Raw genomic sequence first — 54826 nt, forward strand, 5'->3', positions numbered from 1 at the left:
CGACCGCCGTGCAGCATGCAGGCAAGCCGGTGCTGGACTTCGGCCAGACCGGCTATGTGCTGCGGCAGCCTGGCGCGCCGGTGGCGGTGCTGTTCGGACCGCGTACCGGCAGTTCGGGCGAGGCCTCGGCACTGGCGTGGCGTGGCCGCGCGCAGACGCGCAGCTTCGGCCAGCCGACGGCAGGGGTCTCGACTGGCAACAACGTGCGCACACTGGCCGATGGCAGCCGCCTGTTGTTGACCACCACCGTGATGCGCGACCGCAATGATCGTGGTGATGGGTTGAAGATCGAGCCCGACCAGCGCATCGAGGGCGATGCCGCCACTTTGGCCGCCGCCCAGGCCTGGCTGCTGGCCCAACCCGCCTGCACGGGCAACTGATCCATGATCCTGATCGGCCAGCAGGAGCGGGTGGTGGTGGTCGGCCCAACCGAAGCCCACCACTGCCTGCACTGCCAGACGGAAACCGACTTCGCCCCTCAGCTGCGCTACAAGATGGCGCGCATCGACCTGCTGTTCGGCTTCACCCACCAGCGCCGCTACGAGCTGGCCTGCACCCAATGCGAACACGGCTGGGTGCTGGACACCGAGTCCATGGACCAGCAGCTGGGTGGGGTGCCGATTCCATGGCGGCACCGCTTCGGCCTGCCGCTGATGCTGATGGGGGTGGCGGGGCTGGCGTCCGCCGGGTGGATGTGGCGGCACGGATACATCGGTTGAGGACTGGGCCTGTTAAAGTCTGCCCTGCAATCACGTACCGGAACCGACCATGGACCACGACACCCCGTTCGACCCCCTCAACGACCTCGAGGTGCGCCTGCTGCAGGCACAGGACGGCACGCTGACCGCGTCGCAGTTCCTCGACGGCCTGCTGACCTCGACGGCGTTCGTGCTGCTGGACAAGGCCATCGGCGAAGACGGTGCCTGGGACGAGAGCATCTCGCCGCTGGTGCTGACCAGCGAAAGCGGCGAGCCGATGTTCGCGGTGTTCACCGCGCCCGAGCGCGCCGGCCTGTGGCACGAGCAGCTGCCGCAGTTCGCCCATGCCATGCCGATCGCGGTGCACGCGCTGCTGGCCGGTATCGGCGACGGCGTCGGCCTGGTGCTGAACCCGGGCCTGGACGTGGGCATGGAGATGATTCCCGATGCCGTGGCCCAGCTGAAGCAGCGTGCGGCGGCGATCACCCGCGGCATGGCGCACTGAGCCAGGAACCACGTTCGGCAAGGGGCGCATGAGGCTGCAATGCTCTGCACGAAACGGGCAGGGCAGGCGAGCGGCAGGGAAAGTGGGCACGTGCGGACCCAGGGGGCGTCCCCCGCTCATGGGGGAGGCAGTTCAGGATGGACCTGCTGGAGAACGGAATGGTGGCTTCGAAGCTGCGGCTGGCGTTGTTCGCATCGACTTCACTGATGTACAGCGCCATTGCCGGCGCACAGGTCGTCACCTACGTCCATACCGACGCCCTCGGGTCGGTTGTCGCTGAAACCAACGGGGCGGGCGCCGTCATCACACGCTATGACTACGAACCCTACGGAGCCGCGATCGGTGAAGGGGTGGCCGATGGTCCTGGCTATACAGGGCATGTAAGCGACGCGGCTACTGGGTTGAGCTACATGCAGCAGCGTTACATGGACCCACAGCTGGGAGTATTCCTGTCGGTGGACCCGGTGACGGCATATGGGCAGCCGGTCGGGCAGTTCAACCGCTACCACTACGCCAACGGAAATCCCTACCGGTTCACGGATCCGGATGGACGATGCCCGGAAGGGGCCGGCCGGTCCACGTGCATCGATGCCAGGCGTTTCGACCAGAGCCGATCAAGTGGCCTGGACATCCAGCTTTCCGCACAGACGGAGAAGACCGCTCTGGCCAACACCGATTCGGTGAGAGTCGGTAGTGGCAACCGGGAGAAGGCTGTCACCATCGAGGCAAGCAGCAACGGTACCGAGTCGATCCGGGTGGATCCATCAATGGCGACGTCCTCGGATGCGTCCGGGTTCTATGCGGAACTGACGCCGACCTCCGATACCGTGGCTGTGATGCACGGCCATCTGGAGCAGAGTGGCCTGGTGGATCGGCTGACACCAGGAGATTCCGGTCCCCTCGTGAGCCCGGGAGTTCCCAACATCACGGTGGACAGCACGGGTTCGCGGGTCGGTGTGCGTGAGCTGGTCGACGGCAAGGTGCAATTCCGGATGATTCAGGGCCGCATGACGCCGACCGAGCAGCGGCTCATCCAGCAGAACATCACCAAGCAGCAGGAGCTGTTCTACCTGCCAGGAAGTGGGCGATGAAGTGGTTCCTGCCTGGCGTCTTCCTGTTGTTCGCAACCGTGGCCGGGTGTGCAACTTCCGGGCAGGCACCTTCCTCCAACCCGGCGGCGCTGCTGCCAAGCAAGGCCATCAAGGGAAGTGCGGAGCTGGATGGGTCCCAGGTGGAGCTTCGCGGCTACCTGGTGGCACAGTTCGAGGATCGTGGCATCTGGGACAGCAAAGCGGAGTACCGCCGGTACAACAGTGAAGCAAGCTGTGTGTCGCTTTTGATCCCCAAGCGCATGATTGACCAGGTTGAACGACGCTCTGGTGCCTACGCGACCATCAGGGGGAAACTGATCGGGGACCTGCGATCCCGAGGGACCGTGCTGCTGGGTGGATGCAATGTTGTGGCAATTGAAGTCCAGGAGTTGGGTGAGAACTGACTCCTGTGGCGGCAACCTGGGGTTGCCGGCCAGCGGCCGGCACTACCCATGACGCTCCACGCGCGCCCGGTACGGCCGTTGAGAATCAGCGGGCGGCGGCAATCGCCTTCACCCGTGCCTTGGCCAGGGCTTCGCCGATGGCCGGGCCCTTCAGATGGGTGGTATCCAGATCCCGCGCCTGTACTGACAGTGCCGCCTGGTGCAGGCGCTTGAGCGTCTCGCCCTGCGGGTAGTCGGCGTCCTCGAAGCCGAGGCGGCCACGCTTGTCAGCCTCGCAGCACAGCGCGATACGCGCCACGCGTTCGGGGCGGCGCAACGCATCGCAGCGGCCAAGCAGTTCCAGCACCGTGGTGTCGCGCAGTTCGTCGATGCGATGCACGTTCAAGTGCTCGCGACAGACCGCTTCGGCCAGCTGCTGGTGCTCGGTGGGAACCTTCAGCCTTGCGCACAGTGCCTTCAGCGGCTTCACGCCACGCTGCTCGTGCATGATGTGGCGCGGCCACTCCTCCGGCGGGGTCAGGCCCTTGCCAAGATCGTGGGTGAGGGCAGCGAAGCCGACCAGATCATCGCCGGGGGCCAGCTTCGCGGCCATGTCGCTGACCATTTCCTGATGGATGCCGGTGTCGATCTCCGGATGGAACTCGGCGCGCTGCGGCACACCGTACAGCGCTTCCAGCTCGGGCAGGATCGGGCCCAGTGCCTGTGCATCATGCAGCGTGCGCAGGAATGCCGAAGGCTGCGCACTGACCAGCACCTTGCGCAGTTCCTGCCACACTCGCTCCGGCACCAGTGCATCCAGTTCGCCACTGGCGGCGATCTCGCGCATCAGGTCCATGGTTTCCGGCGCGACGGTGAAGCCCAGCGGCGCAAAGCGCGCCATGAAGCGGGCCGCGCGCAGCACGCGCAGCGGGTCTTCGACGAAGGCGGGACCGACGTGGCGCAGCACACGCTGTTCAAGATCACGCACGCCGCCGTAGGGGTCCACCAGATGGCCGCTGTCTTCGTCGCAGGCAATGGCGTTGATGGTGAAGTCGCGGCGCTGCAGGTCGTCTTCCAGCGTTACTGCCGGATCGGCATCGACCACGAAGCCACGATAGCCGCGGCCGGACTTGCGCTCGGTGCGCGCCAGTGCGTATTCCTCACCGGTTTCCGGGTGCAGGAACACCGGGAAATCACGACCCACGGCGGTGTAGCCCAGCGCTTCCATCTGCGCGGGCGTGGCGCCGACCACGACCCAGTCGCGGTCACCGGCAGGGCGCTGCAGCAGGCGGTCGCGTACGGCGCCGCCGACAAGATAGATCTTCATGGGGGGGATGATCGCACGGTAGTGCCGGCCGCTGGCCGGCAACCCCGGAACATTGGCCGATGCCGGCCAGCGGCCGGCACTACCGCAGTGTGATCAATCCCCGCCCTGGTCGGCATTGGCGGCGCAGCTGAAGCTCTTGCGCTTGTCGACCAGGCGGCCCATCAGGCGGTCGCTCAACGGCAGGGCATCACCATTGAGGCGCCAGTCGTAGATCACGCTGAAGGCCAGCACGCGGGCCACGTACTCGCGGGTTTCCTTGTAGCTGATGGTCTCGATCCACAGGTCCGGGTCAAAGCCCGGACGCTGGCCCTGCCAACGCGCGGTCGGGGTCGGGCCGGCGTTGTACGCGGCGATGGTCACGTACGGCAGGCCGTCGTACTTGTTCATCAGCTGGCGCAGGTAGGCGGTGCCGATGGCGATGTTGGTGTCCGGGTCGTACAGGCTGTCGGCGCCGCCGTAGCCGGTCAGGCCGATCGACCTGGCAACGCCGGCACCGGTGGCCGGCAGCACCTGCATCAAACCCATGGCATTGGCAGGCGAGCGCGCGCGCGGGGTGAAGGTGCTTTCAGCGCGGATCTCCGCGGCCACCCAGGCCGGGTCGATCGCATTGCGTGCTGATTCACGGCGGATGGTGGCGTCGTGGTGCAGGGGGAAGCGCAGGTCGTACAGGCGTTGCTCCTGCGGTTGCTTGCCCAGTGCGAACACGGCACGATCAAACCAGCCGTTGTCCTGCGCCACGCGCACGGCGAGGCGGCGCTGGGTGTCATCGAAGCGCGACAGCGCGCTGTTCCATTCAGCCACGGCCCAGCCGGTGCGGTCGATCTGGTAAAGCGCCATCGCGCGCTGGATGGCCGGGTCACGCGCGATCACCGCCTGTGCCTGCGCACTGTCGTTCGGCTTCCACGGACACAGCGTGTAGCCCTGCTGCAGTTTGTCGGCGGCCAGGAAGCCGTGGAAGGTGGGCGCACGCGCGGCGTCGCGGAACAACGGCTGTGCCTGCGATGCCTGACCGGTCTTCTCCAGCATGCGGCCTTCGAAATAGGCCCAGCGCGAATCGCTGCGCTGCTTGCTGCCCATCTTGCGGATCGCGGTCAGTGCCGCCGGCCAGTCGCCGCGCGACATTGCTTCGCGAACGCGCCATTCGTGCAGGCGTTCGTCATAGGCCGATTCGGGCACCGCATTGAGACGGCGCGCTGAATCCGGCAGGTAGGAGGCCACGGTCCACAGGGCGATCTGGTACAGCACCTGGCCCTGCTGGGCGGCGCTCAGGCCGAGGGCCTGTGCGTACTGCGGCAGCTGTTGTTCGGTGGCGCCCGGATCGGCTTTGGCCAGTTTTTCCAGGCCATCGGTGGCGATGCGCCGGCTGCGCTCGTTGCGTGGCCAGTTCAATGCGCCGGTGTTGGGCTTGTCGACGAAGGCGGCGTAACTGTTGGCCTGCGCCAGGTCTGCGGCGGGCAGGCCGCGTGCAGCGCTGCGCATCACCGCCGGCTGCTGTGCGTCGGCGGCGGCATCGATGCGCTCCCAGCGCAGCGCATCGCTCAGGCCGCCCTGTGCCTGCAGCACGGCGAACACCGCGTCGCAGCCGTCCGGCAGCGACTTGCCGTTCTTGCGCCACAGGTCCTGTGCTTCGCTGATCCACTGCGGATCGACCTTGCCGGTGACCTGGCGTGCGGTCAGCTGCGCACAGCGCAGCCCGACGTTGTCGGTGGGGGCCCAGTTGGCCAGCAGGGTCGGCCAGTCCTGGCGGCGCGCAACCGAAGGCAGCCACACGCTGCGGAAGGTGGTGGCCACGGCCTGGCCGTCGTAGCGCTTGAGGAAGGCCTGGGCCTGCGCGGTATCGACCGTGTCGATGTTGCGGCGCAGGTTGGCGTACTCCAGCCAGCCATAGGCCGGGTGGCGACTGAGCGCACCGGCCTGGCCGGGATCGAACTGGCCGCGTTCGGCAGCAGCGATCGCGGCTTTCAGCTGCGCGTTCTGGGCGTCGAGGGACTGGGCGTTGGCGCAGCCGATCAGCAGCGTGGTGGCCAAGGGCAGCAGGGACAGGGCAGTGGGAGTGCGTCGGGTCATGGCGATCAGCATAGCGGGGGCTGGCTGAATTCAGTTTCGCATTGTGTGCACGCCCTGGGGGTGGCATTGGCGTGCCTGATCGACGTGGTCCGGGCGGGGCAGCGATACCAGGCCCGCACGACGTTCGTGCGATGATCCCGGCAATGTGCGGGCTGCCACTGACGGGCCGCTCTTCCTGCGATGGAGCGCGGTATGCGATACGAATCCAGTCCGGCGAATGTGCTGATCGCCAACATCAACCTGGCACCGTTGGTGGATGTACTGCTGGTGCTGCTGGCGCTGGTGATCACCACGCTGCCGATGGCCAGCACGGCTGTCATACAGCCGTTCCAGCAACGTACCGCCTGCCCACCCGGCCTGGGACAGTCGACGCCCGTCCCGATTGATCTGCGTATCGACGCCGTCGGTGGCCTGTTCTGGAGCGATCGGCCACTGGATGATGCAGCCCTGCGGCAAGTGCTTGCCCGGGCCCGGCAGCTGCCTGAGGCGCGGCAACCGTCGGTGCGCCTGGTTACCGCCGATGGCACCGATTACGGCGACCTGATCCGGGTGCTGCGGGTTGTCAATCAGCACGGCCTGCGTGTGGTTGCGCCGAACGACCCGCCGCGGTAACTGGATCCTCTCTGGCATTCGGCGAGCGCTGTCGTAGTCACCATGGTGCGCATGGTTTCGAACAGTACCGTCCGGTCTGAATATTCCGTTATCTGACGCAATCAGTCGTCAACTGCGTCAAATCCGCGTGAAAGAGTGTCGATCATCACGCCGTGGTTTTTACTGTTTGTTTACAAAGGAGACGCTGCCGCCATGCAGGGGGGAGCGCGGCAGTCCATGTCCCGACATTCCTTTGGAGAGAGAGCGAATGATTCACCTGCATCACCGCCCGTTGGCGGTTGCCGTCGCGCTGTGCGTGACGGCCCTGGCACCGTTGGGTGCCGCTGCGCAATCCACCACCAACCTCGATGCGGTGGAAGTCACCGGTACCCGCATCAAGCGCGCTGAAGTCGAAGGCCAGGTGCCGATCCAGACACTGACCCGTGGTGACATCGAGCGCACTGGCCTGACCTCGATCGGCGAGGTGCTGCAGCAGCTCACCGGTTCCGGCTCCGCGCTCAACGCCAAGTTCAACTCGTCCGGCAACTTCGGTTTCCCGCCCGATGGCAGCGGCGTGGGCGCCGGCTCGGCGCAGGTCGATCTGCGCCACCTGGGCGCCAAGCGCGTGCTGGTGCTGGTCGATGGCATCCGCTGGGTCAATGAGTCATCGGCGTCTGGTGTGGGCTCGGCTACCGACCTCAACACCATTCCGCTGGCCATCGTCGAGCGCATCGAGGTACTGGAGGACGGCGCGTCGTCGCTGTACGGCTCCGATGCCATCGCCGGTGTGGTCAACATCATCACCCGCCGCGATTTCGATGGCGGCCAGGTGACGCTGAACTACGGTGAGTACAGCAAGGGCGACGGCACGCAGAAGGGCGTGGACCTGGCCTGGGGCAAGAGCGGCGATCGCTTCAGCCTGTTCCTGGGCGCCAGCTGGACCAAGCAGGACCCGGTGTTCGCCAAGGACCGCGAGCAGTCGCGCTTCCCGATTCCCGGTACCGGCCTGGCGTTTGGCAGCGGTGGCATTCCGCAGGGCCGCTTCGCCTTCGTCGACCCGAACACCGGCGCGTCGCAGAACATCGTGCCCAACACCGGCGTGAGCAATCCGCGCTACGACGGCAGTGCCGGCTGCAACCGCACGGATGATTACCACTGCTTCACCACCGCCGATCGCTTCAACTTCGCCGAATACAACATGGTGCTGACGCCGTCGGAGCGCAAAGGCCTGTTCGGCCAGTTCCGCTTCGACATCACCGACAACGTGCAGTGGTACATCAAGGCGCTGGGCAATCGCCGCGAGTCGACCAACCAGGCCGGCCCCGAACCGCTGTTCTTCGGCCCCGATGGCGCCACCGGCAATCCGCTGGCCGACAACATCGTGGTCTCGCGCCTGAACCCCTACAACCCGTTCGGCTTCGATCTGGTCTCCGGCGGCAACATGAGCCTGATCGGCCGGCGTCCGGTGGAAGGCGGTGCGCGCGTGTTCAAGCAGGAAGTGGACACCACCTACTTCGCCACCGGCCTGGTTGGTGACTTCCATGCCGCCGACCGCAGCTGGTACTGGGACGTCAACGGCATGTACAGCAAGAACAAGGCCGAACAGACCAACTACGGCAGCTATGACATCTACAAGGTGAACATGGCGCTGGGCGATCCGGCGGTGTGCGCCGCCACGGCCGGCTGCGTGCCATTGAACATCTTCGGTGGCGTCGGTTCGATCACCCCGGACATGCTGAAGTGGATCCAGCCGGTGGTGCGCGATCGCAGCCAGAACGAGCTGAGCCTGTTCACCGCCAACCTGTCCAGTGAGCTGTTCTCGCTGCCGGCCGGCCCGGTGTCCTTCGCCACCGGCTTCGAGTACCGCAAGTACAAGGGCTCCTACCAGCCCGATCCGTTGACGGTGATCGGCCACTACAACGGCGTGCCGTCACAGCCCACCTCCGGTTCCTACGACGTCAACGAGGCCTACCTGGAGTTGAGCGTGCCGATCTTCGCCGACTCCTCGTTCGGCAAGAAACTGGACCTGAGCCTGGCCGGTCGCTATTCGGACTACTCCACCTTCGGTGGCGAGTTCACGCCCAAGTACGGCCTGCGCTGGCAGGTGACCGATGACTTCGTGCTGCGCACCACCTACGCCGAGGGCTTCCGTGCACCGTCGATCGGTGAACTGTACGGCTCGGCCGCACGTGCCGACCTGCAGCTGTTCGATCCGTGCTCGGTGGGTCTGGGTGGTACGCCGCCACGTGGCAGCGCCGCCAACTGTGCCGCGCTGGGCGTGCCGGCCGGCTTCCAGCAGGCCAACTCGCAGATCTCGGTGACCACCGGCGGCAACCGTGAGCTGGACCCGGAACGTTCGCGCAGCTTCAGTGCTGGCTTCGTGTGGAGCCCGTGGTTCGGCAACAACGCCTCATGGTCGGAGCGCTTCGATGTGGAAGTGACCTTCTACCGTCACGCCATCGACGGTGCGATCCAGGCGATCAATGCACAGACCCAGCTGGACCTGTGCGTGGATACGCTGGACCCGATCTACTGCAACGGCATCACCCGCGCCAGCACCGGTGCGGTCAGCAGTTTCAACAACCGGCTGACCAACCTGGGCTCGATCAAGACCGATGGCTGGGACGTGGATCTGTTCTGGACGCTGCCGCAGACCTCCATCGGCCAGTTCAAGCTGGCGTGGAAGAACACCTTCGTCGGCCGTTACGAGGCTACGGGTGCGGCGGGGCAGAAGCAGCCGCAGAAGCCGGGCGTGGAAGTGGCCGACAGCTCGATTCCGGAGTGGACCAGCAACGCCAGCATCGGCTGGACGCTGGACCGCTGGAGCGCCAACTGGACGGTGCGGCATATCTCCGAGCTGACCGAGAACTGCGGCGATGCCGCGGCCTTCCCGGTGTGCAGCAACCAGGCTGCGGGCACCAACACGCTGTCGGCCACCACCTTCCATGACATGCAGGTGGGCTACAAGATCGACTGGATGAAGGGGCTGCAGCTGACGGCCGGCCTGAACAACGTGTTCGACAAGGATCCGCCGATCTGCCTGTCGTGCTCGTTGAACGGCTACGACGCTTCGACCTACGACATCCCGCGTGGCCGTTACTGGTACCTGCGCGCGGACCTGCGCTTCTGATGAAGGGCCGGTGCCGGGAATGTCCCGGCACCGGCCATCAGGGATCAATCAGGAGTGTCCTGTTCCGGATCGTCCTGCTCAAGGGCCGCGTGGCGGAAGGCCGTGCGCGCCCAACCCAGCCCGACCACGATCATCATCGGCCCGACCGCGAAGGCGGGCAGTGACGGGATGCGGAACTGCGACTGGCGCTCGATCAGCAGGTTGTAAAGGATCCAGGCAACCAGCAGCAGGCCGATCCCCGCGCACAACAGTCCGAACAGCACCTGTGGAACGCCCATTGCCAGGCCCAGCGCGCGCTCGGTGCGGGTGGGGGCGGGGATGGCACGCAGTTCCCGGCCCAGATCGAACCAGAACAGGATCGCTGCGGGCAGGCCGATCAGCAGAAGCAGGATGAAGTAGCCATTGCCGGTGGCGACCATCAACGGCAGCGAAGAGAACAGGGCCACGAGCGAGAGACCGAGTTTCGTGCGGGTGCGCATGGCCGGTCGTCCTTGAGGGGGAAGGCGCGAGGTATCCGTGTGCGCGACGCTACACCTGCAAGGGCAGCGCGGCAACGGGGGCGCCGAGCGCCCCCGTTGTAGCCTCGAGCCGTGCTCGACTCCACAGAAGCCGGTTACATCAGAACGCCCAGGTGAACGTCAGCGAGCCGTTGCGGCCATCGCCGTACGCACCGTAGCCGGTGATCTGCGAGTAGTACTTCTTGTCCAGCAGGTTGTTGAGGTTGGCCTGCACGCTGAACTCCGGCGAGATGCGGTAGCGCACGAAGGCGCTGACCAGTGCGTAACCTTCCTGCTCGAAGCGGCCGACTACCGGTGCGGCGTAATAGATGCGGTTCTGCCAGTGGGCACCGCCACCGACAGTCAGTTCCTGCAGCGACTGCGGGGTGTAGCTGGTGAACAGCTTCAGTGCGGTCTGAGGCAGGTTGGTGTTGATGTCGGCGCCGTTGATGTCCTTGGCCACATAGCGCGAAGCACCGAAGGTCGCGTTCCAGCCCGGTGCCAGTTCGCCGTTCACTTCGAATTCGAAGCCACGGCTGACGGTGCCGCGTGCGGCGATCGAGGCGAACTCACCCGGGCGGCCGATGATCGGCTCGCTGGTGACCTGGGCGACGTTGTCCTGCTCGATGCGGAACACCGCCAGCGAGGCATTCAGGCGGTTGTCGAACCAGGCACCCTTGACGCCCACCTCGTAGCTCTTGCCGTCGACCGGGTCGAGATAACGGTCGTTGCGGTCACGGGCGGTCTGCGGCTGGAAGATCTCGGTGTAGCTGGCGTACGCGGAGTAGGTGTCGTTGATGTCATACACCAGGCCGGCGTATGGGGTGGTCACCTTGTGTTCGCGGTCGTCGTTCTCGCCTTCGCTCTTCCAGTTGGTGTAGCGCGCACCGAGGATCAGCTTCAGCGGATCAGCCAGCGACAGACGGGTGGCGGCATAGCCGGCCTTCTGGGTGATGGTGCCTTGGCTGGCCAGTGCCAGCGGGTTCCAGTTCGGCTGGGCGATGTTGCCGGTCCAGTCGAGATAGGAGCTGAAGGGATTCCAGCCGGTGCCGGGGCCGCCCATCTGGAAGTCACCGTAGTTGGCGAATTCGCGCTTGTTGTAGCTCAGGCCGGCCATGAACTGGTGCTCGCGGCCGAACAGCTGGAACGGGCCGTCGACGTAGCCATCGATGCCATCGACCTTGCGCTCGGTGTTGTAGAAGCCGGCCATCGGCGTGACGCCGGTGCCCGTGGCCTTGTCGAACGCGGTGTAGGACGGATAGAACAGCTTGTCGTCGGCCTTGGTGCGGTCATGGGTGGCGCCGATCCTGAACTTCCAGCCGTTGCTGAAGGCATGCTGCAGGGTGGCGAACGCACGCTTGCTGGTGGTGTCCCAGTAGGTCCAGTCCGGCGACGGATTGAACGAGGTCGGGTAATTCGTCGGGCTGCCATCGGCGTACCACATCGGGAATCCACCCCAGGTCGCACCATTGGCGCGCTTCTGCTGGTAGTCGTAGCCCACGCTCAACTGGGTGTCCGGGGTCAGGTCGGCGTCGATGACCGCATAGCCCAACGTCTTGCGCTGGTTGTAGCGGTCCATCTGGCCGTCGGTGTCCAGGTAGCTGCCGATCACGCGGCCGCGCACGGTGCCGCTGGCGTTCAGCGCGCTGCCCACGTCAACGGTGGTGCGGGTACGGCCCCAGCTGCCGACGTTCACCGACACGCTGCCCGCCAGTTCGGCACTGTCGGCATGCTTGCGGATCAGGTTCACCGATGCGGACGGATTGCCGGCACCACTGAGCAGGCCGGTGGCACCACGCACCACTTCCACGCGGTCGTACAGCGCCAGGTCCAGGCCGGAATCACCATAGCTCCAGTTCTGCACCATCTGCGTGGGCAGGCCATCGAACTGGTAGGCATCGATGTAGAAGCCGCGCGCGTAGAACTCCGTGCGCTCGCTGTCGGACTGGGTGCTGGTCACGCCGGTGGTGTTGGCCAGCACGTCGATGATGTCGTCCAGGTTCTGATCTTCGATGCGCTGGTGGCTGATGATGCTGATCGACTGCGGGATCTCGCGCGGGGCCAGGTCGAAGCGGGTACCGGCCGAGGTGCGGCGCACCGAATAGCCTTCGGCGCGTTCACCCTTCACCACCACCTTGTCGAGGGTGGTCGGGTCGGCGGCGGTTTCGGCGAAGGCGGTCGGGGCCACGGCGCAGAGAACGGCGAGCACGGCAACGGACAGCCGTTGCGGCTGCGGGGTACGGACGGCGGAACGGGTCATGGGGGTCCTGGGCGAGCACGCGCGATCAGCCGGCATCCAGGAGGCGAGGCGCTACGGGTAGGGAGAGGGCGGGCAGGCCGTCCTGGCGCTACCGGAAACGAAAGAAATGGTAATACGAACTATTCCTATTTACAAATCATGAACGAATCGACCCGGTGATCCGGCTGCGGGTTGGGTCAGCGCAGCAGCGGGAGTGGATCGCGCGCGCCGTCGGTGCCGTAGATGCCCCAGTGCAGGTGCGGCGGCGTGCCCTTGGCGTTGCCGCTGTCGCCGACGTGGCCGAGAAGGTCGCCAGCCTGGACCACCTGGCCACGCGCCAGGCCCTCGGCCCAGTCGTCCAGGTGGGCGTAGTAGTAGCGTTCGCGGGAGGGCCCGATCACCCAGACCTGGCGCCCGCCGAGCCCGCGTTCGCTGACATCCGCGATGACACCGGCCGTGGCGCTGCGCACCGGCGTGCCACGCCTGGCGAAGATGTCGATGCCAGCGTGCGAGCGGTCACGGCCGCGTGGTGCGCCGAAGGTATCGGCGATCTGCCTGGGCCTGATGCCTTCCACCGGCACCGGCAGCTCGGTGGCCGGCGGCATCCGCGAGAGTGCCCACAGCATCTTCGGTGCGGCCGCCCACGGGCTGTTCCACAGCGTCATCGCCGCAACGAGGGCAATGGCCAGCCACAGGCCGCGCAGCATCCAGCGGCGCAGGCGGTGGGCGGGGGACGGCGTTGTGCTCATGGTTTTCGATTGTAGGGTCGAGCCATGCTCGACTGCTGTCGCCTTGCGGTCCCACAGCCGTCGAGCATGGCTCGACGCTACAGCACCGGCAGCAGCGGCACCTCGAAACTCCGCTTCAACGTCCCCAGTGCCACCGATGTGCGGAAGCGCTCGATGTTGTCATCGCCACCGAACAAGCGCTCGGTGATCGCCTCGTACTCTTCCATCGACGCGGCCGAAAGCAGCAGCAGGAAATCGCCGTCGCCGGTGATCGAATAGCACTGCTGTACCGCCGGGTCGTCCTGCACACGTTGCTTGAACGGCGCCACGCGCTCGCGCTGCTCGCTGACCACGCGCACCTCGACGATGATGGTCAGCGGTCGCCCGACCTTGGCGGCGGCGACCACTGCCACATTGGCCGCGATTACGCCGCTGTCCTGCAGTCGCTTGATGCGGCGTTGCACGGCCGGGGTGGACAAGTGCACGGCCTCGGCGATTTCGCGCTGCGGCAGGGTGTTGTCCCGCTGCAGGAGGTCGAGGATGGCGCGGTCGAAGCTGTCGAGCACGGGGGCGGTGGCCATGGCGAGCAGAAGTTGCACGAACAGGCTGTCAATTGAGCCAAGTGCTCGGCGCCGGCGCAATAGACTTCGCATATGCAGACCTCACGACTCGCGCCGATGTTGCCAGCGCTGGCGGTGCTCGGCTCGGTCACCTCGCTGGCCATCGGCACCTCCTACGCAAAACACCTGTTCCCGCTGATCGGCGCCCAGGGCACCAGTGCGCTGCGCGTGGGCTTTTCAGCGCTGTTGCTGCTGCTGTTCTGGCGGCCATGGCGCTGGAAGACCAGCCGCGTGGATGCCATCACCATCCTGCGCTACGGGCTCACCCTGGGCCTGATGAACCTGCTGTTCTACATGGCCCTGCGCACGATTCCCTTCGGCATCGCGGTGGCCATCGAGTTCACCGGGCCGCTGACGGTGGCGATGCTGTCATCACGACGTCCGATCGATTTCCTCTGGGTGGGCTGCGCGGCGGTGGGGCTGCTGTTGCTGCTGCCGATCGGCGGCGGGCCGGCACTGGACCCGGCCGGTGTGCTGTACGCGATGGGCGCGGCGGCCTGCTGGGGCCTGTACATCGTGTTCGGCAAGCGCGCCGGTCATCTGCATGCCGGGCACTCGGTCTCGCTGGGGTTGCTGGCGGCGTCACTGGTGGTGGTGCCGGTGGGCGTGGTGCATGCCGGTGCCGCGCTGCTCGACCCGAAGATCCTGGCCGCCGGGCTGCTGGTGGCGCTGGTGTCCAGCGCGATCCCGATGTCACTGGAGATGATGGCGCTCAAGCGCCTGCCGAAGGAGACCTTCGGCATCCTGATCAGCATGGAACCGGCAGTGGCCGCGCTGTGGGCGATGCTGCTGCTGCACGAACACCTGCACGGGCTGCAGTGGCTGGCGATCGGCTGCACGGTGCTGGCCTCGGTGGGCAGCACGATGACCGCACGGCGGTTGAAGGGGCCGATCGCGCAGGCCGGGTAGCGCCGGGCCATGCCCGGCGAAGGGCATGCCAACCAAGGTTGGCACCTACCGGGTGCAGTCAGCGCAGGGCGTCGGCCGGGACGTCGATCTGCATCGCCAGGGCGAGGTGATCGGAGAACGCGGCCGGTACGGCTTCCACGGTGCGGGTCTGCAGCCCGCTGCTGACCAGGATGTGGTCGATGGCGCGGTCCGGGCGCCAGCTGGGGAAGGTCGGCACGATGCAACCGGGCGGCTGCAGCCGGGTCTTCTGGTACAGCACCTGCATTTCCGGGCGCTCGGCCAGGCAGTTGAAGTCGCCCATCAGCACCGCGTTGGGGTGGTCGGACAACAGCTCGGCGATGAAGCCCAGCTGCGACATCCGCGAGCCCGCGCCCAGCGACAGATGCGCCACCGCGACCGCCAGGCCGTCGGCGCCGTCGCCGAACTTGGCCAGCAGCACGCCGCGCCCGCCGATGCGGCCGGGCAGGGCGTGATCCTGCACTTCAACCGGTTCCAGCTTGCTCAACAGGCCGTTGGCGCTGGAGGCGACCCCGCCCATGCGCCGGTTCGGCTGGTGGCTCCAGTAATTGAAGCCGGCGCGCTGGGCCAGGTAGTGGGTCTGGTTGGTGAAGCCCGAACGCAGGCTGCCCGGATCGGCCTCCTGCAGGCCGACGATGTCGTGTTCGCGCGCCAGGGTGGCGATCGCGTCAAGGCTGCTGCGCTTGCGACCCGCCGGCAGCGCATGTGACCAGCTGCGGGTCACATAGTCGCTGTAGCGGCGGGTACTTGAGCCGGCCTGGATGTTGGCCGTCAGCAAGCGCAGGGTCCGTGTACGGGGGGAATTCACGGCCGGGAAACGCTTCTCTTGGATCAGTGAGCCTGGGCCGCACCGCGTTCGCGGGCGATCAGGTGGTCGGCGATGCGCAGCATGTCCGGGAAGCTCTTGCCCTTCACCAGGTACTTGCCGTTGACGATGATCGACGGGGTGCCGCTGATCTGGCTGCGCTGCGCGAACTGCTTGGCCGAGTTGGTCTTGGCATTCACCGCGAAGCTGCCCATGGTGGCGGCGAACTGCTTCGGATCCACGCCGTAGGCACCGTAGAACTTGGCGATGTCGTCCACCGAATCACGGCCACGCTCGCCCTTCAGGGTCTTCTGCGAGTGGATGGCGGCGTACAGCGCTTCGTGGGTCTTCTCCTGCACGCCGAGCGTCTGTGCGGCGTAGAAGGCACGGGCGTAGTCATCCCAGGTGCCGCCGAACATGGCCGGCACGTAGACGAAGTTCACATCGCTCGGCAGGCCGGCCTTCCACGGGCCAACCAGCGGCTGGAACGCGGCGCAGGCCGGGCAGACGTAGCCGAAGATCTCGGTCACTTCGATCTTGCCGGCAGCCGGCTGGAACGGCTGGCCGTTCGGGATCACCTGGTAGTCGGCGCCTTCCACCGGGGCCGGGCCGGTCAGCGCGGCGGTGGTCGGAGCCGGTGCGGCGGCAGCCGGTGCCGCTTCGGCCGGGGCCTTCTCGCCTTCGGCAGCCGCCGAAGCGGTGCCTTCGGTACCCGCGGCCGGAGCGGCCGGCTCGGTGGTTGCCGGAGCTGCCGCCGGTTCAGCCGGGGCAGCGGTGGTGTTGGTGCTGCCGTCGTCGGCCTTGCAGGCGGCCAGGATCGGCAGCAGCGCTGCGAGGGCGAGGGCGTAACGGATCTTCATGGAAACGTCTCCAGCATCTGGAAAGGTGGGGCCGGCGTCAGGCGCCGGCCAAGGGGAAATGATGACACGCGGCGGCGACAGCGCCGTGTCGGTGGTGGGTGTTGGTTCAGCGGCCGCGCGCTGCGCGGGCCTGGGCGATCAGCGCCGAGGCGATGCGCAGCTGGTCGTCGAAGCTGTTGCCGCGCACCAGGTACTGGCCATTGATGATGATGGCCGGGGTACCCGGCACCTTGGTGCGCTGGGCAAAGGCGCGGGCGGCATCGACCTTCTTCTGCACGGCGTCGCCGCGCAGGGCCTGCAGATAGCGGTCCGGGGTCACGCCATAGGCCTTGTAGAAGGTGGCGAGCTCATCGGCCGAGACGTTCTGCATCGGCAGCGAGCCATCCTGGTGCAGTGCCTTGAAGACCGCCGCGTGGCTGCGCTTGGCCACGCCGACTTCGTCGGCGGCGTAGTACGCCAGTGCCCAGGCGTCCCATGCACCACCGAAGGCGGCCGGGACCGGGGTGAAGCGCACGTCGGCCGGCAGCTTGGCCGCCCACGCCGCCAGCTGTGGCTCGAAGTGGGCGCAGTGCGGGCAGGTGTAGCCGAAGACCTCGACCACCTCGATCTTGCCGGCCAGCGGCTGGAACGGGCCCGGTTGGGCGATGCGCTCGTAGTCTTTGCCCTCGACCAGCGGGGCATTGGCGGGGGTAGCGGCGCAGGCTGCCAGCGGCAGCAGCACCAGCACGGACAACAGCAGGCGGGAAATCAACCTCATCGACACGCATCTCCGTTGAAAAAAGCAACGCCGGCGCGGTCGCCGGCGTGAAGGAAACATACCGCAGGCGCGGGCCGTGGTGGCGGCCCGGGCCGACCAGTGGCGGTCAGGGGGCGGCAGCCGGTTGTGCCGACGGGGTGGCAGTGGCCACATCGTCGGCCTTGTTGTGCAGGCCCTGCAGGTAGCTCGACAGCGCCTGCACCTCCTGCTCGCTCAGCTTCTGCGCGACCGTCGCCATGATCTGGAAGTGGGCCTTGTCGGTCTCGTTGGTCTGCCCGGCCTGGTACTCCTGCAGGCGGCGCGCGACATAGCTCGCGTGCTGGCCGCCGATGTGCGGATAGGCCGGGCCCGGATTGCCGGCACCGCTGGGGCCGTGGCAGGCCATGCAGGCCGGCAGGCCGCGCTTGGCGTCGCCGCCGCGGTACAACTGCTGGCCGATCTCGTAGAACTTCATGCCCTTGTACGGGCCGTCCGTGACCGCCGTGTCGTCGGCGATACCGGCGGTGGCCTTCTGCGTGGCGAAGAACGCGCCGATATCGCGCATGTCCTGCGGCGTGAGGTTCTGCACGAACGGCACCATCGCCACCGCCGCGCCGGAACTGCGCTGGCCGTTGGCGATCAGGGCCATCTGCTGGGCCACGTAGCGTTCGCTCTGGCCGGCGATGGACGGATACATCTCGACCGTGGAATTGCCGTCGGCGCCGTGGCAGGCCGCACAGGCCGAAGCCTTGGTCTGGCCGGCCTTGGCATCGCCCCAATGGGTCTTGCTGAAGTCCACCTCCAGCGAGGCGGTGTTGATCGGCCCGTTGTCGGGCAGCGGGGTCAACGTGGTCTGCGCGAACGCAGCAGCGGCAACGACTACGGCAGTGGCAAGGGCGGATACGGCAAGAACGCGAGCGTGGCGCATGCTAAAGCTCCGTATGGACCGGGCCGGGCGGTGGCCGCCGGCATCGCCCGGATTATCAACGGCGTTTCCGCGCACGGTCAACGCAGCAGTGCAGCAAAATGCCCGCAACGGCCGCCGGCACGGGCGCGCGGCGCCGCAACATGCGATCCTAGGCACATGTCATTGCTCATCGAACGCGCCCGCTACCACCTTTCGGCCCACAACGTGCGGCAGCTGCCGCCCGATGAAGGGGCCGAAGTGGCCTTTGCCGGCCGCTCCAACGCCGGCAAGTCCAGTGCGCTCAACGCGCTGACCCGCCAGAACGCGCTGGCCCGTGTCTCCAAGACGCCCGGCCGCACCCAGCAGCTGGTGTTCTTCCAGATCACCCCGGAAGCCCATCTGGTCGACCTGCCCGGTTACGGCTACGCCAAGGTGCCGCTGGACCTGCAGGCGCACTGGCAGGCCTTCATCGACCGGTATTTCCGTACCCGCGAGGCCCTGAAGGGGCTGGTGGTGGTGATGGACATCCGCCACCCGCTGAAGGACTACGACCGGCAGATGCTGTCCTATGCCGTACAGCGCGGCATGCCGGCGCACGCCCTGCTGACCAAGGCCGACAAGCTCAGCCGCAGCCAGCAGATGCAGACCCTGCAGAAGGTACGCAAGGAACTGCATTCGGCCTATGGCGACAGCGTCAGCGTGCAGGTGTTCTCCGGCGAGGACCGCACCGGCGTGGACGAAGCCCGCGGCGTGATCGGCGGCTGGCTGGGCCTGGCGTAAGGCGTTTCCGGTCGCCCGGCTGGCAGCCGGGCGCTACCGACCCAATCGGGTGGGTGCCGACCTTGGTCGGCACACCCTCACAACGGCGAATACTCTGCCGGTACCCACGCATAGGCCTTGCCCTCGCCACGCACATGGCCCAGGCCGGGGAACGGCAGATGCGCACCGGCCACCCACCAGCCGTTGGCGGTGGCCTGCTGCAGCAGCCCGCGACGGCTGGCGATGGCCGCCCTGCGGTCCGAATCCGCCTCGAACGCCGCTTCCGGATGCGCGAACTGCACCGCATGGAAATGCAGCACATCACCCCACACCAGCAGTGACTGGCCCTGGCTGTCGAACCGGTAGGAGACATGGCCGGGGGTGTGGCCATGGGTGTCCATCGCCACCGCGCCACCGGGCAGGGCATCGCCGGGGTTGAAGGTGCGCAGGTGGCCGCTGGCCTGGTACGGCGCCACCGCGTTGCGTGCCAGCGGGAAGGCGAAGCGCACGCCCTTCGGCGCGGTGGCTTCGCTGGCCGGGTTGAGCCAGTAATCGGCATCGGCCTTGGACAGCCACACCGTGGCATTCGGATAGGCCGGTTTGCCCTGCGCGTCGAGTACGCCGCACAGATGGTCCGGATGGGCGTGGGTCAGCAGCACCTCGTCCACCTCGGCCGGATCCACGCCGGAGGCGCGCAGATTGCCCAGCACCTGGCCCAGGCCGGGGCCGAAGCACTGCGCGGTACCGGTATCGACCAGGGTCAGATGGTTGCCCTGGCGCACCAGGAAGGCGTTGATCGCGGTCTGCAGGCCCTTCTTGTCTTCGGGCACGTAGCGGCCTTCCAGCAGGCGGCTGACCAGTGTCGGCGGCACGTCCACCACTTCCTGCCGGCCCAGCGCGACCACGCCGTCGAACAGGGCGGTGACCTGCAGTGCACCGATGCGCTGGTGATAGACACCAGGCACCTGCTGGGTGGGGGCGGGCGAAGTGGCCTCGGCCAGCGCGGCCAGTGGCAGGGACGACAGGGCCAGCAGCAGGGCGCCGCGCAGCGGCAGGTAACGCAGGGTCATGGTGGTTCTCGGTGGACGACGGGCGGTTCCGTTGCCGCATAGCGTGCCGTGGCCGATGTGCGCGCGGCGCTCAAACCACTACGCCGAATGCTCAGGGAAGGGGTGTTGTCTGCAGGGCTGCGCCCTGCACCCGCAGAAGCGAGTGCAAGAGCCGGAGCAACAGCAACAGCAACAGCGGGCTGTCCGTGGGATGGCGGGGTGGGTCCGGTTGCGGGAGACGCCGTAAACCCCCCTCCGGGGTCCGGCCCAGCCGCGGGCGGCTGTGCGTTCGGGCGCTTGCGAAGCAGTGCTTCGCAAGCAAAGCGCCCTCACCCATGGGGGCTTGGCCGCGGCTTGCTCGTGTGCGCTGTCCTGCGCACACGGCAAGACCGGGGTTGGGCGTCCTGCCCAACCCGCCCGAGGCATGCCTCGGGCCCATGCCGCGGACACTCCCGCAACCGGACCCACCCCGCCTTCGACAGTTGGCCGCGATCTGTTGGAAATGCTCTTGGGGTCAGATCCGCTTTCCGTAGGAAAACGGATCTGACCCCAGAAATTCATTCGATCTCTGACAGATGTGTCGACCAAGGTCGACACCTACCAACAGCCGCGAAGATCTGTCAGAGGTGGGGCGGTGTGGGTGGGCAGGACCGTTGGCGCCATGGATGGCGCCATCGAGCCCCCAGGGAAGGGTTTACGGCGTGTCCTGCCCACCCACACCGCCCCGCCATCCCACGGATAGCCCGCTGTTGCTGTTGCTGTTGCTTCGGCTGTTGCCGTTGCCGTTGCCTCTGCGGGTGCAGGGCGCAGCCCTGCCGAACACCCTCAGATGTCTGTGGGAGCCAGTCCGTACTGCTCGGCGAAGCGCTTGCTGAAACTCGCCGCAGACCGGTAGCCTGCGCGCGCTGCCACGGTCTTCAGCGGCAGGTCGGTGGTGTAGAGCAGCTGCATGCCATGCGCCAGCCGCGCCTCGGTGAGCAGCTGGCGCAGGCTGGTGTCCTCGGCAGCGAGACGACGGCGCAGGGTTGCTCCGCTCAGTGCGAACTGCTCTTCCACATCGCGTGATTGCCAATCGCGGGCCGGTTCGGCGGCGATGCGGTCGCGGATCTGTTCACCCAGGCTCGGCGCCTGCGGCAGCAGAAGATTGCCGTGGCCCTGCCGGCACAGGGTCAGCACCAGCGAGGCCAGGGCCAATCGTGCTTCGCTGTAACGGCCGTCCTGCAGCGATTGCCGCCACTGGCGCAGCACTGTGCCATGGTCGATCAACGGCAGTCGCGCCATCGCCTGGCCCGGGGCGGGAAGCTCCTCGCTCCACAGCGTGCGTGCGGCTGCCAGCACTTCGGCACACAGCGGCACGATGGCGCTCAGGTAACGGCCGCTGCGTGGGTCGGGGCTGTTGACCACATCGATGCGGCAACGCTGGGTCAGCAGCAGGATATCGCCGGGAACGAACTCCAGAGACTGGTGTGCGGTACGCACCTGCTTGCGGCCTTCCAGCAGGATCGCGAACTGCGGTTGCGGAATCTCCACCGAGCTGGCGCCATGCTCGCGACGGGCGGTGATGCACGCATAACCTTCGGCGCGTGCGCAGCCGGCCAGGCTGGCCATCTCGGCCAGCAGTGCGGTGGCCGGGGGCAGCATGGCGGTCATGTCACGTGTGCGCCGAGCAGGCGACCGACACCGGCGGCGGCGGCCATCGCCAACGCGCCCCAGAACATCACCCGGATCGCGCCGCGTACCGGCGGTGCGCCGCCGGCCTGGGCCGCCATCGCGCCGGTCAGGCACAGGCCGAGCAGGGTGCTGGCGGTGGTCATCATCGCGACCTTGTCGACCGGTGCGAGCAGCGCGGTCAGCACCGGCAGTGCCGCACCGCAGGTGAAGGCGCCGGCCGAGGCCAGCGCTGCCTGCAGAGGGCGGGCGCGCAGGGTATCGGTGATGCCCAGCTCGTCGCGGGCGTGGGCGCCCAGTGCGTCGTGGGCGGTGAGCTGTTCGGCCACCTGCCGTGCCAGCGCCGGCTCCAGGCCACGGTGGCGGTAGATCGCAGCCAGCTCTTCCAGCTCGCTGTGAGGATCTTCGTGCAGTTCGCGCTTTTCCATCGCCAGGTCGGCGTCTTCGGTGTCGGCCTGGGTCTGCACCGAGACATACTCGCCGGCAGCCATCGACATCGCGCCGGCCACGGTGCCCGCCACGCCGGTGGCCAGGATGGTCGCAGCCGAGGCGCCGCTGGCAGCCACGCCGACCACCAGGCCTGCCACCGAGACGATGCCGTCGTTGGCGCCCAGCACGGCGGCGCGCAGCCAGCCGACGCGCTCGGAGCGGTGCAGTTCGGGGTGTCGTGAATGGCGGCTCATGACCTTGAGTGTACGAGGGTCAAGAGGGCGTCGGTAGGATGCTGAAACCCGTCACCGTCGCATGACGCAACGGGGTGCCACGCTATAGTGCGCCCTTGCGATGGAAGGCCCCGGGCCCCACATCCCCTGCCACTGTCCAGCGAGCCTTCCCCTTGTCGAGCCCCAGTCACGTCGCCGATACCCCCATTACCGACCGCTCGCAGCTGGTGGAGGTGATCGCCTCCGGCGAAAAGCCCCGCGCGCAGTGGCGCATTGGTACCGAGCACGAGAAGTTCGGATTCCGCCTGGATGACCTGCGGCCGCCGACCTTCGAGGGCGAGCGTGGCATCGAAGCGCTGCTCAACGGCCTGGTCCGCTTCGGCTGGGAGCCGGTGCAGGAGAACGGCAACACCATCGCCCTGCTGCGCGATGGGGCCTCGGTGACGCTGGAACCGGCCGGTCAGTTGGAACTGTCCGGAGCGGCGCTGGAGACCATCCACCAGACCTGCGTGGAGACTGGCACCCACCTCAATGAAGTGGCGCAGGTGGCCGGCGAACTGCAGCTGGGTTTCCTCGGCATGGGCTTCCAGCCGAAGTGGAAGCGCGATGAGATGCCGTGGATGCCGAAGGGCCGCTACAAGATCATGCGCTCGTACATGCCCAAGGTCGGCTCGCTCGGCCTGGACATGATGACCCGCACCTGCACGGTGCAGGTGAACCTGGACTACGCCACCGAAGCGGACATGGTGAAGAAGTTCCGCGTATCGCTGGCACTGCAGCCGATCGCCACCGCGCTGTTCGCCGATTCGCCGTTCACCGAAGGCAAGCCGAACGGCTACCTGAGCTACCGCTCGCACATCTGGACCGACACCGATGCTGACCGCACCGGCATGCTCGACTTCGTGTTCGAGGATGGCTTCGGTTACGAGCGCTATGTCGATTACCTGCTCGATGTGCCGATGTATTTCTCCTACCGCGATGGCATCTACCACGATGCCAGCGGGCAGAGCTTCCGCGATTTCATGCAGGCCAGGCTGCCGGTGCTGCCGGGTGCGCTGCCGACGCTGCGCGACTGGTCGGACCACATGACCACCGCGTTCCCGGAAGTGCGTTTGAAGAAGTACCTGGAAATGCGCGGCGCCGACGGCGGCCCGTGGAGCCGCCTGTGTGCGCTGCCGGCGTTCTGGGTGGGCCTGCTGTACGACGACACCGCGCTGGATGCCGCCTGGGACCTGGTGCGTGATTTCACCCTGGCCGAGCGCCATGCACTGCGCGACGGCGTGCCGAAGCATGCGATGAATCTGCCGTTCCGCACTGGCAGCGTGCGCGACCTGGCCCGCGAGGCCGTGAAGATTTCCGTCGAAGGCCTCAAGCGCCGCGCGGCGCGCAATGCCGACGGCCAGGACGAGAGCAAGTTCCTGGACGTGCTGCAGGAGATCGTCGAGTCCGGCCTGACCCCGGCCGAGCGCAAGCTGGCGCTGTTCCATGGCCGCTGGCACGGCGACGTCGATCCGGTGTTCCGCGAGTTCGCGTACTGAGTGGATTGTTCTGGACGCCGGGCATGGCCCGGCGTTACCGATGAGGGCTGCGTGCCGGGTCATGCCCGGCGTTGATATCAGCCCGGCTTGCCGTCGCGCCGAGGGCTCAGGTAGATCCAGCCCAGCCGCGCCACCCATGGGGCCAGTGCCAGCAGCCAACCGATGGCGGCGGCGAAATGCCATGCATAGGCATCGGGCATCAGCTCGGCGAGGATGCGCATGATCGCCACCGCCTGCAGCGCGACGAACGCGAACCAGGCCACTGCCGGCATCACCAGCGGCCGCCCGGAATGGCCCTGGGTGACCCGGGTCACCATCGCCACCAGCAGGCTGCCGAACAGGCCCACGGCGAGGGCATGCAGCGGCGCGCGGCCGAGCAGCTGCGGATGGCCGAGCAGATGACCGATGTCCTGCAGCAGATACAGCGCGAAGCTGATCGGCAGCCACGCCAGCGCCAGGAACAGGGTGGCAAGCAGGCCAGGCATCGGCCCGCGCGGCCACCAGTGCCATAGCGCCTGCAACGAAAGCACCAGCAGCGGTGCATCGGCAAGCCACAGCGCGTTATCGATCTGCAACGCGCTCAACAGCAGGCGCAACATCAGCAGGGCCCACATCGCGGCCAGCCAGCGCAGCGGCCGCCACGCCACATAGCCGTCCACCACGTTGTTGGCGAAGAACGGGATCATCCGATGCGCGACGGTGAGGTAGACCGGCAGCAGCAGGCCGAAGGTGCCGAGTGCCACAGTGACCGGCATCAGTGTGGCGCGGCCGCGCACCACCGCCATGAACAGCAGCAGCCCCAGCCAGCCCAGCAGCAGTGCCGCATAGCAGGCGCGCGCATGCCAGTTACGGTTGGGGCCGGCGGCCTGGAGCACGCGTCCCAGCACGATCAACCCGGCGCTCCAGCCGGCCATTGCCAGAAGCAGGCCAGGCCACAGCCCGGCTGTCCACCCGCAGGCGGCGGCAATCAGCAGCGCCTGCCCGCCAAACAGCCCGATACCGACCGGCGCATAACGGCTGCGTGGCAGCTCGGGTTGCCCCATCCAGCGCGGGAACACAGTGAGCAGGAAGCCGAAGATGAAACTGGGCAGCACCAGATACTGCATCAGCAGCGCGTGCAGCCAGGCCGGTGGCAGCGGCGGTGGCTGCGGTGTCCACAACCCGCGCAATGCGCCCAGCCACAAGGCCCACCACAACATCGCCAGCAGCAGGTTGCTGGCACCGATGAAGAACAGCAGCCGGTGCGGCGCACGCATCAGCATCGAAGGGGAGGGCAGGCGGGCCATGCAGCGAGTCTGCGCCCCCGCGCTGGCCGCTTCCTTGACCTTCGTCATGCCCAGCGCACGACCAAAAAGAAACCCCGGCAGTGCCGGGGTTCTTCGTTCACCGTCGCCGATCGATCAGGCGGCGTTCTTCATCGTCGCCATGTCGATCACGAAGCGGTAGCGCACATCGTTCTTCGCCATGCGTTCCCAGGCTTCGTTGACGTTCTTGATGTCGATCATCTCGACGTCGCTGACGATGCCGTGCTCGGCACAGAAGTCCATCATTTCCTGGGTTTCGGCCATGCCGCCGATCGCCGAGCCGGTCAGGTGCTTGCGGCCGAAGATCACGCTGCCGCCGGTCAACGGCGGGTCCAGCTCGGTCAGCACGCCAACCAGGCACATGGTGGCCTCGCGCTTGAGCAGGCCCATGTACGGGTTGGTGTCATGGCCGACCGGGATGGTGTTGAGCAGGAAGTCGAAGCTGCCGGCGTGCGCCTTCATCTGCGCGGCATCGCGCGAGACCAGCACGTCATCGGCGCCCAGGCGCTTGGCGTCGGCACCCTTTTCCGGCGTGGTGGTGATCATCACCACGTGCGCGCCGAGCGCCTTGGCGAACTTCACGCCCATGTGGCCGAGGCCACCCAGGCCGATCACGCCGACCTTCTGGCCCGGGCCGACCTTCCAGTGGCGCAGCGGCGACCAGGTGGTGATGCCGGCGCACAGCAGCGGCGCGGCGGCCTTCAGGTCGAGGGTCTCGGATACCTTCACCACGAAGCGCTGTTCGACCACCACGTGGTCGGAATAGCCGCCGTAGGTCGGCGCGCCGCTTCCGCGTTCACGGCCGTTGTAGGTCCAGGTCGCGCCTTCGGCGCAGTACTGCTCCAGGTCGTGCTCGCAGGCGTCGCAGTGGCGGCACGAGTCGACCATGCAGCCCACGCCGGCGTGGTCGCCGACCTTGAAGCGGGTGACGTTGCTGCCGACCTCGGTCACGCGGCCGATGATCTCGTGGCCCGGCACCATCGGATAGATCGAGCCACCCCAGTCGTCGCGGGCCTGGTGCAGGTCGGAGTGGCAGATGCCGCTGTAGAGGATCTCGATGCGCACATCGTCCGGGCCGACCGCGCGGCGTTCGAACTCGTACGGGATCAGCGGGTCGGTATGTGAATGGGCGGCGTAACCACGGGCGAGGGACATGGGGAATCCTTGGCAGGGTTTGTCGAAAGGCGCTTTACAATACGCCCCGTACCCAGCGGCAAAAAGCGCGGATATCGGCATGATTCATCAAGTGGAACTGCACAATCATGGCCACTGACAATCTTACCCACCTGGCCGCGTTCGCTGCGGTCGCCCGTCACCGCAGCTTCCGCCGTGCCGGCGCCGAGCTGGCGCTGTCGACCTCGGCGGTGAGCTATGCGATCCGCGCGCTGGAAGAACGGTTGGGCGTGGGCCTGTTCCATCGCACCACCCGCAGCGTGGCCCTGACCGAGGCCGGGCAGCGCCTGCTGGAACGCCTGCAGCCGGCCTTGGGACAGGTGCATGACGCGCTGGAGGAGATGAACCATTTCCGCGCCGCGCCGGCCGGCCTGCTGCGCATCAACGCTACCCGCGCGGCGGTGGCGACCCAGCTGGGGCCGCGGTTGGCGCGCTTCCTGCACGCCCATCCGGACGTGCGGGTGGAGCTGACCGAGAACGATGGCCTGGTCGACATCGTCGCCGAGGGTTACGACGCCGGCGTGCGCCTGCATGAGTTCGTGCCCGAGGACATGGTGGCGGTGCCGATGGGGCCGCCGTTGCGCGGGCTGATTGTCGGCGCGCCGGACTACCTGCGCCGGCACCCGGCACCGCAGCATCCGCGTGACCTGGCTGCACACGAGTGCATCCGTTTCCGCTTCGCCAGTGGCCATCTGTACAAGTGGCAGTTCGAGCGCGCTGGGCAGGCGCTGGAAATCGACGTGCCGGGGCGGCTGACGCTGGGCGAGCAGGGCACCGTGGTCGGCGCGGTGCTCGATGGCATCGGCCTGGCCTATGTGCTGGAAGACACCGCACGGCCCTACATCGAATCGGGGCAGATGGTGGCGGTGCTGGAAGACTGGAGCGAACCGTTCGCCGGGTTTGCACTGTACTACCCGAAGCAGCGGCAGATGCCGGGCGCGCTGCGCGCGTTCGTGGATATGCTGCGCGAGTGAGTTGCTGCAGGAGTGCCGACCAACGGTCGGCACCCACCGGGATGGCGTCCACCAGGACCAGACCAGTAGATCCACGCCATGCGTGGATGCCTCTCCAGGAATCTCCGCGCAATACGTGGGGGGCGATAAATACTCGGACTTCTACGACAGTTCAGAGGCCGCGGAGAGGTTGTCCACCATCTTCCGATACATTGCCGTGAGCTGGACGGTCTGGCGGCGGCTTACTTCTGTCTGAAGTCCTGTCAGAAGATAGTCCTTCCAGCGTGCGTCCAGCATCGTTGAGAAATGGCGGAACAGCCGCCATTCGTCATCTACGTTTGGTACCCCGCACTTCGACAGGTGGTTCACCACCGCGCTCAGATCGTCGTTGGGATGGCACCTGTCCGGTCTTCCAATTCCAGGATGTGCTGAGTTGCGATTGCAGAGAGCATGAAAGTAGATGTAGGTAAAATGGCGCACGGGCTCGCGGATATCCCAGCTCCACAGCTCGCCTTCAAAACAGTTCGCACGGATGTAGTCCATCACGGACATGCGCTGCTGATGTAGATTCTGGATTTCTGCGACGTGATCACAGGTATGTCGTTCGCTTGCGAAGCCTCTGAGAATGCACCAGTGGAGAAAGAAGGCGGTAGCCTGATCCCAATATTCCCACCTGTCTGAATTGGCATTCTGCTCTGGACGATCATTTCCAGCCGCAGCGTAACCTGGCAAGGAGTAGCGGTGCATCTGTGCAAGCTTGATCTGCCAGCGCCGAGGCGTGCTGGGGAGGGCAAGCACGCAGTCTGGACGAGTTGTGAGCATCGCGGCCGTTCTCTTGGGCATATCCTCGACAATGAGTTGAGGAGCCGCCTCAACCAAATCCTCAGCGAGGGAGGTCGGAGACAACTGCAAAGGCAGGTTGTCTACTGTTGCCGGATCAAACCAGATCGAGTCTACCCAGCAGACGAAGTGGCGGCCCGATTTCCGGGGTGGATAGTATTCGGGTGCGAGAACCTCGTGACTCCAGCTGATTTCCAGGCCCGTGGGGCGGTGAGACATCTCGCCAACAGAGTTGGAGTACGCGAAGGAGGTTGGTTTTGGTGCCTTCGCTCCGATGCGTTCGGCAATGGAAAGGACCGGATCGCTATCGATTCGTTGTCCCAGGAGATTGCAGAGTTCGGAAAAAAGAAATCGCATGTGACCGCGCCAAAGAGATCGACCACGGATAATCCCTGCAGTCTTTCCAGCAGGCCATACAAGAAATTGCAAAGAGCCCTGCGAGGCCGCTTCGCCTGAATGCGTGGCACACAGCTGCGGCTTACTGGTTGACTACGGCGCCTGCAACACCGGCCCCAACAACGCCATGCACTCACCCAGATGCACGTCCACCGGCGCATCCTCGGCCACCACACCGATCACGCGTTCGCGCAGTGGCTCGGCCACGGCCATCGCCAGCAGCAGCCGCGCCAGGCGCACCGGGTCTCCCTCGCGCAGCAGCCCGCGCTGTTGCTGGCGCGCCAGCCAGTCAGCCAGCAGCGCACGGCCGCGTTCGATGCCGTTGTCCAGATAGGCCTGCAGCAGCGCCTGCTTGCCGGGGAAATCGGTGGCCAGCAGCCGGAACACCTGCACGGCCTGCGCCGACAGCGCCTGTGCACACACCGCCTGCAGGATGTCCTGCAGCAACGGCAACACCTCATCGGCGTCGTGCGCATCGCGCTGCAGCTGCGGCGCGAAGCCGTCGGTCCACTCGCGCACCGCCAACCCGACCAGTTCCCCGCGGTTGCTGGCGTGGCGGTACACGGTCTTCTTCGCCACCCCGGCGTGCGCCGCCACCGCTTCGATGGTGGTGGCCTCGTAACCCTGCGCCAGCAGCAGCTCCAGCGTGGCCTGCAGCACGGCGTGGCGCACTTCGGCTTCCGGTCGCGCAGGGCGGCCGCGGCGGCGGGTTGGTGGAGGTGGCTCGGGCAGGGTGGTGCTGTTCATTGCGCCCATCTTACCGCATCCGGACAATTGCGAAACGAATAGCGTTTCCGTATTGTCGGGTCTCCCGACACCGCAGGAGACCCCGATGGATACCGCTGTGAACGCCCGCGCCTGGCTGGACCACCACGATCTGCTCGACCCGGCACCGATGCGCCTGGAGACCGGTATCCAGCGCCGCGAAGACGGCACCCTGACGGTGGCGGTGCGCACCGATCTGCATGGCTGCAAGGGCCGCATGCTGGACTGGTGGTTCACCTTCTTCGAGACCACCCAGCACATCCGCTGGTGGCATCCGGTCGATCATGTCGAGCACCGCGGCTGGGACGCGGCCTGGCAGCGCGGACGCAGCTACCACGGTGCCAGCATCCATGCGGTGGAAGCGCTGGCCGACATTCCGCCGGTGGCGGCGCGTCTGAAGTTCCATGACCCGCGCACGTTGCTGGTGCCCGAGCGCCTGCAGGCGGCACAGGATGCAGGCGATGTATCGGCGGTGATCGCCGCGCGCATCGGCTTCGGCGACCATGTCCGCCTGGATGCAAACGCTGATCCCTGCGACGGGCAGATGCTGCACGTGGCGCGTGATACGCCGTTTGGCTGTGTGCTGCGCAGCCGCTTCGTGCTTGGCCTGGACAGCGTCGATCCACGCTGCGATGCCGGCGATGCGGTCGGCCTGGGCCTGCTCAAGCATTGCTACACGGAGTTCAGTTTCCTCTCGCGCCTGCTGCCGTCGCTGTACTACGGCGAGCGCGCCAACGGCGAAGCGGTGCCGTTGCCGTGGTGAACGTGGCGCCGGTCATTCGACCAGCGCGTCGTAGCCTTCAGCGCTGAACTGGATCAGGCAGAAGCCGTGGCCGAACGGATCGGCCAGCACGGCGATGTGCCCCCAGCGACGCTCGCGCACGGACTGCTCGAGCGTCGCCCCGGCCGCAACCGCTCGTACCAGCGCCGCTTCGATGTCATTCACCACCCAGTCCAGGTGCAGCGGCGTCCAATGGCGCTCGTAGTCGCGCACGTCGCCGTCTTCGGTGGCGGCGCTGCCGCCCTCGTTCTGCAGCAGGTACAGCGGCGCTGGCCCACCGAGCAGTTCCACCGCGCCCGGGCCGAGACGGCGGCCGATGCGCAGGCCGAAGGCTCGGATGTAGAAGTCTTCGGCAACGGCGAGATCGGGGACATCGAGGTTGACGATGAACGCTGCGGTGGGCGTATCCATGGTCAGATCCGGTGGATGCGGGTGGGCAGTGTACGCCCGCATCGGCGCACGGCGTGGCTCTACTGTGCGCTCGGGTAATCGAGGTAGCCCGCCTCGCCGCCACCGTAATAGGTGCTGCGGTCGGGCGTGGCCAGCGCGACGTCGCGCTGAAGGCGTTCGACCAGATCCGGGTTGGCGATGAACGGCTGGCCGAACGCGGCCAGGTCGATGGTGCCCGCGTCGACCAGCTGCAGGGCGCGTTCGCGGGTCATGCCACCGGCCAGGATCACGGTGCCACCGTAGGCCTGCTTGAACTGTTGCAGGAACGCCTCGCCCAGCACCGGCTGCCCCGCCTGCTGGTTGTCATTGAGGTGCACGTAGGCCAGCCCGCGCTTGCCCAGTTCCTCGGCAAGGTACAGATAGGTGGCTTCGTTGCCGGGATAGAACGGCATGTCAAAGGTGAGGTTGTTCGGTGCCAGGCGCACGCCGATGCGATGCGCACCGATGCGTTCGGCCATGGCATCGACCGTCTCCAGGATCAGCCGCGCGCGATTGGGCAGCGAGCCGCCGTAGCGATCATCGCGTTCGTTGATGAGCGGGTTGAGGAACTGCTCGAACAGGTAGCCGTTGGCCGCATGCAGCTCGATGCCGTCGAAGCCGGCGCTGATCGCGTTGTCGGCGCCCCGTGCGAAGTCGGCAATGATGCCGGGGATCTCGTCGGTGGCCAGTGCACGTGCCGGGGTGGGATCGGCGTGGCCGCGGCTGCCGTCTTCCAGATAGACGAACGAGGTGTTCTTCGGTGCGCTGGCCACCGGGCGCGTGCCGGCGCTGACCGGTTGCCCACCATCGGGCTGCAGTGAGGCATGCGACATGCGGCCGACGTGCCAGAGCTGGGCAAAGATCGTGCCCTGAGCGGCATGCACCGCCTCGGTGACCAGTGTCCACCCGGCCACCTGCTCGGCCGACCAGATACCCGGCACGTCGATGTAACCCTGGCCCTGCGGCGAGACCGGGGTGCCTTCGCTGATGATCAGGCCGGCGCTGGCACGCTGCCGGTAGTACTGGGCGGTCAGTTCGTTGGCCACGACGCCGGGGTTGCGGGCGCGGGTCATCGGGGCCATCGCGATGCGGTTGCGCAGGGCGGTTCCTGACAGGTCGAACGGGCGGAAGAGGGCGGCAGTCATATCGGTCATCTCGGTGCGGGGGAGGCGCCAGCGGCGCGATGGACACAGGATGGTGTTGACATGCGGATGCATAAAGCGCTTCGATTTCCCGTCGAGCGGGACTATTTGTCCCTAATGGAGCGTGAAAGATGTTGCCACTGGAATCCTTGAACGGCCTGGTGACCTTCGTTACCACGGCCCGCTCGGGCAGCTTTACCGAAGCCGCCGACGCACTGGGCATCTCGCGTTCGGCGGTGGGCAAGGCCATCGCGCGGCTGGAAACGCGGCTGGGTGTGCGCCTGTTCCACCGCACCACGCGGCGCATCGCGCTGACCAGCGACGGCGAGGCGTACTACGCCTCCTGCGCTGCGGCGCTGGAAGAGATTTCCGCGGCCGAGGCCTGCCTGGGGTCGGCCGGACTGCCCAGCGGGCGGCTGCGCATCGACATGCCGTCCTCGTTCGGGCGGCTGGTGGTGCTGCCGGTGCTGCTGCGGCTGTGCCGGCAGTACCCGGACCTGCAGTTGACGATGACCTTCACCGATCACTTCATCGATCCCGTTGAGGAAGGCATCGACCTGCTGATCCGCTTCGGTGGGCTGCACCAGGCCGAGCATCTGGTGGCACGCCGGCTGGGGCGCCAGCGGCTGGTCACCTGTGCATCGCCGGCGTACCTGCACGCACATGGCACCCCGCACACCGTTGAGGAACTGGCACAGCACCGCAGCATCGTCGGCTTCCGCCACGGCCAGCCGGTGGCGTGGCGGATCGGCAGCGATGATGCGGAAGGAACCTTCATTCCGAATGCGGCCTACCAGCTCAACGACGGTGACGCGGTGATCGACGCGGCCATCGCCGGGCTGGGCATCTGCCAGATGCCCATCTCACTGGTGCGCCGTCATCTGGAATCCGGCGCGCTGCAGTCGGTGCTGGACGCAGACATGCAGCGGCATATCGACATCCATGCGCTGTGGCCACCGACCCGCCACCTGCGGCCGAAGGTGCGCTATGTGGTGGATGAACTTGCGCGGCTGGCGGCTCAGGGCATGTTCGACTGATGCCCCGGGATTGAGCCCGGAAATCGGGTGTGTATACTATCCCCCAGTATAGTTCCGAGGTGGCTTCGCCATGCCGCACTCCCCCGAGGAGAAAAAGAAGGTCCTGGCCCGCGTGCGCCGCATCCGCGGCCAGTGCGATGCGCTGGACCGCGCGCTGGAAGCCGGTGCCGACTGCGGGCCGGTGCTGCAGCAGATCGCCGCCATCCGTGGTGCGGTCAACGGCCTGATGTCCGAGGTGATGGAAGCCCATCTGCGCGAGGAGTTCGGGCAACCCGCAGCCTCCGACGAACAACGCGCCGAACGCGTGCGAGACATGAGCGCGTTGATCCGCTCGTACCTGAAGTAAGCATCGGCGCCACTTCGCGCCGATCTCCCCGCCATCCCATTTCCGCCTGATCCTGGAGAATCCACCATGAAGTCCCGTGCCGCCGTCGCCTTTGGTCCCGGCCAGCCGCTGCAGATCGTCGAGATCGACGTCGCCCCGCCGAAGAAGGGCGAGGTGCTGGTGAAGATCACCCATACCGGTGTCTGCCACACCGATGCGTTCACCCTGTCCGGCGATGATCCGGAAGGCCTGTTCCCGGTGGTGCTCGGCCATGAAGGCGCCGGCATCGTAGTGGAAGTGGGCGAGGGCGTGACCAGCGTGAAGCCGGGCGACCACGTGATTCCGCTGTACACCGCCGAATGCGGCGAGTGCCTGTTCTGCAAGAGCGGCAAGACCAACCTGTGCGTGTCGGTGCGCGCCACCCAGGGCAAGGGCGTGATGCCCGATGGCACCAGCCGCTTCAGCTACAACGGCGAGCCGCTGTACCACTACATGGGCTGCTCGACCTTCAGCGAGTACACCGTGGTGGCCGAGGTCTCGCTGGCCAAGATCAATCCGGACGCGAACCCGGAGCACGTCTGCCTGCTCGGTTGCGGCGTCACCACCGGCATTGGCGCGGTACACAACACCGCCAAGGTGCAGGAAGGCGACAGCGTGGCCGTGTTCGGCCTGGGCGGCATCGGCCTGGCGGTGATCCAGGGCGCGCGCCAGGCCAAGGCCGGCCGCATCATCGCGGTGGACACCAACCCGTCCAAGTTCAAGCTGGCGCGCGAATTCGGTGCCACCGACTGCATCAACCCGAAGGACTACGACAAGCCGATCCAGCAGGTCATCGTCGAGATGACCACCTGGGGCGTGGACCACAGCTTCGAGTGCATCGGCAACGTCAACGTGATGCGCGCGGCGTTGGAATGCGCGCACCGTGGCTGGGGCCAGAGCGTGGTGATCGGCGTGGCCGGTTCGGGCCAGGAGATCTCCACCCGTCCGTTCCAGCTGGTGACCGGGCGCAAGTGGATGGGCACCGCCTTCGGTGGCGTGAAGGGCCGCAGCCAGCTGCCGGGCATGGTGGAAGACGCGATGAAGGGCGATATCGAACTGGCGCCGTTCGTCACCCACACCATGGACCTGGACAAGATCAACGAAGCCTTCGACCTGATGCATGAAGGCAAGTCGATCCGTTCGGTGGTCCACTACTGAGCCACGTCGTGGGCTGGCTGGATGCCCTGCGCCGGCCGCGTGCGGAAGACCCGCGCGCGGCCCTGGTGGCCCCGATCGAGCAGGCGTTGCGTGCGCTGGGCTGGGTAGTGGGCGAGGTGGGGCCACCGCGTGCGGTGACCTCGGCCTTCGGCAGCGACGATGGCATGCCATTCGAGCAGTGGCTTGCGCAGGTATTCCTGCCGCGCCTCTACGAGGCGCGCGCCGTCGGGCAGTGGCCGCCGCGCAGCGATGTGGCCGTGGCGGCCTGGCGCAATCTTGATGGCCAGCCTGGCGTCGAGTCGTTGCTGCGCCTGCTGGCGCAGCTGGATGAACGGATCAACAAGGGCATCCACGCCGCGCGTGGATAAGCCGACCAAGGTCGGCATCTACCAGAAGCACGCGTGCGTTGACGCGCCGCGCAGGAGAGCACCATGGAACGCATTGAACACCGCGCCTGTTTCGGCGGCTGGCAGGACGTCTACCGCCATCATTCCACCACGCTGGGCTGCGACATGCAGTTCGCCGTGTACCTGCCGCCGCAGGCGGAAACGCAGACGTTGCCGGTGCTGTACTGGCTGAGCGGCCTGACCTGCACCGAGCAGAATTTCATCACCAAGGCCGGCGCGCAGCGCTATGCGGCCGAGCACGGCGTGATCATCGTTGCGCCTGATACCAGCCCGCGCGGCGATGACGTGGCTGATGCCGAGGGCTATGACCTGGGCAAGGGGGCGGGGTTCTACCTCAATGCCACCCGTGCACCGTGGGCGAAGCACTACCGCATGCACGACTACGTGGCACAGGAGCTGCCGGCACTGATCGAGGCGCATTTCCCGGTCACCGATGCGCGTGGCATCAGCGGCCACTCGATGGGCGGCCATGGTGCGCTGGTGATCGCACTGCGCAACCCGGGGCGCTACCGCAGCGTGTCGGCGTTCTCACCGATCGTCGCGCCCAGCCATGTACCGTGGGGGCAGAAGGCGTTCCACGCGTATCTGGGGGACAACCCGGTCGACTGGGCGCAGTGGGATGCCTGCGCGCTGCTGACGACCGCCAGCGAGCGCCTGCCGCTGCTGGTCGACCAGGGTGATGCCGATGAATTCCTGCAGGCCCAGCTGCAACCCGAGCGCCTGCAGCAGGCCTGCGATGCCGCCAACCACCCGCTGACCCTGCGCCTGCAGCCCGGCTACGACCACAGCTACTACTTCATCGCCAGTTTCATCGGCGAGCACATCGCCCACCACGCTCGCGCCCTGCACGGCTGAAGGCTTTCCGGTAGTGCCGGCCGCTGGCCGGCAACCTGCAGCGCTGTGATTCCCTGGGATTGCCGGCCAGCGGCCGGCGCTACCATGGCGGTGCACGCGGAGTGTCGTCTTGCAGCAGTGGATCACGCCGCTGTGGCGCGGGCGGGGCTATCGTGCGCCCATACGGCCTTGCTGATCGGGGGATGCATGCCGGTAGTGCTGGCGCTGCTGTATGTGCTGTGCCACGGCCTGGTCCTGGCCATGTGGCCGGGGCCCGTCGGTGCGGGTTCGTTCGTGTTCCTGACCGGCGCCCCGCTGCTGGCCGCTGCCGCCTGCCTGTGGCGGGCCCGCCGCGATGGCGCCGCGCTTGGGTGGCGCGCCACCGCGCTGGCCCTGCTGCTGTGGGGCGGAGGCATGGCCTTCAACATGGTCGATGCGCTGGGTGCGGGCCGTGCCGATGTCACGCCGCAGGTCAGTCTGTTCCTGTATGTGCTTTACGGTGTGCCGCTGGTGTTCATCCTGGCCCGCGCACGCCGCGAACGGCTGAGCATCAGCCTGATCGACGCGGCCATGGCCGCGCTGCTGGGTGTGCTGTTCTTCGTGCACGCGCAATCGTTCGCCGCCCGCATCGATGTTGATGACCACGCGATGGCCAACATGCAGCGCATGTTCGACATCCAGAACCTGTGCATTGCGGCGTTCGCTGTGGTGCGCTGGCTGGTCGGCGACGTTCCGGAGCGGCGCAACTTCTTCCGTGCGCTGGCGATGTACGCCGTCGTGTACCTGCTGGTGGCGTACTACATCAACCACTACACCGAGGAGCAGTCGTTCGGTGCCTACAACGACCTGCTGATCGATCTGCCGTTCCTGCTGCTGGCACTGCTGGCGCTGAGCCGGGCGCCTGCGCCGAGCTTCGTGCTGCATCCACGGCTGGCACGCACGGTGCAGGCGGCCGGCCCGATGATCCTGCCGCTGCTGCTGCTGGTGGTCGGGACGCTGGTGGTCGACCACGCGCGACCATTGGCGGTCACCGGCTTCGTGGTGGCAACGCTGGGCTTCGGCGTGCGCAGCATCCTGCTGCAGGTGGACCTGATGGAACGGCAGGCATCGCTGGACCAGCTGGCACGGCAGGATGGCCTGACCGGCGTGGCCAACCGGCGCGAGTTCGATGCGCTGCTGCTGGCGGAATGGAACCGTGCGCGGCGCAGCGGCAGCGAGCTGGGCCTGCTGTTGCTGGACATAGACCATTTCAAGGTCTTCAACGACCGCCACGGACATCCGGCCGGGGACCGCTGCCTGCAGGCCGTGGCCACGGTCCTGAAGATCAGTGCCGGCCGCGCTGGTGACAGTGTCGCCCGCTATGGCGGCGAGGAATTCGCAGTGATCGTGCCTGGAAGCCCGCTGTCGGGTGTGCTGGCGCTGGCCGAGCGCCTGCGCGAGGCGGTGGCGGCGCTGCCACTGCCGGAAGGGTCGGTCAGTATCAGCATCGGCGTCGGCTACCTGCATCCGCCGGCGCTGGCCAGTGCCGATCAGTTGCTGGCGGATGCCGATGCCGGCCTGTATGCCGCCAAGCGGGCTGGTCGCAACCAGGTGATCCTGCATGCACACGTGCTCGACGACGAAGGCAGTTCGCACGGCAGGATGGATTGCTGAGCGCGCCAGGTGCCCGGTCCCTGTGCGTGATTGCACATGGGCGGTGTGGCCGGGTCATCGTTGCCGCAGCCAGCCGGTGGGATCGAGCAGCCTCAGCCCGACAGGTGACAATGATCGCTGTCGCAACGGCAGTTTCGCTGCCTGCACAGCGACAGCACAGCGTGCCAGCTGCTGCCGCAGTGGTGCCAGCGTGTCGTCTTCGCGGGGCCGTGCATGCCGCCACTGGGCGATGCGCAGCAGGCAGACCAGCAGGTCCAGTTCGCTGGCGGCAATGAAGGGAGAGCCGGCGGGCAGCAGGTCGATCGGTGCCGCGGGCGCGGCCAGCAGTGGCAGCAGGTTGATGAACGCGTCGCAGCCTTCAGGATCAAGGCCGAGGCCGCTCAGCTGTGCGAGTCCATCGGCCACGAGATCGGGGTCACGCAGCTGGCGTATCGCCATCAGCAGCGCCTGCTCGCCACGGCCGAACTGGCGGCCGAAGGCACGGTAGCTGACCCGGGTGGGAAACAAGGGGGAACGGGAGGCCATGGCAGCTAGGGTTGTGGGTCGCGGGTTTCCACCAGCACGGGGCAGGGGGCGTGATCGATGGTCCATTGCCCGATCGAGGGTTCGAACAGGCGTTCCAGCCGGGACAGGTGGCGGTGGCCGATCACGATCAGGTCGCACTTCAGCCGCCTGGCCTGGTCGCTGATGACTTCGCCGGGGTCGCCGGAGGGGATCTGCGCGATGGCATCGACGCCGCGCTCGCGCAGTTCGGCCAGGGCTTCGGCCAGCAGCGCCTCGGCGCGGGAGCGCTGGCGGGCGGCTTCCGGGTACTCGATGCGGTCGGCTTCGCTGGCATCGGCGGCCAGCGCGAATTCGGGATCGAGCACGCACAGCAGGTGCAGGCGGCTGCGGGGGCCGGCAATGGCCGCGGCCAGGTCCAGCACGCGCGCGTGCTGGGGGCCACCGTCCAGGGCGACCAGCAGGGTATTGAACATGGATGTCTCCTTTGCAGGCCGGGGATGGTCGCCGATGTCATCGCGCGCACCCATGCCGTGCGCGGCAGTCAATGAATGCGTCAGACGCAATCCATGGAGGCCAGGAGTGCCGTAGAGTCATCCGGCTTACTGGAGAATGCTCCACTGGAGACTGTCATGCCCCTGCCGGACCTGAACCTGTTGCTGGCACTGGATGTGCTGATCGACGAATGCAGCGTGGCTGCCGCCGCGCGGCGGATGAACCTGAGCGCGCCAGCGATGAGCCGTACCCTGGGCCGGATCCGCACCGCCCTGGGTGACCCGGTGCTGGTGCGTGCCGGCCGCGGGCTGGCGCCCACGCCCCGCGCCCTGCAGTTGCGTGAGCAGGTCCGCGACGTGATCGAGCAGGCCCACCGCGTCTTCAATGCCGGTCGCGAGATCGACCTGCGCACCCTGGAGCGTACCTTCAATGTCCGCGCCAATGATGTCTTCATCGGCGGATTCGGCGGACGCCTGCGTGAACTGTTCCGCCAGCAGGCGCCGCGCGCGGTGCTGCGCTTCGTGCCCGAAGGCGATACCGACGACGATGCGATGGCGCAGGGCCGGATCGACCTGTACATCAGCACCGCCGGCAAGCACGCGCCCGACACCAAGGTGCAGAACCTGTTCAGTACCTCGTTCATGGGCGCCGCGCGCGAGGACCATCCCCTGTTCGACGAGGAGATCAGTGCCGAGCGCTTTGCCGCGTGCGACCACATCGCGGTGTCGCGCCGTGGCCTGCCACGTGGGCCGATCGACGATGACCTGGCCACGCTCGGCCTGCAGCGCCGCGTGGCGCTGATCAGCCCGACCTTCCATGGTGCGATCTTCGCGGCGGCCGAATCGGACCTGATCCTGCCGCAGATGCCAAGCGTGATGCTGGAGCGGATCGTCAGCATGCGCCTGCCGTTGCGCCTGTTCCCGCTACCGATCCCGGTGCGTACCGCGGCCATCGTGCAGGCCTGGCATCCGCGGCTGGACAACGATGCCGCGCACCAGTGGCTGCGCCGCTCGATCAAGACCATGTGCGAGCGCGCCGAGGACGCTCACCGCTGACATCGGCAGGCGTGCGCCGGACGCACGCCTGGGATGCCGGCGACGCCATTTTTCACAGGGTACCGGCTCCCTAGACTGCGCTCCCCGGAGTTTCACTGAGCGCATTCCAATGACCCTCAATATGCCGTGCACTGCACGGATCGGTGCCCGGCGATGAGTACGCCGGCTGCCGCTGTCCCGGTCGCCGCAGCCCCCCGTCCTGCCGCCGCCCCCGGGCTCGACCGCCGCGTCCTGGTCGGCCTGTGTGGCGTGCTGCTGGCGGTGCTGGTGTCGGGCTTCAACGAGAACATCACCAAGGTCGCCCTGGCCGACATCCGTGGCGCGATGGGTTTCAGCGTCGATGACGGCAGCTGGATCGTCGCCCTCTACAGCGCGATGTCGGTCAGCGCGATGGCCTTCGCCCCGTGGTGCGCCGCCACCTTCTCGCTGCGCCGCTTCGCATTGGCGATGATCGGCGGCTTCATGGTGCTGGGCGTGCTGTGCCCGCTTGCCCCTAACCTGCAGGTGTTCCTGCTGCTGCGCGCATTGCAGGGCCTGTGCGGTGGTGCACTGCCGCCGCTGCTGATGAGCGTGGCCCTGCGCTTCCTGCCGCCCGGCATCAAGCTGTATGGCCTGGCGGGCTACGCGTTGACCGCTACCTTCGGCCCGAGCATGGGCACGCCACTGGCTGCATTCTGGGTCGAGCAGGTGGGCTGGCACTGGGCGTTCTGGCAGATCGTGCCGTATTGCCTGGCTGCCATGGCGATGGTCGGCTGGGGCCTGCCGCAGGACCCGCTGCGGCTCGAACGCTTCGCCCAGTTCGATACGGTTGGCCTGCTGCTGGGCCTGCCAGCGCTGGTGCTGCTGGTGCTGGGCCTGGTGCAGGGCCCACGCCTGAACTGGTTCGACTCGCCGATGATCATGATGATGATCGGTGGCGGTGCCGGCCTGATGGTGCTGTTCATGATCAATGAATGGTTCCACCCCTTGCCGTTCTTCAAGCTGCAGCTGCTGGCCAACCGCAACCTCAGCTATTCGCTGGTGACGCTGGGCGGCGTGCTGTTCGTGCTGCTGGCGGTGATCTCCATCCCGTCCGGCTTCCTTGCCAGCGTGCAGGGCTACCGGCCGCTGCAGACGGCTCCGATGCTGCTGTGGGTGGCACTGCCACAGGTGATCGCGCTGCCGATGGTGGCGGCCCTGTTGAACATCCGCGCGGTGGACTGCCGCTGGGTGCAGGCCACCGGCCTGGCGATGCTGGCGCTGGCCTGCTGGCTGGGCTCGCACCTGGACGTGGCCTGGATCCGCGACAACTTCCTGTGGGTGCAGCTGCTGCAGGTGTTTGCCCAGCCGATGGCGGTGCTGCCGCTGCTGATGCTGGCCACCGGCGGCCTGGCGCCACAGGACGGCCCGTTCGCCTCGGCGTGGTTCAACACGGTCAAGGGTTTCGCTGCGGTACTCGCCAGCGGCGTACTGGATGCCGTCGCCCAGGGCCGCCGTCATTTCCATTCCACCGTGCTGGTCGACCGCCTTGGCGAGCAACCGTGGCTGGCCGATGGCCCGCAGCTGGGCGCGCGCCTGCATGCACAGGTACAGGCGCTGACCTCGGCCGACCTGTACTGGGTGGTCGCACTGGTGGCGCTGGCCTTCATTCCCCTCATTGCCTGGATGCCCACCCGCATCCATCCGCCACGTGCCGTGGCCTGAACCTTTCGCAGGAATTCCCTCATGACGATCAATCGAACCACTCTCAACACCGGCCTGGGCCTGGGCGTGCTGGCCCTGGCCATCGGCGCCTGGCTGCTGCTGCGCGATGGCGGCCACCAGACCACCAACAATGCGTACGTGGTGGCTGACTACACCCTGGTGGCGCCGAAGATTCCTGGCTTCGTCAGTGCCGTGGAAGTAGAAGACAACCAGTCGGTGAAGGCCGGCGACGTGCTCGCCCGCATCGACGACCGCGACTACCAGGTCGCGCTGCAGGCGGCCCGTGCCGACCTCGCCAATGCCCGTGCACAGCTGGCCAATGCGCAGGCCGCACTGGCCCAGCAGGACTCGCTGATCGAGCAGGCCAGGGCCAGCGTCGATGTCAGCCGTTCCGAACTGACCCTGGCCAGTGCCGACCAGCAGCGCTACCGCGAACTGGCCCGTGACGGCGCCGGTACCGTGCAGAACGCGCAGCAGGCGCAGTCGAAGCAGGCCGTGGCCAGTGCGCATCTGCAGCAGGGCCAGGCCGCGCTGTCGACCGCACGCCAGCGCACCGACATCCTCAGCGCGGGCGTGCAGGCCGCGCAGGCGGCGGTGCAGCGTGCAGAAGCGGCGCAGGCGCGCGCCGAACTGGATCTGTCGCACACCGTGCTGCGCGCGCCGATCGATGGCATGGTCGGTCGCCGCGCAGTGCGCGTGGGTGCCTACCTGACCCCGGGCACCCCGGTGGCCGCGGTGGTGCCGCTGAAGCGTGCCTTCGTGGTCGCCAACTTCCAGGAAACGCAGATGACCCGCATGCAGGCCGGCCAGCAGGTCGAACTGAAGGTGGACGTGTTCCCGGGCAAGCCGCTGCGCGGGCACATCGACAGCATTGCACCGGCCACCGGCGTCACCTTTGCTGCCGTCGCACCGGAGAACGCCACCGGCAACTTCACCAAGGTGGTGCAGCGCATTCCGGTGAAGATCGTGCTGGAACCGGGCCAGCCGCTGCTGGACCAGCTGCGTGCCGGCATGTCGGTGGAAGCCAGTGTCGATCTGGGCAGCCGCGCGCGCGCGCAGAGCGTGCAGCACAGTCCGGGCCACAAGAGCGGGGAGGGTGCATGAGCGCAGTCACCGTGTTCCGCACCTTCGTTGCGGCGACCCTGTGTACGGCCCTGGCTGCCTGCACGATGGGTCCGGACTTCGTACGCCCGCAGGCGGAACTGCCCAGCCATTGGCGGGGTGAGGCTGTCGCCGGCAACGCCATCGACCAGGACGCGGCCTGGTGGGCCGGTTTCGACGATCCGCTGCTGGGCCAGCTGGCCAGCCAGGTGCTGGCGGCCAACCTGGACCTGCAGCTGGCGGCCAACCGCGTGCAGCAGAGCCGCGCTGCACGCGGCATCACCGCCGCCGACCGTCTGCCCAGCGTCAGCGCAACCGCCAGCGGCGCACGCGCACGCAACAGCGAGGTGGGCTTGAACGATCCATCCGGCAACGGCGGTCGTGATGACTACGGGCTGTTCCAGGCCGGTATCGGCCTGAGCTGGGAGCTGGACCTGTGGGGCCGCGTGCGCCGGCAGGTGGAAGCGGCCGACGCGCGCGTGCAGATGGCCGAGGAGGATGCACATGCAGTGCGCATCGTGCTGCTGGCGGAAACCGCGCGTGATTACCTGCAGCTGCGTGCGACGCGGCAGCTGCTGGCGATCACCGAGGACAACCTCAGCATAGCCCTCGACATCAAGCGCCTGACCGAAGCGCGTCAGCGCCAAGGCGTGGCCAGCACGCTGCAGGTGTCCAGCGCGTCCGCGCAGGTGGCATCGCTGCAGGCACGCATCGCGCCACTGCGGCATCGTGAATCGCAGCTGCGCAATGCACTGGCGTTCCTGCTGGCGCTGCCTCCGCAGGCACTGGATGCGCAGCTGCAGAATGCACGCCGCGACTGGCCTGCACTGCCGGCCGTTGCGGTGGGGCTGCCCAGCGAACTGGCCGGGCGTCGCCCGGACATCCGTCGTGCCGAAGCGGCGTTGCATGCCGCAACGGCCGGCATCGGCGTGGCCAAGGCCAGTTTCCTGCCGCGCATCACCTTGAACGGCGACGCGGGCTTCCAGGCCAAGCAGCTCGATGATCTGGATGGTTGGAGCGCACATCGCTTCAGCATCGGGCCGTCGATCAGCCTGCCGATCTTCCAGGGCGGCAGGCTGAAGGCAAACCTCGCGTTGAGCAAGCTGCAGCAGCAACAGTCGTCCCTGCAGTTCCAGCGCACGGTGCTGCAGGCATGGCATGAAGTGGACGATGCCATCGATGGCTACGCCGCCGAACAGCAGCGCACCGTGCAGCTGCACGTGGCGGTGGATGAGAGCGAGACCGCACTGGGGGCGGCGCGCCGGCAGTACCAGGCCGGCGTGGTCGACATGCTGGACGTGCTGACCACCCAGCGCATCGCGTTGGACAACCAGGCTGCGCTGGCCAACAGCCAGGCCACGGCTGCGATCGCTCGGGTGGAGCTGTACCGCGCGCTGGGCGGCGGCTGGTAGTGCCGGCCGCTGGCCGGCATTTTCATGGCGCGTGTGGATGCCGGCCAGCGGCCGGCACTACCTCGCGTCCCAGTAGTTGCCAACCTTGGTTGGCGGCCTTTTTTGAAGCGCCAACCAAGGTTGGCATCTACCAGAGCAGGGCCTCAACGCACGTCGCGCAGTTCCCAATGGTGGCCGGCCAGCAGGCGCAGGCGCTGCTTGAACACGTCACTGTCGATGCGGGTGGTGGCGACCAGGTTGATGCGCAGGTCCTTCTGCTCGCCGGTCACGGTGGCGTCCGGATCGGTCACGCCCCACTGCGGTTCCACCGCATCCGGGTCGGGCTGCTTGGCCTTCCAGCGCTCGAACAGCGTGCCGCTGCGCAGAGCGTCCTGCAGCTCTTCGGCGAAGCCGGCGGCGCCCTGCGAATGGAAGGACAGGTCAGGGTCATTGCCACGGGCCTTGGACGGGTCAGGCAGGCTGATGTGGTACTGCGCAGGCATGGAGTTCTCCTTGAAGTGCGGCAAGACTGGCACAGCCGCGGTGGAATCGATGTGCAGATTCGCGCCGTAATGGGGCCTCACTCGAACCGATGCGGCCCATCGGCGAAGCCCACGGTGACCGCGCCTTTGCCGACGTTGACCATGCCGGTCAGGCTCATCACCGATTCGTACACGGTCACGCCATGGGTGGCGCAGACCTCTTTCAGCTGTGCGTAGCCGGGCAGGGTGCGCAGCTCTTCCAGCTCACCGCCGTAGCTGACGCACACCGTCGGTGTCATCAGCCCGGCACGCACGCGCTGGCCGACCACCGTGAACAGCTTCTGCACGGCATTGTCGAATCCCTTGATCTTGGCCACCGGCCCGGTCTCGCCGCGGTAGCCATGCAGCACCGGCTTGATGTCCAGTGCGCTGCCCAGGGCGGCGCTGAGCAGGCCGACACTGCGGTCGCCCTTGTGCCGCGCACGCGCGCGCATGTAGTACAGGTCACGGGTGACCATGTAGCCGTGCACGTTGCTGGCCAGTTCCTCCAGCCGCTCGCGGATCTGCTGCACGCTGGCATTGCTGTCGCGCAGGCGCACGGCTTCCACCGCGGTCACCGCCTGGGCAGCGAACAGGTTCTGGGTGTCGAGCACGCGCAGCGCGAACGGCGAGTTGTAGCCCGCTGCCTGACGCACCGGCTTGTAGTCGTTGAGGATGGCGAAGCTGGCCTGCAGCGCGTTGTCATGGATCGGGCTGCGGGTCTTGGTGATGGTCATGCAGAACACGTGGTCGTAATCGATCACCAGCTGCTGCAGGAACAGGTCGCGGATCTGGTTGACGCTGAACGGGATGGTTTCCGCTTCAGCACCATGCTCGGCCACGTGCGCGTGCAGGAAGCTCAGCGTGGCCTGCTCATCGCGGTGATCGGCCAGCACGGCTTCGCCGATGCGGACGGTGATCGGCAGCAGCACGATGTTGTGCTCGGCAATGAAGTCCTGCGGCAGGTCGCAGGCCGAGTCGACGACGATTCCGATGCGCATCCGCGGCTCCCCCTCCAGGGCGGTTGTAGGTTCGGAAATGTGAAAACTATCTCAAAACCTGGGCGGGCGCGCGAGGGAAACGCGCCCCGTCCTGTTCAGCGATTGCGCTGCACCGCCACCGGCAGGCTGTCCAGGCGTTGCCATTCGGGCTGCAGCAGCAGGGTCGGATCAGCCAGTACGGCCGCCATCAGGGGATGGGCGTCGTTGCCCCAGAACAGTTCCTGGTCGATGGCCAGGGTCGGGACCCCGAACACGCCCGCGCTGATGGCGGCCTCCGTGTTGCGCCGCAGTTGCTCCTTCACCGCCGGATCGGCAATGGCAGCCGCGACATCCGCGATGCCCAGCTGCGCCCCCGGTTCGCGCAGGGCCTCGGCGCTGTCACCGGCATGGCCATCGCGCCAGATCCAGGCGAACAGCAGGTCCACTGCCTGTGCGCTGGCCCCGGCGGCCAGGCACAGGCGCAGCGCCGATAACGGATTGAACGGATGGCCGGGCGGGAAGCGCATCGGGGTGCCCTCGGCCTGCGCGGTCCACTGCAGGTGGCGATACGCAAAGCGGCGTTTGGCGGGGATTTCCGCCGGCCCCAGGTTGCCCAGGTGATGCAGCACCGCACCGAAGGCGATCGGCACGGTCTGGATCTGCGCGAACTGCGGCAACTGCTTCAGCTTCTGCCAGTGGAGGTAGGAGTAGGGCGAGACGAAGTCGAAGTACCAGCGCAGTGTCGCCATCGGTGTGTCCTCGTGTGCGGTCAGGGCTGCGCGTTGCGCTGCAGGTAGCGGTCGCGCAGGTCGGTCTGGCGCGAGCGCATCGGCATCGCACGGCCGCCCAGCCAGACCTGTTCGGCATAGTGCGCCACGTCCAGCGGATCACCTTCCCACAGCACCAGATCGGCGCGCTTGCCCGGCTCGATGCTGCCGATCTGGTCGGCCACCCCGAATGCCTGTGCGGGCACCCGGGTCAGCCCGGCCAGGCCATCGGCCCACGGCAGGCCGTTGGCCACCGCGTTGCCGGCCAGCTGGCGCATCTTGCGCGCGTTGTGGGTGGCGTCGCCGCGCTGCACGAAGGAAACCGCCACGCCGGCACGCTGCAGGCGCGCGGCGTTTTCCAGGGTGGCACCGAGCTGGTCGAAGCTGGCCGGCAGGTTGGCCAGCACGTCAACGAACACCGGCACCTGTGCGGCGGCAAGCTCCGGCGCGACCTGCCAGGCTTCGCCGGCACCGGCAATCGCGATCTTCACCTTCTCGCGCGCGGCCCAGCGCAGCAGCTGGCGGATGTCCGATGCACGATCGACCTCCACCACGATGCGGCCCTGGCCGGCCAGGTAGCGGCTGAGCGTGCGGCGCCCGGCCGGGGTCAACAGCGCGTGCGGCGAATCCGCAGCAACCTGGCCGCGTGCTTCGTCGACCATCTGCTGCAGCAGCATCCATTGCGCGGCGCGCGAATGCCCGGTCAGCTCCGATGCCGCCGAGCCCAGGCGCAGGAACAGTGCGCGCGGGCCGATCGGGTCGACGCTGCCGTCCAGCCGCATCACACCGCCCTGGCCGGCCACGAAGCCGCCACCGGTGGCGGCGCCAAGTGCGGTGAAGCCGAAGCCCTCCAGCCGCGTCACCGGAATCAGCACCGAGGCCGGGTTGTAGGCCAGGGTGACGTCGAACTCCGGGCGCAACGGCTGCTCGCCGAGCTTCAGCGAACTGTCCACCGTGCTCGATTCACCCGAGACCTCTTCGATGCCGGTCTCGGTGATGCCCCCGAACAGGGCCGGGGTCAGCGGCCGGCCGTTGGCTTCGACCACGGTCGCTCCGGCCGGTGCGGACAGGCCGGCGCCGACTGCGCGGATGACGCCGCCCTGGACCAGCACATCGGCGTTCTGCAGGCTGCCGCGCGTGCTGGCCGTATGCACCGTCGCGTTGCGTACCAGCAGGTCCTGCGCAGATGCCGTGGTTGCCAGCAACAACAATGCCACCACGGTAGCGCCGGGCCATGCCCGGCGACGCTCGTTCAACACGCTCATCAGCGCACCTCCTGGCCAAGCTGGAAATCGGAACGCGGCGTGCTCGCCGGCACGCCGCGGTCGTACAGCCTGCGGCCATCAATGAAGACCTGCTCGGCCAGCGCATAGGAACTGAAGGGGTTGCCGTTCCACACCACGACGTCGGCCATCTTGCCGGCCTCCAGGGTGCCTGTCTGGCCCTCGATGCCCAGCGCCCTGGCAGCGTTGGCGGTCATCCAGGTGATGGCATGCTCGGGCGTGATCTCCGGCATGCGCGCGCGGCGCGCCGAGGCCATCACCTTGGCCGCTTCCTGGTTGAGGCGCTGGATGCCCTCGGGGGAATCGGAATGGACGATGGCACAGCTGTTCTTTGGCCGGTCAACCAGCGCGATGTTCTCCTGGATGCCGTCGAAGGCTTCCATCTTGAAGCCCCACCAGTCGGCCCACAGCGCGCCGCAGACGCCGTCGGCGGCCAGCCGGTCGGCCAGCTTGTAGGCCTCCACGCCGTGGTGGAAGGCGGCTACCTTGAAGCCGAACTCCTTGGCCAGGTCGAGCATGGTGGCCATTTCGTCGGCGCGGTAGCAGTGGATGTGCACGCGGATGTCGCCTTCGATGGCGCCGGCCAGCGTGTCCAGCTTGAGATCGCGCTTGCCGCCGGCATCCCCGGCGCTGTCGCCCTTGTCGCTGCCGAACCAGCCCTTGCGCTTGGCCGGCTTGGGCTTGTTCTTGGCGATGTAGTCGGCGGCATCGATGAAGGCGGCACGGTAGCCGGCCACGTTGCCCATGCGCGTGGCCGGGGCCACGCCCTTGCCTTCGCCGTAGACCCGCTTGGGGTTCTCGCCGCAGGCCATCTTCAGGCCCCACGGTGCGCCGGGGAACTTCATCGCCTGGTAGGTGATGGCCGGAACGTTCTTCAGGGTCACGCCGCGGCCGCCGACCAGGTTGGCCGAGCCGGGCAGCACCTGCATGCTGGTCACGCCGCCGGCCAGCGCGGTGGCGAAGCCCGGGTCCTGCGGCCACACCGAGTGCTCGGCCCAGACATTGGCGGTGACCGGTGCGGTGACCTCGTTGCCGTCGCTGTGCGCGCCAACGCCCGGGCTGGGGTAGACACCCAGATGCGAATGCACGTCGATCAGACCGGGGGTGACCCACTTGCCCTGTGCATCAAGGCGGGTGACGCCGGCATCGGCCTGCAGCTGGCGGCCAACGGCGACGATGCGGCCGTCGCGCAGCAGCACGTCGGCGTTGTCCAGGCGCTGGCCGGTACCGGTCAGCACCGTGGCGTTCTGGATCAGCACCGGCGCATCAGGATGGGCCTGGTAGGTGCTGGGGTAGGGATCGGCGACGAAGCGCGAGGCGCCCACCGCCGGAGCCGTACTCAATGAAAGCAGTGCCAGGGCCACCCCGGCGCGCAACAACGTCGATGCCATGCAGTTCCCCTTGCAGCCTGGTCCAACCGCCGACGCTAGCCCGGTGGTGGCGGGCTTGCCAAGTGACCTTCTTCACAGGCCTGCCGACGGTGGCTCGACGGCACCGGCCGGGTGGCTGAAAATACCCGGTCCCCCCGCCGTACCGGACCGCCCATGAAGAGCAAGCAGGAAATCGTCGACAACTGGCTGCCCCGGTATACCGGCGTGCCCCTGGACCAGTTCGGCCAGCACATCCTGCTGACCAACTTCGGCGGCTACCTGCACACCTTTTCCGAACTGACCGGTGCGCCCGTCATCGGCCTGGACCGGCCGATGGCCAGCGCTACGATCGACGGCATCACCATGATCAACTTCGGCATGGGCAGCCCCAATGCCGCGATCATCATGGACCTGCTGTCGGCGGTGATGCCCAAGGCGGTGCTGTTCCTGGGCAAGTGCGGTGGCCTCAAGCGCAAGAACCAGCTGGGCGACCTGGTGCTGCCGATCGCTGCGATCCGGGGCGAGGGTACCTCGGGCGATTACCTGCCGCCGGAAGTCCCGGCGTTGCCGGCGTTCGCGCTGCAGCGTGCGGTCTCGACCATGATCCGCGACCTCGGCCACGACTACTGGACCGGCACCGTCTACACCACCAACCGCCGGGTATGGGAACACGACGAGGCCTTCAAGGAGCGGCTGCGGGCGATGCGCTGCATGGCCATCGACATGGAAACGGCCACGGTGTTCGCCGCCGGCTTCGCCAACCACATCCCCAGTGGCGCGCTGCTGCTGGTCTCGGACCAGCCGATGATCCCCGATGGGGTCAAGACCGAGGCCTCCGATGCCAAGGTCAGCTCCCAGTTCGTGGAAAACCATATCCAGATCGGTATCGAGGCGCTTAAGCTTATCCGGCGCAACGGCAAGTCGGTCCGCCACCTGCGCTTCGACGAATGATGATGATGGCCTGGCGCGGCGCGCCGGCCCTGGGGAGTAGGTGATGGACGTTGCCGCGCAAGTGGTGGAATTCTGGAAAGAAGCGGGCCCTGCGAAGTGGTTCGCCCGCGACGATGCGTTCGACGCGCAGTTCCGCCAGTTGTTCCTGGACGAGCATTTCGCCGCGGCTTCGCGCGCGCGAGAGCATTGGCTGGGCAGCGCCGAAGGCGCGCTGGCGCTGATGCTGCTGCTGGACCAGTTCCCGCGCAACTGCTTCCGTGGGACCGCCCATTCCTACGCCACCGATGGCCTGGCCCGGCACTACGCCATGCGCGCCATCGAGGAAGGCCTGGACCTGCAGCTGGTACCAAAGCTGCGCGCCTTCATCTACCTGCCGTTCGAGCACTCCGAGGATCCGATGGACCAGGACCGTTCGGTGGCGATGTTCGACGTGCTGGGTGACAAGGAGTACCTGCAGTACGCCGAACTGCACCGCGACATCATCCGCCGCTTCGGGCGTTTCCCGCATCGCAATGCCGTGCTCGGTCGTTTCCCCACGCCGGAAGAACTGGACTACCTGGCCGAAGGCGGGTTTGCCGGCTAAGAAAAAGGGGACGGAGGGGATTAAGTCGTTTATGGCACAAACGACTTAATCCCCTCCGTCCCCTTTTTCAGTGCCGATCAGTACTTCGGCACGCCGTTGTCGACGTCTTCGGACCAGGCATTGATGCCGCCGGTGACGTTGAACACCTTGGTGAAGCCCAGAGCACGGAACTGCTCGGCAGCCTGTGCGCTGCGGCCGCCGTGGTGGCACATGAAGGCCAGAGCGGTGTCCTTCGGCAGGGCTTCCAGCTCAGCGCGGCCGTTGCCGTCGAAGCTCTTGAACGGCACGCCGACGGCGGCGATGGCGCGCTCGTCGGCCGGGCGCACGTCCACCAGGGTGATGTTGCCGGCACGTACCAGGTCGTCGGCATCACGCACGCTGATTTCCTGCACCGGCTTCGGCGCGTTCGGGTTGTCGATGGCCAGGCCCTTGCCGCGGATGTCGTCCACCCAGTCGATGGTGATGCCGTTGGCGCGACGGGCGCTGGACAGATCGAACTGCACGCGCAGGCCATTGGATTCGGCAGCGATCGCGCCTTCGTCATGCGGGGCCAGCTGGAAGTTCGGCTGGAAGCCGGCGTCGATGGTCAGCTGCAGAGCAGCGCCCGGAGCATCGGCCAGCGCGCCCTTGAGCATTTCCACGGCGGCGGGGGTGACGGTGATGCTCGGCGGGGTGCGGTCCGGTGCGGCCAGGCCCAGCACGCTGCTCAGCTCGCCGCTGGCGGCCATCTGCAGCACGATGTCGCTGCCGCCGACCAGTTCGCCGTCGATGTACAGCTGCGGGATGGTCGGCCAGTCGCCGTAGGCCTTGATGCCTTCGCGGATTTCCTGGTCGGCCAGCACGTTGACGTGGGCGAACTCGACGCCGAGGTCCTGCAGGGCGCCCACGGCCTTGGCCGAGAAACCACACTGCGGCATCGACGGCTGGCCCTTCATGAACAGCACGACGCGGTTGGCGTTGAGGATGGATTCGATGCGCGAACGCAGGGCGGGATCGAGGGACATGGACGTCGGGGTTCCGGGAATTCGAATCATCAATTCTAACCCCCATGGCATCATGGGGGATGAGCAACGCAGGAACATTGCATCGCATCCCGGCCCGCCCCTGGCGCTGGCTGCCCTGGCTGGTGGCGTCGCAGCTGGCCGTGATCCTGGTCTGGGTACAGGCTGGGTGGCACTGGGGGCTGCCGCTGATGGTGGCCAGCCATGCGCTGTTCATGGTGCCGGTGTTCCTGCCCAACAGCCGTTTCTACGCGCCGGTACTGAGCCGGGTGCCGGACGCTGGCAACAGTGTCTGGCTCACGATCGATGACGGCCCCGGCCCCGAAACCCGTGCCGTGCTCGACCTGCTGGACCGCCACCACGCGCGTGCGACCTTCTTCCTGGTGGGGGACCGTGCGCTGGCGCAGCCGGAACTGGTGGCCGAGATCCTGCGCCGTGGCCACGACCTGGGCAATCACAGTCTCAGCCACCCGCAGGCCCGCTTCTGGCGCCTGGGCCCAGCGGCGATGCGGGCCGAGATCGAAGGCTGCCAGCATGCATTGCAGGCCCTGAGCGGGCATCCGGTGCGCTGGTACCGCTCGGTGGTGGGCATGACCAACCCGTTCGTGGCGCCGGTGTTGAAGGCGCTGGGCCTGGTGCGCGTGGGCTGGAGTGCCCGCGGTTACGACGGCGTCGGCTGCACGCCGGAGGGCGTGCTGGCGCGGCTGTTGCCCGACCTGCAGCCAGGAGCCATCGTGCTGCTGCATGAGGGCGCCGCCCACGGCCACAATCTGGCGATCATCGAGCGCGTGCTGCAGGCGCTGGACGAGCGCGGCTTGAAGGCGCAGCTGCCTACCGGCTGACACGTGTGGGGTAGCGCCGGGCCGTGCCCGGCGAATGCCACAGGCGGCGCTGCGCTCGCCGGGCATGGCCCGGTGCTACCGGTTCCGGTGCGCCACCAGCAGCCAGCTGTTGAAGGGGGTACGCCCGTGCAGCGGCCGAGGGGCGGTCACCTGCAATCCCGCTTCGGCAAGCGTCGTCTGCAGCACCTCCGGATCGGGGTAGTGGCGCGGCCGCGTGCCCATCCAGCCGACCAGCCAGGCCAGCCGGTCCGCCACCCGCGTGGTGCGGTCGCGGCCATCGCCGGTAGCCAGCGGCGTGCGCAGCAGCAGGCAGCCGCCGGGGGCCACCCGCGCACTGGCTGCCTGCAGCAGTGCCTGCTGCGGGCCCGCGTCCAGGTATTGCAGCACGTCCAGCAGCAGGACGTGCCCGGTCTGCGCCGGCAGTGGTGCCTGCACGTCCACGCAGTCGAAGCGCACGTCATGCAGTTCGACGGCGGCACGCTGCGCGCGGGCGATCTTGCCCGCATCCACGTCCACGCCCAGGTAGCGCTGGGTGCCGCCGCGCTGGCGCAGTACATGGGCGAACAAGCCCAGCCCGCAGCCGAGGTCCAGCACCGGCTGCCCGTCATCAGGCAGATGCTGCAGCACGCCGTCGTACAGCGGATCGCTGCCGAGCTTGCCGCGGGTGTAGTAGTAGTCGCGGCGGCTGCCCCAGGCCTGCGCGGGGCGGAACGCTTCGGCGATCAAGCGGGCCTGCGGGGCCGTCAGGGGAGTACAGGGCAGGGGCGGGCCGTTCCGTGGCGTGCCATCCATCGCTTCAGTCCGTGCCGCCAAGCAGATGCGCGGCAACCGGCAGCGCGCGCGCGCTCCACAGCGCATACATCCGCGCTGAAGGATGCAGGCCGTCCTCGGCGATCATCGTCGGGTCTTCGCCCTGCGCGCGGCTGATGTCGGTGATGTCGACGAAGGCCACGCCGTGCCGGGTACTGATCAGCTCGGCGGCGGCATTGAACTCGTCGGTCTCGATCTCGATCGCGGCCAGGTCACGTCCACTGCCGGCACCGAACGGGGTGGCGCCCCAATCGGGGAAGGACAGCACCAGCACGCGGCCGGCATCACTGCCCGCGAAGCCGATCGCCCGCTGCAGAAGCGCCTGGAACTGGCTGCGGTATTCGTCCAGCGGACGCCCGCGGTACTGGTTGTTGACGCCGATCAGCAGGCTGACGAAATCGAACGGTCCCTGCGGCGCGGCTGCGTCGATGCCCGCATCGAGTTCGTCGGTGGTCCAGCCGGTGGTGGCGATGGTCTGCGGATCGGACAGCTCAATGCCCTGCGCACGCAGCGCGGCGGCCAGCTGGTGCGGCCAGCGGCCTTCGACTGCAACCGCTTCACCGATTGTGTATGAATCGCCCAGCGCCAGGTAGGACAACGCCACGGCTCAGGCCACCGAACGGCGCGGCTTCAGCGGCACGACCTTGGTCGCATCCTCGGCACGGCGCGCCAGCACACGGTCGATGCGCGCGAACACATCGCGCATCACCGAGGCCTCCGGCATCAGGGTCACACGGAAATGATGGCGGTAGGGCACGTTGAAGCTCGAGCCCGGCACCACCAGCACGCCTTCGTTGTTCATCAGGTCCAGTGCGAAGTTGTGGTCGTCGAAGCCCTTCGCAGCGGCGCCGACCACGGCCGGGAACGCGTACAGCGCGCCGGCCGGCGCGACCAGCGACAGGTGTTCGCTGGCTTCGCAGGCTTCGATGACCGCGCGGCGGGTTTCATACAGGCGGCCGCCCGGCGTGCACAGCTCGGAAATGGTGTCCGGACCGTTCACCGCAGCCTCGATGGCGTACTGGCCCGGCACGTTGGCGCACAGGCGCAGCGCGCCCAACAGGTCCAGTGCGGCGCGGAAGTCACCCAGGCGGGCATCGTCGCCGCTGAGGTGGGCCCAGCCCACGCGCCAGCCGCAGGCGCGGTGCACCTTGCTCAGGCCGCTGAAGGTCAGGCACGGATGGTCGCCGGCCAGCGGCGCGACCGGCTGGAACACCGCGTCGTCGTACAGGATCTGGTCGTAGATCTCATCGACCAGCAGCAGCAGGTTGTGGCGGCGCGCGATCTCCACCACACGCTCCAGCAGCTCGCGCGGGTAGCTGGCGCCGCTGGGGTTGTTCGGATTGATCAGCACGATGGCGCGGGTGCGTGAGGACACCAGCGTCTCGATCTCGCTCGGGTCCGGCTGGAAGCCGTTCTCCGGTGCGCAGCGGTAGTACACCGGACGGCCATCGTTGAGGATGGTCGAGGCCGACCACAGCGGGTAGTCGGGCGAGGGCACCAGCACTTCGTCGCCGGGATTGAGCAGCGCACGCAGTGACAGGTCGATCAGCTCGCTGACGCCGTTGCCGAGGAAGACGCGGTCCGGGTGCGCATCGGGCGCGCCACGGCGGGCGTAGTAGCTGGCGATGGCTTCACGTGCCACCGGCAGGCCCTGCTGGTGCGTGTACGGGTCGGTGCGGCCCATGTCGTCGGCGATCGCGCGCTGCAGGTGCTCGGGCGCGCGGAAACCGAACGCGCCCGGATTGCCGATGTTGAGCTTGATCAGCTTGCGGCCCTGCGCCTCCAGCTCCCGGGCTCGCCGCGCCAGTTCTCCGCGGATTTCGTAGCGCACTTCGGAAAGGCGCTCGCGGATGGCCAGGGGCTTGGGCGAGTTGGTGGACATGGGGGCTGGGCCGTCAAAAGGCATGGGGCTTCCATCCTACCGGAATTGCTGCAATGCATGGCAAGGGCTCCGGGCCCGTCATTGCTGGGCTGGCAGGGCGCCGTCACAGGTAGAATGGCGGCGATGACCCAGACCCCCGATTTCATCGCCCTGCAGACCATCGGCTGGCCCTGGCCGGGCCCGGCGCAGCAGGCCGACTGGCAGGCCGCGATGGCCGCGCACCCGCAGGCCCGCCCGGCACGGGTGATCGAACAGCACCGTACCCACTACGTGGTGGCCGATGGCCCGGACGCCTCGATCAAGGCCGAGTCGCTGCCGGAATGGCAGCGCCCGCGCTTCCCCAGCCATGAACGGCCTGCGGTGGGTGACTGGGTGCTGCTCGATGGCATCCGCATCGTCGCGCTGCTGCCGCGGCGTACCGCGATCAAGCGTGGTGCGGCCGGCGAGCATTACCACCAGCAGGTGATCGCGGCCAACATCGATACGGTGTTCATCGTCTGTGGCCTGGATGCCGACTTCAATCCGCGCCGCATCGAGCGTTACCTGCTGCTGGTCGGCGGTGGCGGTGCCGAACCGGTGGTGGTGCT

General features: G+C 67.4%; 56 protein-coding genes (2 of these 56 cut by a window edge). 26 read left to right on the forward strand and 30 right to left on the reverse strand.

Annotated elements, in window-relative coordinates:
* The 5 genes from AC5P57_RS14415 to AC5P57_RS14435 form a co-directional block, all read left to right on the forward strand.
* Positions 1-380, forward strand: the final stretch of a protein-coding gene (locus AC5P57_RS14415) for a S41 family peptidase (protein ID WP_262235361.1). Its footprint begins 658 nt before the window's first position; only the last 380 of its 1038 coding nucleotides appear in the window; the start codon falls outside the window, past its left edge; the stop codon is at positions 378-380.
* 3 nt (positions 381-383) lie between these two features.
* Complete coding sequence (locus AC5P57_RS14420) at positions 384-719, forward strand: hypothetical protein (protein ID WP_099551117.1); 336 nt, start codon at positions 384-386, stop codon at positions 717-719.
* 49 nt (positions 720-768) lie between these two features.
* Positions 769-1203 carry an SseB family protein gene (locus tag AC5P57_RS14425; RefSeq protein WP_049429399.1) on the forward strand — a complete coding sequence of 145 codons (435 nt, stop codon included), beginning with the start codon at positions 769-771 and terminating at the stop codon, positions 1201-1203.
* Positions 1204-1340: 137 nt separating this feature from the next.
* Positions 1341-2294 (forward strand): RHS repeat-associated core domain-containing protein, encoded by a 954-nt coding sequence (locus AC5P57_RS14430; protein WP_495219641.1) that lies wholly within the window; start codon positions 1341-1343, stop codon positions 2292-2294.
* Entirely contained in the window at positions 2291-2698 is a 408-nt protein-coding gene (locus AC5P57_RS14435) for a hypothetical protein (RefSeq protein ID WP_024957023.1), read from the forward strand. The genes AC5P57_RS14430 and AC5P57_RS14435 overlap by 4 nt, the downstream gene beginning before the upstream one ends.
* An 85-nt stretch (positions 2699-2783) precedes the next feature.
* Here the strand turns inward: AC5P57_RS14435 and AC5P57_RS14440 are convergent, their stop codons facing one another.
* Together AC5P57_RS14440 and AC5P57_RS14445 are read right to left on the reverse strand one after the other, a co-directional pair.
* The gene (locus AC5P57_RS14440; protein ID WP_262235360.1) at positions 2784-4004 is read right to left on the reverse strand and encodes a multifunctional CCA addition/repair protein; all 1221 of its coding nucleotides are present in this window, start codon (positions 4002-4004) and stop codon (positions 2784-2786) included.
* Positions 4005-4097: 93 nt separating this feature from the next.
* Positions 4098-6083 (reverse strand): transglycosylase SLT domain-containing protein, encoded by a 1986-nt coding sequence (locus AC5P57_RS14445; RefSeq protein ID WP_142806748.1) that lies wholly within the window; start codon positions 6081-6083, stop codon positions 4098-4100.
* Positions 6084-6263: 180 nt separating this feature from the next.
* Between AC5P57_RS14445 and AC5P57_RS14450 the strand changes: the two genes are divergently transcribed.
* Complete coding sequence (locus AC5P57_RS14450) at positions 6264-6683, forward strand: ExbD/TolR family protein (protein WP_262235359.1); 420 nt, start codon at positions 6264-6266, stop codon at positions 6681-6683.
* Between the two features lie 247 nt (positions 6684-6930).
* Entirely contained in the window at positions 6931-9792 is a 2862-nt protein-coding gene (locus AC5P57_RS14455) for a TonB-dependent receptor plug domain-containing protein (RefSeq protein WP_142806746.1), read from the forward strand.
* Positions 9793-9836: 44 nt separating this feature from the next.
* Here AC5P57_RS14455 and AC5P57_RS14460 read toward each other — a convergent pair whose 3' ends face one another.
* The 4 genes from AC5P57_RS14460 to AC5P57_RS14475 form a co-directional block, all read right to left on the reverse strand.
* Positions 9837-10271 (reverse strand): hypothetical protein, encoded by a 435-nt coding sequence (locus tag AC5P57_RS14460; RefSeq protein WP_142806745.1) that lies wholly within the window; start codon positions 10269-10271, stop codon positions 9837-9839.
* Positions 10272-10410: 139 nt separating this feature from the next.
* A complete protein-coding gene (gene fhuE / locus AC5P57_RS14465) occupies positions 10411-12549 on the reverse strand; it encodes a ferric-rhodotorulic acid/ferric-coprogen receptor FhuE (protein WP_262235358.1) in 2139 nt (712 codons plus the stop codon).
* Positions 12550-12725: 176 nt separating this feature from the next.
* Positions 12726-13277 carry a M23 family metallopeptidase gene (locus tag AC5P57_RS14470; protein WP_099551124.1) on the reverse strand — a complete coding sequence of 184 codons (552 nt, stop codon included), beginning with the start codon at positions 13275-13277 and terminating at the stop codon, positions 12726-12728.
* A gap of 77 nt (positions 13278-13354) precedes the next feature.
* Positions 13355-13837 carry an Lrp/AsnC family transcriptional regulator gene (locus tag AC5P57_RS14475; protein WP_262235357.1) on the reverse strand — a complete coding sequence of 161 codons (483 nt, stop codon included), beginning with the start codon at positions 13835-13837 and terminating at the stop codon, positions 13355-13357.
* 72 nt (positions 13838-13909) lie between these two features.
* On the opposite strand from AC5P57_RS14475, the gene AC5P57_RS14480 reads away from it, so the two are divergent.
* Positions 13910-14785 carry an EamA family transporter gene (locus AC5P57_RS14480; RefSeq protein ID WP_262235356.1) on the forward strand — a complete coding sequence of 292 codons (876 nt, stop codon included), beginning with the start codon at positions 13910-13912 and terminating at the stop codon, positions 14783-14785.
* Positions 14786-14843: 58 nt separating this feature from the next.
* Here the strand turns inward: AC5P57_RS14480 and AC5P57_RS14485 are convergent, their stop codons facing one another.
* The 4 genes from AC5P57_RS14485 to AC5P57_RS14500 form a co-directional block, all read right to left on the reverse strand.
* The gene (locus AC5P57_RS14485) at positions 14844-15581 is read right to left on the reverse strand and encodes an endonuclease/exonuclease/phosphatase family protein (RefSeq protein WP_005419292.1); all 738 of its coding nucleotides are present in this window, start codon (positions 15579-15581) and stop codon (positions 14844-14846) included.
* 53 nt (positions 15582-15634) lie between these two features.
* The gene (locus AC5P57_RS14490) at positions 15635-16468 is read right to left on the reverse strand and encodes a thiol:disulfide interchange protein DsbA/DsbL (protein ID WP_262235355.1); all 834 of its coding nucleotides are present in this window, start codon (positions 16466-16468) and stop codon (positions 15635-15637) included.
* A 106-nt stretch (positions 16469-16574) separates the two neighbouring features.
* Positions 16575-17225 carry a thiol:disulfide interchange protein DsbA/DsbL gene (locus tag AC5P57_RS14495; RefSeq protein ID WP_099551128.1) on the reverse strand — a complete coding sequence of 217 codons (651 nt, stop codon included), beginning with the start codon at positions 17223-17225 and terminating at the stop codon, positions 16575-16577.
* Positions 17226-17331: 106 nt separating this feature from the next.
* Positions 17332-18132 carry a c-type cytochrome gene (locus AC5P57_RS14500; RefSeq protein WP_164137984.1) on the reverse strand — a complete coding sequence of 267 codons (801 nt, stop codon included), beginning with the start codon at positions 18130-18132 and terminating at the stop codon, positions 17332-17334.
* Between the two features lie 156 nt (positions 18133-18288).
* Here AC5P57_RS14500 and yihA point away from each other — a divergent pair, with 156 nt between their 5' ends.
* Positions 18289-18891: a ribosome biogenesis GTP-binding protein YihA/YsxC gene (gene yihA, locus AC5P57_RS14505; RefSeq protein ID WP_099551130.1), complete on the forward strand. Its 603-nt coding sequence runs from the start codon at positions 18289-18291 to the stop codon at positions 18889-18891.
* 77 nt (positions 18892-18968) lie between these two features.
* Here the strand turns inward: yihA and AC5P57_RS14510 are convergent, their stop codons facing one another.
* The 3 genes from AC5P57_RS14510 to AC5P57_RS14520 all read right to left on the reverse strand — a co-directional run bounded on the left by AC5P57_RS14510 (position 18969) and on the right by AC5P57_RS14520 (position 22270).
* On the reverse strand, positions 18969-19940 hold the full coding sequence (locus AC5P57_RS14510; RefSeq protein WP_447386429.1) for an MBL fold metallo-hydrolase: 972 nt from the start codon (positions 19938-19940) through the stop codon (positions 18969-18971).
* Positions 19941-20744: 804 nt separating this feature from the next.
* Complete coding sequence (locus tag AC5P57_RS14515) at positions 20745-21569, reverse strand: helix-turn-helix transcriptional regulator (protein WP_099552032.1); 825 nt, start codon at positions 21567-21569, stop codon at positions 20745-20747.
* Positions 21566-22270, reverse strand: coding sequence for a VIT1/CCC1 transporter family protein (locus AC5P57_RS14520; RefSeq protein ID WP_032129894.1), 705 nt, complete (start codon positions 22268-22270; stop codon positions 21566-21568). Before AC5P57_RS14520 ends, AC5P57_RS14515 begins: the two co-directional genes overlap by 4 nt.
* Before the next feature lie 152 nt (positions 22271-22422).
* Here AC5P57_RS14520 and AC5P57_RS14525 point away from each other — a divergent pair, with 152 nt between their 5' ends.
* A complete protein-coding gene (locus tag AC5P57_RS14525; protein WP_099552031.1) occupies positions 22423-23787 on the forward strand; it encodes a glutamate--cysteine ligase in 1365 nt (454 codons plus the stop codon).
* A 77-nt stretch (positions 23788-23864) separates the two neighbouring features.
* Here AC5P57_RS14525 and AC5P57_RS14530 read toward each other — a convergent pair whose 3' ends face one another.
* Positions 23865-25121 carry an NnrS family protein gene (locus AC5P57_RS14530; RefSeq protein ID WP_262235354.1) on the reverse strand — a complete coding sequence of 419 codons (1257 nt, stop codon included), beginning with the start codon at positions 25119-25121 and terminating at the stop codon, positions 23865-23867.
* Between the two features lie 66 nt (positions 25122-25187).
* Complete coding sequence (locus AC5P57_RS14535) at positions 25188-26246, reverse strand: NAD(P)-dependent alcohol dehydrogenase (RefSeq protein ID WP_099552029.1); 1059 nt, start codon at positions 26244-26246, stop codon at positions 25188-25190.
* A gap of 107 nt (positions 26247-26353) precedes the next feature.
* On the opposite strand from AC5P57_RS14535, the gene AC5P57_RS14540 reads away from it, so the two are divergent.
* A complete protein-coding gene (locus AC5P57_RS14540) occupies positions 26354-27238 on the forward strand; it encodes a LysR family transcriptional regulator (RefSeq protein WP_262235353.1) in 885 nt (294 codons plus the stop codon).
* 141 nt (positions 27239-27379) lie between these two features.
* Here the strand turns inward: AC5P57_RS14540 and AC5P57_RS14545 are convergent, their stop codons facing one another.
* Together AC5P57_RS14545 and AC5P57_RS14550 are read right to left on the reverse strand one after the other, a co-directional pair.
* Entirely contained in the window at positions 27380-28414 is a 1035-nt protein-coding gene (locus AC5P57_RS14545; protein ID WP_262235352.1) for a DUF7832 domain-containing protein, read from the reverse strand.
* Between the two features lie 132 nt (positions 28415-28546).
* Positions 28547-29209 carry a TetR/AcrR family transcriptional regulator gene (locus tag AC5P57_RS14550; protein ID WP_262235351.1) on the reverse strand — a complete coding sequence of 221 codons (663 nt, stop codon included), beginning with the start codon at positions 29207-29209 and terminating at the stop codon, positions 28547-28549.
* 76 nt (positions 29210-29285) lie between these two features.
* On the opposite strand from AC5P57_RS14550, the gene AC5P57_RS14555 reads away from it, so the two are divergent.
* Complete coding sequence (locus AC5P57_RS14555) at positions 29286-29981, forward strand: DAPG hydrolase family protein (protein WP_099552026.1); 696 nt, start codon at positions 29286-29288, stop codon at positions 29979-29981.
* A 12-nt stretch (positions 29982-29993) separates the two neighbouring features.
* On the opposite strand, the gene AC5P57_RS14560 is transcribed toward AC5P57_RS14555, so the two are convergent.
* Together AC5P57_RS14560 and AC5P57_RS14565 are read right to left on the reverse strand one after the other, a co-directional pair.
* Positions 29994-30410, reverse strand: a complete 417-nt coding sequence (locus tag AC5P57_RS14560) for a VOC family protein (protein WP_262235350.1) — start codon at positions 30408-30410, stop codon at positions 29994-29996.
* A 59-nt stretch (positions 30411-30469) separates the two neighbouring features.
* Entirely contained in the window at positions 30470-31573 is a 1104-nt protein-coding gene (locus AC5P57_RS14565; protein WP_262235349.1) for an alkene reductase, read from the reverse strand.
* Positions 31574-31701: 128 nt separating this feature from the next.
* On the opposite strand from AC5P57_RS14565, the gene AC5P57_RS14570 reads away from it, so the two are divergent.
* The 6 genes from AC5P57_RS14570 (at position 31702) to AC5P57_RS14595 (ending at position 37023) form a co-directional block, all read left to right on the forward strand.
* The gene (locus tag AC5P57_RS14570) at positions 31702-32607 is read left to right on the forward strand and encodes a LysR family transcriptional regulator (protein WP_142806729.1); all 906 of its coding nucleotides are present in this window, start codon (positions 31702-31704) and stop codon (positions 32605-32607) included.
* A 70-nt stretch (positions 32608-32677) separates the two neighbouring features.
* On the forward strand, positions 32678-32953 hold the full coding sequence (frmR, locus tag AC5P57_RS14575) for a formaldehyde-responsive transcriptional repressor FrmR (protein ID WP_005411009.1): 276 nt from the start codon (positions 32678-32680) through the stop codon (positions 32951-32953).
* Positions 32954-33019: 66 nt separating this feature from the next.
* Positions 33020-34129 carry an S-(hydroxymethyl)glutathione dehydrogenase/class III alcohol dehydrogenase gene (locus tag AC5P57_RS14580; RefSeq protein WP_262235348.1) on the forward strand — a complete coding sequence of 370 codons (1110 nt, stop codon included), beginning with the start codon at positions 33020-33022 and terminating at the stop codon, positions 34127-34129.
* 8 nt (positions 34130-34137) lie between these two features.
* On the forward strand, positions 34138-34497 hold the full coding sequence (locus AC5P57_RS14585) for a YqcC family protein (RefSeq protein ID WP_262235347.1): 360 nt from the start codon (positions 34138-34140) through the stop codon (positions 34495-34497).
* Between the two features lie 63 nt (positions 34498-34560).
* The gene (gene fghA / locus AC5P57_RS14590; protein ID WP_099552022.1) at positions 34561-35391 is read left to right on the forward strand and encodes an S-formylglutathione hydrolase; all 831 of its coding nucleotides are present in this window, start codon (positions 34561-34563) and stop codon (positions 35389-35391) included.
* 186 nt (positions 35392-35577) lie between these two features.
* The gene (locus AC5P57_RS14595) at positions 35578-37023 is read left to right on the forward strand and encodes a GGDEF domain-containing protein (protein WP_099552021.1); all 1446 of its coding nucleotides are present in this window, start codon (positions 35578-35580) and stop codon (positions 37021-37023) included.
* Positions 37024-37077: 54 nt separating this feature from the next.
* Here AC5P57_RS14595 and AC5P57_RS14600 read toward each other — a convergent pair whose 3' ends face one another.
* Both AC5P57_RS14600 and AC5P57_RS14605 read right to left on the reverse strand, forming a co-directional pair.
* Complete coding sequence (locus tag AC5P57_RS14600; RefSeq protein ID WP_262235346.1) at positions 37078-37548, reverse strand: hypothetical protein; 471 nt, start codon at positions 37546-37548, stop codon at positions 37078-37080.
* Between the two features lie 5 nt (positions 37549-37553).
* Positions 37554-38000, reverse strand: a complete 447-nt coding sequence (locus AC5P57_RS14605; RefSeq protein ID WP_262235345.1) for a universal stress protein — start codon at positions 37998-38000, stop codon at positions 37554-37556.
* A gap of 156 nt (positions 38001-38156) precedes the next feature.
* Between AC5P57_RS14605 and AC5P57_RS14610 the strand changes: the two genes are divergently transcribed.
* From AC5P57_RS14610 to AC5P57_RS14625, 4 genes are all read left to right on the forward strand, one after another.
* Positions 38157-39074 carry a LysR family transcriptional regulator gene (locus tag AC5P57_RS14610; protein WP_099552019.1) on the forward strand — a complete coding sequence of 306 codons (918 nt, stop codon included), beginning with the start codon at positions 38157-38159 and terminating at the stop codon, positions 39072-39074.
* A 153-nt stretch (positions 39075-39227) separates the two neighbouring features.
* Positions 39228-40757 carry an MFS transporter gene (locus AC5P57_RS14615; protein WP_099552018.1) on the forward strand — a complete coding sequence of 510 codons (1530 nt, stop codon included), beginning with the start codon at positions 39228-39230 and terminating at the stop codon, positions 40755-40757.
* 21 nt (positions 40758-40778) lie between these two features.
* Complete coding sequence (locus AC5P57_RS14620) at positions 40779-41861, forward strand: HlyD family secretion protein (RefSeq protein WP_006384446.1); 1083 nt, start codon at positions 40779-40781, stop codon at positions 41859-41861.
* Positions 41858-43270: an efflux transporter outer membrane subunit gene (locus AC5P57_RS14625; protein ID WP_262235344.1), complete on the forward strand. Its 1413-nt coding sequence runs from the start codon at positions 41858-41860 to the stop codon at positions 43268-43270. The genes AC5P57_RS14620 and AC5P57_RS14625 overlap by 4 nt, the downstream gene beginning before the upstream one ends.
* A gap of 143 nt (positions 43271-43413) precedes the next feature.
* Here the strand turns inward: AC5P57_RS14625 and AC5P57_RS14630 are convergent, their stop codons facing one another.
* The 5 genes from AC5P57_RS14630 to AC5P57_RS14650 all read right to left on the reverse strand — a co-directional run bounded on the left by AC5P57_RS14630 (position 43414) and on the right by AC5P57_RS14650 (position 48191).
* Positions 43414-43752, reverse strand: coding sequence for a hypothetical protein (locus AC5P57_RS14630; protein WP_006469105.1), 339 nt, complete (start codon positions 43750-43752; stop codon positions 43414-43416).
* Positions 43753-43829: 77 nt separating this feature from the next.
* Positions 43830-44771: a DegV family protein gene (locus AC5P57_RS14635; protein WP_262235343.1), complete on the reverse strand. Its 942-nt coding sequence runs from the start codon at positions 44769-44771 to the stop codon at positions 43830-43832.
* A gap of 95 nt (positions 44772-44866) precedes the next feature.
* A complete protein-coding gene (locus AC5P57_RS14640) occupies positions 44867-45499 on the reverse strand; it encodes a 2-hydroxychromene-2-carboxylate isomerase (RefSeq protein ID WP_262235342.1) in 633 nt (210 codons plus the stop codon).
* 20 nt (positions 45500-45519) lie between these two features.
* Positions 45520-46782, reverse strand: a complete 1263-nt coding sequence (locus AC5P57_RS14645; protein WP_262235341.1) for an amidohydrolase family protein — start codon at positions 46780-46782, stop codon at positions 45520-45522.
* Positions 46782-48191: an amidohydrolase gene (locus AC5P57_RS14650; protein WP_099552012.1), complete on the reverse strand. Its 1410-nt coding sequence runs from the start codon at positions 48189-48191 to the stop codon at positions 46782-46784. Before AC5P57_RS14650 ends, AC5P57_RS14645 begins: the two co-directional genes overlap by 1 nt.
* Positions 48192-48344: 153 nt before the next feature.
* On the opposite strand from AC5P57_RS14650, the gene AC5P57_RS14655 reads away from it, so the two are divergent.
* A complete protein-coding gene (locus AC5P57_RS14655) occupies positions 48345-49121 on the forward strand; it encodes an AMP nucleosidase (RefSeq protein WP_005414446.1) in 777 nt (258 codons plus the stop codon).
* Positions 49122-49164: 43 nt separating this feature from the next.
* Positions 49165-49704 carry a DUF924 family protein gene (locus AC5P57_RS14660; RefSeq protein WP_262235340.1) on the forward strand — a complete coding sequence of 180 codons (540 nt, stop codon included), beginning with the start codon at positions 49165-49167 and terminating at the stop codon, positions 49702-49704.
* Between the two features lie 77 nt (positions 49705-49781).
* Here AC5P57_RS14660 and grxD read toward each other — a convergent pair whose 3' ends face one another.
* Positions 49782-50708, reverse strand: a complete 927-nt coding sequence (gene grxD, locus AC5P57_RS14665) for a Grx4 family monothiol glutaredoxin (RefSeq protein ID WP_262235339.1) — start codon at positions 50706-50708, stop codon at positions 49782-49784.
* A 59-nt stretch (positions 50709-50767) separates the two neighbouring features.
* Between grxD and AC5P57_RS14670 the strand changes: the two genes are divergently transcribed.
* Positions 50768-51547: a polysaccharide deacetylase family protein gene (locus AC5P57_RS14670; RefSeq protein ID WP_099552009.1), complete on the forward strand. Its 780-nt coding sequence runs from the start codon at positions 50768-50770 to the stop codon at positions 51545-51547.
* A gap of 75 nt (positions 51548-51622) precedes the next feature.
* On the opposite strand, the gene AC5P57_RS14675 is transcribed toward AC5P57_RS14670, so the two are convergent.
* The 3 genes from AC5P57_RS14675 to AC5P57_RS14685 are packed head-to-tail and all read right to left on the reverse strand — an operon-like array spanning position 51623 to position 54239.
* Complete coding sequence (locus AC5P57_RS14675; RefSeq protein ID WP_099552008.1) at positions 51623-52339, reverse strand: class I SAM-dependent methyltransferase; 717 nt, start codon at positions 52337-52339, stop codon at positions 51623-51625.
* 4 nt (positions 52340-52343) lie between these two features.
* Positions 52344-52961, reverse strand: a complete 618-nt coding sequence (locus AC5P57_RS14680; protein WP_142806719.1) for an SGNH/GDSL hydrolase family protein — start codon at positions 52959-52961, stop codon at positions 52344-52346.
* Positions 52962-52964: 3 nt separating this feature from the next.
* Positions 52965-54239, reverse strand: coding sequence for a pyridoxal phosphate-dependent aminotransferase (locus AC5P57_RS14685; RefSeq protein WP_005414441.1), 1275 nt, complete (start codon positions 54237-54239; stop codon positions 52965-52967).
* 114 nt (positions 54240-54353) lie between these two features.
* On the opposite strand from AC5P57_RS14685, the gene rsgA reads away from it, so the two are divergent.
* A protein-coding gene (gene rsgA, locus AC5P57_RS14690; protein WP_032965961.1) for a ribosome small subunit-dependent GTPase A crosses the window boundary here: on the forward strand, positions 54354-54826 show its 5' portion. 637 nt of this gene lie beyond the right edge of the window; 473 of the gene's 1110 nt are visible here — the first part of the coding sequence; its start codon is at positions 54354-54356; the stop codon falls past the right edge of the window.

It is taken from the genome of Stenotrophomonas sp. YJH_SMC_79, assembly GCF_059367995.1.

Excerpts from the sequence above, each read along its gene's own strand:
- AC5P57_RS14420 (WP_099551117.1), top strand. The coding sequence starts at position 384 with ATGATCCTGATCGGCCAGCAGGAGCGGGTGGTGGTGGTCGGCCCAACC.
- AC5P57_RS14425 (WP_049429399.1), top strand. The coding sequence starts at position 769 with ATGGACCACGACACCCCGTTCGACCCCCTCAACGACCTCGAGGTGCGC.
- AC5P57_RS14430 (WP_495219641.1), top strand. The coding sequence starts at position 1,341 with ATGGACCTGCTGGAGAACGGAATGGTGGCTTCGAAGCTGCGGCTGGCG.
- AC5P57_RS14435 (WP_024957023.1), top strand. The coding sequence starts at position 2,291 with ATGAAGTGGTTCCTGCCTGGCGTCTTCCTGTTGTTCGCAACCGTGGCC.
- AC5P57_RS14440 (WP_262235360.1), bottom strand. The coding sequence starts at position 4,004 with ATGAAGATCTATCTTGTCGGCGGCGCCGTACGCGACCGCCTGCTGCAG.
- AC5P57_RS14445 (WP_142806748.1), bottom strand. The coding sequence starts at position 6,083 with ATGCTGATCGCCATGACCCGACGCACTCCCACTGCCCTGTCCCTGCTG.
- AC5P57_RS14450 (WP_262235359.1), top strand. The coding sequence starts at position 6,264 with ATGCGATACGAATCCAGTCCGGCGAATGTGCTGATCGCCAACATCAAC.
- AC5P57_RS14455 (WP_142806746.1), top strand. The coding sequence starts at position 6,931 with ATGATTCACCTGCATCACCGCCCGTTGGCGGTTGCCGTCGCGCTGTGC.
- AC5P57_RS14460 (WP_142806745.1), bottom strand. The coding sequence starts at position 10,271 with ATGCGCACCCGCACGAAACTCGGTCTCTCGCTCGTGGCCCTGTTCTCT.
- fhuE (WP_262235358.1), bottom strand. The coding sequence starts at position 12,549 with ATGACCCGTTCCGCCGTCCGTACCCCGCAGCCGCAACGGCTGTCCGTT.
- AC5P57_RS14470 (WP_099551124.1), bottom strand. The coding sequence starts at position 13,277 with ATGAGCACAACGCCGTCCCCCGCCCACCGCCTGCGCCGCTGGATGCTG.
- AC5P57_RS14475 (WP_262235357.1), bottom strand. The coding sequence starts at position 13,837 with ATGGCCACCGCCCCCGTGCTCGACAGCTTCGACCGCGCCATCCTCGAC.
- AC5P57_RS14480 (WP_262235356.1), top strand. The coding sequence starts at position 13,910 with ATGCAGACCTCACGACTCGCGCCGATGTTGCCAGCGCTGGCGGTGCTC.
- AC5P57_RS14490 (WP_262235355.1), bottom strand. The coding sequence starts at position 16,468 with ATGAAGATCCGTTACGCCCTCGCCCTCGCAGCGCTGCTGCCGATCCTG.
- AC5P57_RS14495 (WP_099551128.1), bottom strand. The coding sequence starts at position 17,225 with ATGAGGTTGATTTCCCGCCTGCTGTTGTCCGTGCTGGTGCTGCTGCCG.
- AC5P57_RS14500 (WP_164137984.1), bottom strand. The coding sequence starts at position 18,132 with ATGCGCCACGCTCGCGTTCTTGCCGTATCCGCCCTTGCCACTGCCGTA.
- yihA (WP_099551130.1), top strand. The coding sequence starts at position 18,289 with ATGTCATTGCTCATCGAACGCGCCCGCTACCACCTTTCGGCCCACAAC.
- AC5P57_RS14510 (WP_447386429.1), bottom strand. The coding sequence starts at position 19,940 with ATGACCCTGCGTTACCTGCCGCTGCGCGGCGCCCTGCTGCTGGCCCTG.
- AC5P57_RS14515 (WP_099552032.1), bottom strand. The coding sequence starts at position 21,569 with ATGACCGCCATGCTGCCCCCGGCCACCGCACTGCTGGCCGAGATGGCC.
- AC5P57_RS14520 (WP_032129894.1), bottom strand. The coding sequence starts at position 22,270 with ATGAGCCGCCATTCACGACACCCCGAACTGCACCGCTCCGAGCGCGTC.
- AC5P57_RS14530 (WP_262235354.1), bottom strand. The coding sequence starts at position 25,121 with ATGACGAAGGTCAAGGAAGCGGCCAGCGCGGGGGCGCAGACTCGCTGC.
- AC5P57_RS14535 (WP_099552029.1), bottom strand. The coding sequence starts at position 26,246 with ATGTCCCTCGCCCGTGGTTACGCCGCCCATTCACATACCGACCCGCTG.
- AC5P57_RS14540 (WP_262235353.1), top strand. The coding sequence starts at position 26,354 with ATGGCCACTGACAATCTTACCCACCTGGCCGCGTTCGCTGCGGTCGCC.
- AC5P57_RS14545 (WP_262235352.1), bottom strand. The coding sequence starts at position 28,414 with ATGCGATTTCTTTTTTCCGAACTCTGCAATCTCCTGGGACAACGAATC.
- AC5P57_RS14550 (WP_262235351.1), bottom strand. The coding sequence starts at position 29,209 with ATGGGCGCAATGAACAGCACCACCCTGCCCGAGCCACCTCCACCAACC.
- AC5P57_RS14555 (WP_099552026.1), top strand. The coding sequence starts at position 29,286 with ATGGATACCGCTGTGAACGCCCGCGCCTGGCTGGACCACCACGATCTG.
- AC5P57_RS14560 (WP_262235350.1), bottom strand. The coding sequence starts at position 30,410 with ATGGATACGCCCACCGCAGCGTTCATCGTCAACCTCGATGTCCCCGAT.
- AC5P57_RS14565 (WP_262235349.1), bottom strand. The coding sequence starts at position 31,573 with ATGACTGCCGCCCTCTTCCGCCCGTTCGACCTGTCAGGAACCGCCCTG.
- AC5P57_RS14570 (WP_142806729.1), top strand. The coding sequence starts at position 31,702 with ATGTTGCCACTGGAATCCTTGAACGGCCTGGTGACCTTCGTTACCACG.
- frmR (WP_005411009.1), top strand. The coding sequence starts at position 32,678 with ATGCCGCACTCCCCCGAGGAGAAAAAGAAGGTCCTGGCCCGCGTGCGC.
- AC5P57_RS14580 (WP_262235348.1), top strand. The coding sequence starts at position 33,020 with ATGAAGTCCCGTGCCGCCGTCGCCTTTGGTCCCGGCCAGCCGCTGCAG.
- fghA (WP_099552022.1), top strand. The coding sequence starts at position 34,561 with ATGGAACGCATTGAACACCGCGCCTGTTTCGGCGGCTGGCAGGACGTC.
- AC5P57_RS14595 (WP_099552021.1), top strand. The coding sequence starts at position 35,578 with ATGCCGGTAGTGCTGGCGCTGCTGTATGTGCTGTGCCACGGCCTGGTC.
- AC5P57_RS14600 (WP_262235346.1), bottom strand. The coding sequence starts at position 37,548 with ATGGCCTCCCGTTCCCCCTTGTTTCCCACCCGGGTCAGCTACCGTGCC.
- AC5P57_RS14605 (WP_262235345.1), bottom strand. The coding sequence starts at position 38,000 with ATGTTCAATACCCTGCTGGTCGCCCTGGACGGTGGCCCCCAGCACGCG.
- AC5P57_RS14610 (WP_099552019.1), top strand. The coding sequence starts at position 38,157 with ATGCCCCTGCCGGACCTGAACCTGTTGCTGGCACTGGATGTGCTGATC.
- AC5P57_RS14615 (WP_099552018.1), top strand. The coding sequence starts at position 39,228 with ATGAGTACGCCGGCTGCCGCTGTCCCGGTCGCCGCAGCCCCCCGTCCT.
- AC5P57_RS14620 (WP_006384446.1), top strand. The coding sequence starts at position 40,779 with ATGACGATCAATCGAACCACTCTCAACACCGGCCTGGGCCTGGGCGTG.
- AC5P57_RS14625 (WP_262235344.1), top strand. The coding sequence starts at position 41,858 with ATGAGCGCAGTCACCGTGTTCCGCACCTTCGTTGCGGCGACCCTGTGT.
- AC5P57_RS14630 (WP_006469105.1), bottom strand. The coding sequence starts at position 43,752 with ATGCCTGCGCAGTACCACATCAGCCTGCCTGACCCGTCCAAGGCCCGT.
- AC5P57_RS14635 (WP_262235343.1), bottom strand. The coding sequence starts at position 44,771 with ATGCGCATCGGAATCGTCGTCGACTCGGCCTGCGACCTGCCGCAGGAC.
- AC5P57_RS14640 (WP_262235342.1), bottom strand. The coding sequence starts at position 45,499 with ATGGCGACACTGCGCTGGTACTTCGACTTCGTCTCGCCCTACTCCTAC.
- AC5P57_RS14645 (WP_262235341.1), bottom strand. The coding sequence starts at position 46,782 with ATGAGCGTGTTGAACGAGCGTCGCCGGGCATGGCCCGGCGCTACCGTG.
- AC5P57_RS14650 (WP_099552012.1), bottom strand. The coding sequence starts at position 48,191 with ATGGCATCGACGTTGTTGCGCGCCGGGGTGGCCCTGGCACTGCTTTCA.
- AC5P57_RS14655 (WP_005414446.1), top strand. The coding sequence starts at position 48,345 with ATGAAGAGCAAGCAGGAAATCGTCGACAACTGGCTGCCCCGGTATACC.
- AC5P57_RS14660 (WP_262235340.1), top strand. The coding sequence starts at position 49,165 with ATGGACGTTGCCGCGCAAGTGGTGGAATTCTGGAAAGAAGCGGGCCCT.
- grxD (WP_262235339.1), bottom strand. The coding sequence starts at position 50,708 with ATGTCCCTCGATCCCGCCCTGCGTTCGCGCATCGAATCCATCCTCAAC.
- AC5P57_RS14670 (WP_099552009.1), top strand. The coding sequence starts at position 50,768 with ATGAGCAACGCAGGAACATTGCATCGCATCCCGGCCCGCCCCTGGCGC.
- AC5P57_RS14675 (WP_099552008.1), bottom strand. The coding sequence starts at position 52,339 with ATGGATGGCACGCCACGGAACGGCCCGCCCCTGCCCTGTACTCCCCTG.
- AC5P57_RS14685 (WP_005414441.1), bottom strand. The coding sequence starts at position 54,239 with ATGTCCACCAACTCGCCCAAGCCCCTGGCCATCCGCGAGCGCCTTTCC.